At 70.9% G+C, this 57,671-nt stretch carries 41 protein-coding genes and 8 pseudogenes (2 of these 49 running past the window's edge); 26 read left to right on the top strand and 23 right to left on the bottom strand.

The genetic code is table 11. The features are described 5' to 3' along the window. Positions 1-551, top strand: the 3' portion of a protein-coding gene (locus tag OG500_RS37915; RefSeq protein ID WP_329574964.1) for an ImmA/IrrE family metallo-endopeptidase. Its footprint begins 208 nt before the window's first position; only the last 551 of its 759 coding nucleotides appear in the window; its start codon lies off the left edge, out of view; it ends in the stop codon at positions 549-551. Positions 552-589: 38 nt separating this feature from the next. Beyond that, complete coding sequence (locus OG500_RS37910; protein ID WP_329574965.1) at positions 590-1,378, top strand: thymidylate synthase; 789 nt, start codon at positions 590-592, stop codon at positions 1,376-1,378. A 26-nt stretch (positions 1,379-1,404) separates the two neighbouring features. Here the strand turns inward: OG500_RS37910 and OG500_RS37905 are convergent, their stop codons facing one another. Further along, the gene (locus OG500_RS37905) at positions 1,405-2,457 is read right to left on the bottom strand and encodes a nucleotide kinase domain-containing protein (protein ID WP_329574968.1); all 1,053 of its coding nucleotides are present in this window, start codon (positions 2,455-2,457) and stop codon (positions 1,405-1,407) included. A gap of 52 nt (positions 2,458-2,509) precedes the next feature. On the opposite strand from OG500_RS37905, the gene OG500_RS37900 reads away from it, so the two are divergent. After that, positions 2,510-2,797, top strand: a complete 288-nt coding sequence (locus OG500_RS37900) for a hypothetical protein (RefSeq protein WP_329574970.1) — start codon at positions 2,510-2,512, stop codon at positions 2,795-2,797. A gap of 491 nt (positions 2,798-3,288) precedes the next feature. Here the strand turns inward: OG500_RS37900 and OG500_RS37895 are convergent, their stop codons facing one another. Then, on the bottom strand, positions 3,289-5,625 hold the full coding sequence (locus tag OG500_RS37895; protein ID WP_329574972.1) for a DEAD/DEAH box helicase: 2,337 nt from the start codon (positions 5,623-5,625) through the stop codon (positions 3,289-3,291). Between the two features lie 558 nt (positions 5,626-6,183). Between OG500_RS37895 and OG500_RS37890 the strand changes: the two genes are divergently transcribed. From OG500_RS37890 to OG500_RS37855, 7 genes and pseudogenes are all read left to right on the top strand, one after another. Then, positions 6,184-7,188, top strand: coding sequence for a TniQ family protein (locus OG500_RS37890; RefSeq protein WP_329574974.1), 1,005 nt, complete (start codon positions 6,184-6,186; stop codon positions 7,186-7,188). Positions 7,189-7,323: 135 nt separating this feature from the next. Then, positions 7,324-8,025, top strand: a complete 702-nt coding sequence (locus OG500_RS37885; protein WP_329574980.1) for a TnsA-like heteromeric transposase endonuclease subunit — start codon at positions 7,324-7,326, stop codon at positions 8,023-8,025. Continuing rightward, positions 8,022-10,430 carry a Mu transposase C-terminal domain-containing protein gene (locus tag OG500_RS37880; protein ID WP_329574983.1) on the top strand — a complete coding sequence of 803 codons (2,409 nt, stop codon included), beginning with the start codon at positions 8,022-8,024 and terminating at the stop codon, positions 10,428-10,430. Before OG500_RS37885 ends, OG500_RS37880 begins: the two co-directional genes overlap by 4 nt. Next, entirely contained in the window at positions 10,427-11,518 is a 1,092-nt protein-coding gene (locus OG500_RS37875; RefSeq protein ID WP_329574987.1) for an AAA family ATPase, read from the top strand. Before OG500_RS37880 ends, OG500_RS37875 begins: the two co-directional genes overlap by 4 nt. 749 nt (positions 11,519-12,267) lie before the next feature. Further along, positions 12,268-13,091: pseudogene (locus OG500_RS38310) on the top strand (TniB family NTP-binding protein); the annotation flags it as partial. Positions 13,092-13,276: 185 nt separating this feature from the next. Further along, complete coding sequence (locus tag OG500_RS37860) at positions 13,277-14,203, top strand: hypothetical protein (RefSeq protein ID WP_329587317.1); 927 nt, start codon at positions 13,277-13,279, stop codon at positions 14,201-14,203. 89 nt (positions 14,204-14,292) lie between these two features. Next, entirely contained in the window at positions 14,293-15,681 is a 1,389-nt protein-coding gene (locus OG500_RS37855) for an AlbA family DNA-binding domain-containing protein (RefSeq protein WP_329587315.1), read from the top strand. Positions 15,682-15,799: 118 nt separating this feature from the next. On the opposite strand, the gene OG500_RS37850 is transcribed toward OG500_RS37855, so the two are convergent. Next, complete coding sequence (locus tag OG500_RS37850; RefSeq protein ID WP_329587312.1) at positions 15,800-18,688, bottom strand: PIN domain-containing protein; 2,889 nt, start codon at positions 18,686-18,688, stop codon at positions 15,800-15,802. Positions 18,689-19,280: 592 nt separating this feature from the next. Between OG500_RS37850 and OG500_RS37845 the strand changes: the two genes are divergently transcribed. Both OG500_RS37845 and OG500_RS37840 read left to right on the top strand, forming a co-directional pair. Further along, entirely contained in the window at positions 19,281-20,237 is a 957-nt protein-coding gene (locus OG500_RS37845) for a hypothetical protein (protein ID WP_329587306.1), read from the top strand. A gap of 488 nt (positions 20,238-20,725) precedes the next feature. Then, positions 20,726-20,975: pseudogene (locus tag OG500_RS37840) on the top strand (ATP-binding protein); the annotation flags it as partial. Between the two features lie 13 nt (positions 20,976-20,988). On the opposite strand, the gene OG500_RS37835 reads toward OG500_RS37840, so the two are convergent. Then, entirely contained in the window at positions 20,989-21,525 is a 537-nt protein-coding gene (locus OG500_RS37835) for a hypothetical protein (protein ID WP_329587943.1), read from the bottom strand. 186 nt (positions 21,526-21,711) lie between these two features. Beyond that, a complete protein-coding gene (locus tag OG500_RS37830; protein WP_329587303.1) occupies positions 21,712-22,332 on the bottom strand; it encodes a TetR family transcriptional regulator in 621 nt (206 codons plus the stop codon). Between the two features lie 168 nt (positions 22,333-22,500). Here OG500_RS37830 and OG500_RS37825 point away from each other — a divergent pair. The 3 genes and pseudogenes from OG500_RS37825 to OG500_RS37815 form a co-directional block, all read left to right on the top strand. Continuing rightward, positions 22,501-22,617 (top strand): annotated as a pseudogene (locus tag OG500_RS37825) (3-beta hydroxysteroid dehydrogenase); the annotation flags it as partial. 325 nt (positions 22,618-22,942) lie between these two features. Beyond that, positions 22,943-23,521, top strand: coding sequence for a hypothetical protein (locus tag OG500_RS37820; protein ID WP_329587300.1), 579 nt, complete (start codon positions 22,943-22,945; stop codon positions 23,519-23,521). 28 nt (positions 23,522-23,549) lie between these two features. Next, positions 23,550-24,668, top strand: coding sequence for an alpha/beta hydrolase (locus tag OG500_RS37815; RefSeq protein ID WP_329587297.1), 1,119 nt, complete (start codon positions 23,550-23,552; stop codon positions 24,666-24,668). Between the two features lie 33 nt (positions 24,669-24,701). Here OG500_RS37815 and OG500_RS37810 read toward each other — a convergent pair whose 3' ends face one another. After that, positions 24,702-25,619, bottom strand: coding sequence for a helix-turn-helix domain-containing protein (locus OG500_RS37810; RefSeq protein WP_329587294.1), 918 nt, complete (start codon positions 25,617-25,619; stop codon positions 24,702-24,704). 133 nt (positions 25,620-25,752) lie between these two features. Here OG500_RS37810 and OG500_RS37805 point away from each other — a divergent pair. Together OG500_RS37805 and OG500_RS37800 are read left to right on the top strand one after the other, a co-directional pair. Beyond that, positions 25,753-26,786 (top strand): annotated as a pseudogene (locus tag OG500_RS37805) (alcohol dehydrogenase catalytic domain-containing protein). 60 nt (positions 26,787-26,846) lie between these two features. Further along, positions 26,847-27,164 (top strand): annotated as a pseudogene (locus OG500_RS37800) (aldo/keto reductase); the annotation flags it as partial. Positions 27,165-27,532: 368 nt separating this feature from the next. On the opposite strand, the gene OG500_RS37795 reads toward OG500_RS37800, so the two are convergent. Together OG500_RS37795 and OG500_RS37790 are read right to left on the bottom strand one after the other, a co-directional pair. Next, entirely contained in the window at positions 27,533-28,717 is a 1,185-nt protein-coding gene (locus OG500_RS37795) for a zinc-dependent alcohol dehydrogenase (protein WP_329587292.1), read from the bottom strand. A 245-nt stretch (positions 28,718-28,962) separates the two neighbouring features. Next, a complete protein-coding gene (locus tag OG500_RS37790) occupies positions 28,963-29,553 on the bottom strand; it encodes a TetR/AcrR family transcriptional regulator (protein WP_329587941.1) in 591 nt (196 codons plus the stop codon). Between the two features lie 318 nt (positions 29,554-29,871). On the opposite strand from OG500_RS37790, the gene OG500_RS37785 reads away from it, so the two are divergent. Then, positions 29,872-30,804 carry an alpha/beta fold hydrolase gene (locus OG500_RS37785; protein ID WP_329587289.1) on the top strand — a complete coding sequence of 311 codons (933 nt, stop codon included), beginning with the start codon at positions 29,872-29,874 and terminating at the stop codon, positions 30,802-30,804. A gap of 239 nt (positions 30,805-31,043) precedes the next feature. Here the strand turns inward: OG500_RS37785 and OG500_RS38305 are convergent. Together OG500_RS38305 and OG500_RS37780 are read right to left on the bottom strand one after the other, a co-directional pair. After that, positions 31,044-31,229: pseudogene (locus tag OG500_RS38305) on the bottom strand (hypothetical protein); the annotation flags it as partial. A 22-nt stretch (positions 31,230-31,251) separates the two neighbouring features. Next, positions 31,252-31,668 carry a DDE-type integrase/transposase/recombinase gene (locus OG500_RS37780; protein WP_329587286.1) on the bottom strand — a complete coding sequence of 139 codons (417 nt, stop codon included), beginning with the start codon at positions 31,666-31,668 and terminating at the stop codon, positions 31,252-31,254. A 326-nt stretch (positions 31,669-31,994) separates the two neighbouring features. Between OG500_RS37780 and OG500_RS38300 the strand changes: the two are divergent. After that, positions 31,995-32,797 (top strand): annotated as a pseudogene (locus OG500_RS38300) (IS630 family transposase); the annotation flags it as partial. Positions 32,798-34,058: 1,261 nt separating this feature from the next. Here OG500_RS38300 and OG500_RS37765 read toward each other — a convergent pair. Then, the gene (locus OG500_RS37765) at positions 34,059-34,508 is read right to left on the bottom strand and encodes an Lrp/AsnC family transcriptional regulator (RefSeq protein ID WP_329587280.1); all 450 of its coding nucleotides are present in this window, start codon (positions 34,506-34,508) and stop codon (positions 34,059-34,061) included. A gap of 120 nt (positions 34,509-34,628) precedes the next feature. Between OG500_RS37765 and OG500_RS37760 the strand changes: the two genes are divergently transcribed. Next, positions 34,629-35,408 carry a hypothetical protein gene (locus OG500_RS37760; protein ID WP_329587277.1) on the top strand — a complete coding sequence of 260 codons (780 nt, stop codon included), beginning with the start codon at positions 34,629-34,631 and terminating at the stop codon, positions 35,406-35,408. Between the two features lie 135 nt (positions 35,409-35,543). Here OG500_RS37760 and car read toward each other — a convergent pair whose 3' ends face one another. Together car and OG500_RS37750 are read right to left on the bottom strand one after the other, a co-directional pair. Further along, entirely contained in the window at positions 35,544-39,128 is a 3,585-nt protein-coding gene (gene car, locus OG500_RS37755) for a carboxylic acid reductase (RefSeq protein WP_329587275.1), read from the bottom strand. Positions 39,129-39,912: 784 nt separating this feature from the next. Beyond that, on the bottom strand, positions 39,913-40,623 hold the full coding sequence (locus OG500_RS37750; RefSeq protein WP_329587272.1) for a FadR/GntR family transcriptional regulator: 711 nt from the start codon (positions 40,621-40,623) through the stop codon (positions 39,913-39,915). Between the two features lie 265 nt (positions 40,624-40,888). Between OG500_RS37750 and OG500_RS37745 the strand changes: the two are divergent. Continuing rightward, positions 40,889-41,239, top strand: a pseudogene (locus OG500_RS37745) (aldo/keto reductase); the annotation flags it as partial. 76 nt (positions 41,240-41,315) lie between these two features. Here the strand turns inward: OG500_RS37745 and OG500_RS37740 are convergent. From OG500_RS37740 to OG500_RS37730, 3 genes are read right to left on the bottom strand one after another with little or no spacing between them, the layout of a single operon-like run. Then, positions 41,316-41,798: a MarR family winged helix-turn-helix transcriptional regulator gene (locus tag OG500_RS37740; RefSeq protein WP_329587270.1), complete on the bottom strand. Its 483-nt coding sequence runs from the start codon at positions 41,796-41,798 to the stop codon at positions 41,316-41,318. A 14-nt stretch (positions 41,799-41,812) separates the two neighbouring features. Then, a complete protein-coding gene (locus OG500_RS37735) occupies positions 41,813-42,874 on the bottom strand; it encodes an alcohol dehydrogenase catalytic domain-containing protein (RefSeq protein ID WP_327064266.1) in 1,062 nt (353 codons plus the stop codon). After that, a complete protein-coding gene (locus OG500_RS37730; protein ID WP_329587267.1) occupies positions 42,871-43,779 on the bottom strand; it encodes a VOC family protein in 909 nt (302 codons plus the stop codon). Before OG500_RS37730 ends, OG500_RS37735 begins: the two co-directional genes overlap by 4 nt. Positions 43,780-43,878: 99 nt before the next feature. Between OG500_RS37730 and OG500_RS37725 the strand changes: the two genes are divergently transcribed. Together OG500_RS37725 and OG500_RS37720 are read left to right on the top strand one after the other, a co-directional pair. Then, entirely contained in the window at positions 43,879-45,492 is a 1,614-nt protein-coding gene (locus OG500_RS37725; RefSeq protein ID WP_329587263.1) for a CocE/NonD family hydrolase, read from the top strand. A gap of 132 nt (positions 45,493-45,624) precedes the next feature. Continuing rightward, a complete protein-coding gene (locus OG500_RS37720; protein WP_327064269.1) occupies positions 45,625-46,725 on the top strand; it encodes a quinone oxidoreductase family protein in 1,101 nt (366 codons plus the stop codon). Positions 46,726-46,808: 83 nt separating this feature from the next. Here OG500_RS37720 and OG500_RS37715 read toward each other — a convergent pair whose 3' ends face one another. After that, positions 46,809-47,717 (bottom strand): hypothetical protein, encoded by a 909-nt coding sequence (locus tag OG500_RS37715; RefSeq protein ID WP_329587260.1) that lies wholly within the window; start codon positions 47,715-47,717, stop codon positions 46,809-46,811. After that, on the bottom strand, positions 47,714-48,187 hold the full coding sequence (locus tag OG500_RS37710) for a hypothetical protein (RefSeq protein ID WP_327071398.1): 474 nt from the start codon (positions 48,185-48,187) through the stop codon (positions 47,714-47,716). Before OG500_RS37710 ends, OG500_RS37715 begins: the two co-directional genes overlap by 4 nt. Before the next feature lie 97 nt (positions 48,188-48,284). On the opposite strand from OG500_RS37710, the gene OG500_RS37705 reads away from it, so the two are divergent. After that, the gene (locus OG500_RS37705) at positions 48,285-51,740 is read left to right on the top strand and encodes a CHAT domain-containing protein (RefSeq protein ID WP_329587255.1); all 3,456 of its coding nucleotides are present in this window, start codon (positions 48,285-48,287) and stop codon (positions 51,738-51,740) included. 19 nt (positions 51,741-51,759) lie between these two features. Then, positions 51,760-53,016 carry a tetratricopeptide repeat protein gene (locus tag OG500_RS37700; RefSeq protein ID WP_329587253.1) on the top strand — a complete coding sequence of 419 codons (1,257 nt, stop codon included), beginning with the start codon at positions 51,760-51,762 and terminating at the stop codon, positions 53,014-53,016. A gap of 64 nt (positions 53,017-53,080) precedes the next feature. Here OG500_RS37700 and OG500_RS37695 read toward each other — a convergent pair whose 3' ends face one another. From OG500_RS37695 to OG500_RS37680, 4 genes are all read right to left on the bottom strand, one after another. Continuing rightward, positions 53,081-53,203 (bottom strand): hypothetical protein, encoded by a 123-nt coding sequence (locus tag OG500_RS37695; protein WP_329587250.1) that lies wholly within the window; start codon positions 53,201-53,203, stop codon positions 53,081-53,083. Between the two features lie 621 nt (positions 53,204-53,824). Continuing rightward, positions 53,825-54,319, bottom strand: a complete 495-nt coding sequence (locus OG500_RS37690) for a GNAT family N-acetyltransferase (protein WP_329587247.1) — start codon at positions 54,317-54,319, stop codon at positions 53,825-53,827. 139 nt (positions 54,320-54,458) lie between these two features. Next, complete coding sequence (locus tag OG500_RS37685) at positions 54,459-54,968, bottom strand: hypothetical protein (RefSeq protein WP_329587244.1); 510 nt, start codon at positions 54,966-54,968, stop codon at positions 54,459-54,461. A gap of 165 nt (positions 54,969-55,133) precedes the next feature. Further along, a complete protein-coding gene (locus OG500_RS37680) occupies positions 55,134-56,351 on the bottom strand; it encodes an alpha/beta hydrolase family protein (RefSeq protein WP_329587242.1) in 1,218 nt (405 codons plus the stop codon). 317 nt (positions 56,352-56,668) lie between these two features. Here OG500_RS37680 and OG500_RS37675 point away from each other — a divergent pair, with 317 nt between their 5' ends. Continuing rightward, entirely contained in the window at positions 56,669-57,475 is an 807-nt protein-coding gene (locus OG500_RS37675) for a carbonic anhydrase (RefSeq protein ID WP_329587239.1), read from the top strand. A 96-nt stretch (positions 57,476-57,571) separates the two neighbouring features. Here the strand turns inward: OG500_RS37675 and OG500_RS37670 are convergent, their stop codons facing one another. Continuing rightward, on the bottom strand, positions 57,572-57,671 hold the 3' end of the coding sequence (locus OG500_RS37670) for a polysaccharide deacetylase family protein (protein ID WP_329587236.1). It continues 848 nt past the right edge of the window; the window shows 100 of its 948 coding nt (coding positions 849-948); its start codon lies off the right edge, out of view; the stop codon is at positions 57,572-57,574.

Here is a 57,671-nt window from a genome sequence, read left to right as displayed (position 1 = left end):
TGATGCCTCGCCCGGCGGTGCTGCGGGCGGTGAAGCAGGTCGCGGGCGGTGCCGGCCCGAGCCGACCGGAGCATGTCTATCTGGTCGCCCGGGCGCTCGGGACGTCGTACGCGGGGACGGTGCGGCACCTGGCCCGGCTTCGCCTGCTCACACACGAACAGGCCGACCGCTGGCACGGGATAGCGCCCTCAGCTCTGAAGAGCTCGCTGTGCGGCGGGCGGAACGTGCCCTCTGGTTCCCACGTCCACGCCGTCGGCACCCCCTGCCACGGTCGCCGGGTCTACGCAGACACAGGCGACCTCCTGGTGCTGCTGATGCCCGGCGCCCACTTCGATCCGCCCCCGCCCGGGCTGGCCCTCTGGACCGGTGGTGCACCGGGAGACGGCCAGGGCAAAGGCCTCCCCCACAAGTGGCAGACCCTTCAGGTGACGGAGGACCTCGACGGTTCGGCAACGGTGACCGTCAACATCGCCGACAGTGACGACCCCTTCGGCCTGGCCGTCACCCGCCAGTCCCCGCGCACCGGGTCGGACGACATCTGGCCGACCTAACCTGCACCGCTCCCGGCACCAGACCCGTAAGGAGCACCATGCACACGTTCACCGTGGAAGAGCCCGATGTCACGAGCGCCTGGATCGCGGCGTGCAGGGCACTTGACCGCAAAGACAACACGGCACGCACCGGCTACCACACGGTGGTGAGGATCAGCGACGCCACCAAGGACGACCTGCGGTTCCGCGAAGACCTCGACCGCGTCCGCCTCGGCAAAGGCCATCACCCCACTGAGACGGTGGCGAGCACCATCTTCCCCGCCGCACTGGCCGACCGCTGCAAGAGCCACGACGAACTGGCCAGCCGCTACCGGAAGCTGTACGAAGCGGCCCGGCGGTTCCCAGGCAACAATCGCGGCACCTACTTCGGCCGCCTGGTCGACTACCCGGGCGCCAAGGGCAGCCGCATCGACCAGATCGGGAAAGTGATCGACCGGCTCACTCAGCAGAGCTCCAAGGCGGGTGCCATGACCGCAGCCTACGAGACCGACATCGCCCACCCCGACGACACCGTCACCACCGGCGCACTCGTGCACGCCCCCGACCACGACAACTCCCTACGCGGCTTCCCCTGCCTGAGCCACTGCTCGTTCCAGCTCGACCGGAACGGCGTCCTGCACTGCGCCGCCTTCTACCGCAGTCACTTCATGTTCGAACGCGCCTACGGCAACTACCTGGGTCTCGGCAGGCTCACCCAGTACGTCGCCCGGCAGGCGGGCCTGCGGCCCGGCGTCCTCACGGTCATCGCCGGCTACGCCCAGCTCGACGGTCCCATCACCCAGATCAGGCCTCTCCTGACGGGTGCGCAGCCGCTGATCACCGCATAGACGCCCCCAGGCCCCTGGAATGTCCCTCAGCGCGGCGCAAGCGGACCGGCCGGCGGCGGCACGGTCCCGTTCAGCCCCCACTTGGGCGGGAACCATGCCGTCATCGGTGCTGCGTCGCTGCGGTAGACCTGCTTGATCCGGCTGCGCCCGCTGATCCCCTGGACTTCCGGATGGGCCACCCGGGCGTACTTGTCCACCTCGCAGAAGAGGTTCTGGCAGTCGATCAGTTGCAACGGCCGGCCCTTCAAACCGCCGAACACCAGGCCCAGACGGGCGAAATGCTCGTCCTGGCTCCGGGCCATGTACCGGATGACCTCGGACTCGATGCCGTCCGCAGACCGTCCGAAGCACTTGCGGATCCCGTCCCGCGCCCCAGGCCCCGGCACCACGAAGTCCATCTCCGAGAACGGCATCTGCTCCGCGTAGTTCAGGTCGATCAAGTACTGGTACGCCAGGAAGGGGCCGATCGCGGGGAAGCCGAGCAGCACCTCGTATGCGTCACGCATCGTCGGCGCGGCCAGCACACGCTCCGGAGCCGACCTGCTCATCATCAACTCCAGCAACCGCAGATGGTTGCGGTGCTTGCGCCCCTCCCCCAGCTGAGGGGGCGGCACGATATACGCCGCCGAGTACAGCCGCTCGCCACGGTCGAAGCGCTCCGACAGCACCTTGTCGTAGAGGCCGTAGTCGTAGGCGTCCCACCGCACCTCCCCCAGCGACCGCGTCAGCAGCCTCCAGGTCGACACCTTATTGAAGATCTTGAACAGCAGGGTACGGAAGAACACCTCCTCCCACGCCTGGGATCCGCGGTAGGAAACCTCCGCAATCAACGCCTGGCTGACCCGGTCCGCCGCTCGGAAACAGTTGGTGAACCGGTGCTGCGCCAGGATCGGATCCTGCGTCCACGGCGCACCGCGCCCCTCGAGCCGCCCCAGGTACACCTCCTGCCGCGCCGCGGCAAAACGCCAGTAGGTGTCGAAAACCGCCGTCGGGCGCAGCACACGGCCCGCCACCCGCACCGTCCCAGGCCCCGGGTGCGCCCCGCGCACACCCTCAGGACCTTGCAGCATCATCACCATAGGGTGAATATATATTGACCGTAGGTAACCTGTCACAGGGAGTGGGGTACCCGTGGAACTGCTGTGGCAGCAGGCCCGCCGCAACACGCTGATCACCTGGCCCGAGGACGTCGACCGCAGACTCGACATCCTCGTCCGCTCTGCCACCGCCGCAGGCGAGAACACATCCCGCTCGCAGATCCTCGCCGCCCTCGTCACCGCAGCCGGCACCGACCCCCAGCACCTGGCCGCAATCCTGCGGGCATACCGTCTCTTGCGCACCGACGCGCTCACCGGTGACTCCCACCGTGACGACCTCCCCGCCGTCCGCACTCCCGGCCCTCCACGAACCCGGCGCTGACGGCAGCACGGGCCGGCCTCCGCACGACCACTGTCAGCGCACGGCACGGGCACGGGCCTCCAGGGTTCGCTTTGATGGCCGGCGGACTTCAGTCGCTGCACCCCGGGCGCCAGCGCTCTTTATGCCCTGGCGAGCATGGCGCCGCCGGAGCAGGCGAGCCGGTCGGTCAGCACCGTGTCAAATGTGTGCGGTGATCTGCGCGTAGGTGCGGAAGTTGCCCAAGGTTCCCAGGGCGTCGGCCCGCGCGCGATGAGGACGTTCCCGCCATCATCCTGGCGGTCCATGAACTGGTCGACGGCAGCACGAGTTGTCGGTGGACTGGAGCTACTGACTCTGGCATCCCTCGGTGGCACCGCCCGCCGGTACGAGCGGGACGTTGAGATTGCGGGATCCCAAGACTGCGCAGCTGCGAAGCTGGTGAGTTGCGAGGGCGGCCGCTGTCAGACGGTGAGCCAGACCCCGACCGATGGCGCACACGAACACCCACACCGTCAGGCGACTTCGGGGAGCTCCGGTTCCAGGAACCGAGGCGCAACTGGCAGGCCGAGCGCGTCGAGTGCTGCGGCCTGTTGTGGGGTGAGCTGGGCGGCGTCGTACCGGCGCTGGTCGATCCAGGTGTCCAGCCTGACGTGGTCGGTGTCGACGGCCTCGACATGTCCGTCGGGAACCTGGAGGTGGCCTTCACGTCGGAGGAACCTGCGCGCGGCGCGCAGTCCGCGCGCGAAGGTCATCGCCGGGCCGCTGGTCTGCCACAACAGCAGCAGGGCATGGGGGTGAAGGTCCGGGTACTGGCGTGCCAGGAGGGTGAGTTGGGCGAGCTGCCCCGGCTCCAGGACGGGCTTTTGATCGATCTGGTGGTCCAGCCACGCCTCCAGTGAGAGGTCCGTCTCGGCAGCGACCTGGTACGTGGGCCGCCAGTCGCCGGTGGCGAGGCAGCGCCGCAGCCGGGCGCAGTTGTACTGCCAGTCGACGCTCCAGGCCGGGTTCCAGCAAGGGTCGATGGAGTTCAGCGCCTCGAGGCGTTCGGGGGGCAGCTCGTCCTCGCGGGTCATGGCTCGCATCTGATCGAGCCACTGGGCCAGGCCGGCGTCCACGTCGGGGGTACCGGCGTGGACTGCGAGGGTGTGGTGGGCGGTCGCGAAGTCGCGGGCCACGGCGAGGTAGTGCTCAAAGCTGCCGGGTGGGTGAGGCCAGGAGATGCGCAGCGCGTACAGGGCGAAGGCCTGGTCGGGGTCGAGGGTGCCCTCGGCATAGCGGTTGCGCTGCTCGCCGATCCAGGAGCCGAGGTGGACGCCGGCGGAGTCCCGGTGGTCGGTGGGGACTTCGAGATGGCCGTGCTCCTCGTAGAAGCGCATGGCAGCCTCGTAGCCGCTGTTCCAGCCGTCGCCCTGGAATTGGTGGGCTCGTAGGGAGAGTACGCCGGCGATCTCGTCGGGGCGCTCGGGCTCGGTCAGGACCGGGTCCTCGGAGCGGCGGCCGGAGCCGCGGCGCAGGCGGGTGTAGAACTTGCTGTCGGCGGTGCGCAGCCCGTCCAGGATGGCCCACAGGTCGCGGAAGTCGGAGGACTCCATGGCCTCGCGGGTGGTTTGTCCCGGGCGGATGTACACGGGGATGATCAGTGTGGCGATCTTGCCGCTGCCTGGCGGCTGGCGCAGGGCGCGGCCGAGGGTCTGGATGATGTCGACGACGCTGCGTTTGGGGTCGGCGAACAGCACCGCGTCGGCTTCGGGCATGTCGACGCCTTCGCCCAGGCATCTGACGCTGCTGAGAATGTGCGTGTGGGTCTGTCCGGGCAGGAGGGCGGTGCGGCTCTGCCAGGAACTTCCCGCGAAGCGCCAGAGTTTGGTGTTGCGCTCGGAGCGGGGCTGGCGGCTGTCGACAGCGGCGGCCCACAGTTGCATCGGCTGGCCGCCCTGGGTGAAAGCCGTGGCGGTGCGTGGCAGGGTCCGGGCGAAGGTGCGAGCGGCCGCGATCAGGCGGTGGAACGTCAGGACGCGGCTGAGGCGGTAGTCCTGTATGGCGCGCAGCAGTCCCACTTGCATGGCTGCCAGGCGCAGTCCGTCCAGGTGAGGGGTTGCCTCGGCCGTGGTGAGGATGTCGTGCAGGTCCTCCGCGCTGATGACGGGGACGACGACGCGGTAGTCGGCGAGGATGCCCTGGGCGATGGCTTCGGCCAGTTCGAGGCGGAAGACGACGGGTCCGAACACTGCGGGGTTGTCCATCGATGCCAGTGGTTGCTTGTACGCGCCGGGTTTTCTGGACTTCGGGTGGCTCCAGCGGCGTGGCGTCGCCGTCATGTAGAGGCGGCGCTGCGCGGGGATCTGGGCATCGTCGTGGATGTCGCCCCAGCTCTTGTCGAGGCTGCCGGTGGTGTGGTGGGCCTCGTCGGCGACGGCGAGGGCCCACTCCGGCAGGCCGTGGCGGCGGTGGGCCTCGACGATCGCGGGCAGGGACTGGTAGGTGGAGAAGACGATGGTGGGGCCGCTGTGGTCGGCGACGTGGCGGGCGAGTTCGGCCGGGCTGGTGGTGAAGGGGATGCACAGGGCGCCTCGGCCGGACGGGGGCAGGGCGCAGACCGCGATGTGCTTCTCGTCCGGATGGCCGCGGTCCCACTCGCGTGCTGTCTGCGCCACCAGATCCTGGCTGGGGGCGAGCACGAGGATGTTGCCGTGGGAGGTGTAGGTGTCGGCGCTGACCCGGGCGATGATGGTCTTGCCGGTGCCGCAGGCCGCGACCACGGTCACTCGTGGGTGACGTTGGAGGCCTGCGGTGATGGCGCTGACGGCGCGTTGTTGGTGCGGGCGTAGTCGGATGGGCTGGTGGGGCACGTGGGCGTCCTCGGCGACCGGCAGCTGGATCGGCGGGGCGATCGCCGTGCCTGCATGGCTCGTGCCCCGCTCCGGACACCAATTCGATCGTCTTTCCGGTGTTCCTTGTCAAGCAGGCTTCGGAATTCTCGTCGATTTGACTGCCGGGGTGGCGCCTTCAGGACCGTAAATGTCATTCTGATTCGTTCGGTTCGCCTTGAGGCCGCTGTTCCGCGTGAATCGGCTGAGCCGCGGGCGCCGAGGAGCTGCCTCGTCGGCTCACCGAGCCAGTATCCTCAGCCGGGTTTCAGCAGGTAGGGCAGGAGTCGCCCCGCCAGGTGGCCGAAGGTGACGTGTCCCACGCCCCGCAGTGCGGTGGCCGACCGCTTCAGCCGCCCTCTGCGGCGGCGGCCCTTCGGACGCGAGGAAACGCTTCTCCCATTCGGCCACCAGGGCGACCATTCTCATATTCGGCAGATCGCTGTCAAGAATTGGCACGCTTTGCCGGATTCTTTTCCTTATTCCCGCTCCTCGTGCCGCTCGGTGTGGTAGCCATGGCCGCAGAGGCGAGGGAGGGTCATGGATTCGGTGGCGGGCTTGGATCGGGTACGGGTGCGCGAGCTGCCATTGCACGTCCGGTTCATGGCGGGCGAGTCGACCGGTTCCTATGTGACCCGCCTCGCCGGCCGAAACGGGCTTGAGGTCCAGCAGTTGCTGGACGAGGTCGGGCAGGGCAGCACGAGGGCTGTCGCGCCGCACCTGACCGAGCTCTACCTCAACCGTCCTGCCGCCGAGCGCTTGGCCGCCCTGGCCGGCCGTCCGCTGGAGGTGATGCGGCGGGCGCTCGCGAGCCTGGACGCGGCATACCTGCTCGACGAAGGTGACGGAACTCCCGCTTGGTCGTTCCCGTGGGCAGTGCGGGACGGCTATCTCGTGCGGGCCTGCGCATTGTGCGCGGCCCGCCGCGGCATCGGCGAGCCGACCTGGATGATGGTGGCGGACCCCTGGCACCTGTGCGCCCGGCACGCACGATGGTCGGACAACTCCCGTGATCCGCAGACCCCTTGGATCAATGTGGCTGACTGGCCGCAGATCCTGGCGGCGGAACGCCAGCGGGTGGCCATGGAGCGGCGCCTGGGCCGCACCGCACGCGCGCTGTTCGCCGACGCGCGCACGATGAGCAGAGCCGACCCGAGCGCGCCGGACAGGCTCCGGGTGATGGCCGACCGTCTCGGGGAGGCCCGTGCTGCCTCCTTGTTGTTCTACCCGCACACCGTGCGCATCGCCCGCCTCTTGGCTCGGGTCGAGCGTCGCCGGCTCGGCCGGGAGCTGACGGCGGACTCCTACGAGGGCTGGTTCGCGCGCAGTTCGCAGGAGTTGGGCCCCAGGTACCGGGGAGTGCTGAGGCGGTGGATGGAGTGCCACAAGCCGGTGCCGGGCCCGGAGCCGAGGCGCAGAGGTGAGTTGGGGCGGGCCGTGCTGGTCTCACCGCACACACGGATCGCACCGCTGGATTCGGCGCAGCAGCTCAGCTGCCTGCCCTCCGGCCCGGCGGCCAGCCCATTCGACCGGCCCTTCCTGTGAAGGGAGCCGCAGTGCACAGAAAGCGGGCCAGCAGCCCGATGCGGTCGTCGGCCATGGGTACCAGCAGCCGGAGTCGGCAGTACTCAAGGCTGATGCGCCGGGCTCCGGCGCAGAGCCGGCGGAGAGGAGTGCAGGGTGGATGTCTGGGCCTCGGTGAGCTCCGGCGAGGACGGGGCGTCGTGGGTTGATCCGCGAGTCCTGCGCGGGGAGGTGCTGGAGGAGGCGCCGTCGTCGATCCCTGCGACCTATCCGGGGCGGCAGGGCATCGCGACGGGGTGGTGGGCATCCACCACCGGCGCTCTCGTGGAGTGCGGTACGGAGGTGGAGCGCCGCGGCGCCGTGTTCCTCGACTTCGATCCGTCGGTTGCGGGTTTCGCCGCGTCCCGGGTGCGGCTGCGATGGCAGCATGAGGACCAACGGGGCACGGTGGCACCGGTGTTCTTCGCCCGCACCTGCGCCGGGCAGCGCCTGGCGGTCGTCCACCCGCCACGGCCCGGGACCCGGGGCCGACACGAACGCGAGGCGCTACACGTGGCTGCCGAAGCCGCGGGGTGGGCCCTGCGCGAGCTCGGGCCGCCTGACGGGATCCGGATCGCCAGCCTGGAACGCGCCGCAGCGTTCAGGTTCCCCGAGTTCGACGACCCCCAGGTACGGACTGCACTACGGAAGACCTTCAGCGTGCCGCGCCCACTCCAGGACGGCGTGGCAGCCGCAGGCCTACTGCCGGGCAGCAACTCCCGTGCCTACCACCTGCTCTGGACCGGTGACCTGATGACCGACTGGAGCCGGCCGCTACTGCCGACATCGACCGTGTGGACCAGTACGGAGGACACGTGACCGTCACCCAGGACAGCACACCGCCACTTGCCGAGAGCTCGGCGGCCGTGTGCGCTCTCGAGCCCGGCCAGCGGGTCCGGTTCGACGGCGAGGAGTACGTGGTCGCCGGTGTCCGGGGCCCCAGCGTGCAGTTGCTGTGCAAACAGGAGCCCTGCAGGTCGGCCGCCGTGCTCCTCCAGGTGCTGACCGGTGCTGCGGACTTCGCGGTCCTCGACGCGGTCAGCGCGCCCAGGCCGCTGCAGCAGGTCCCGGACGTGGACATCCTCGACGTGCTTGATCAGGGCAGGCGCGAGCGGATCCGCGCGTGGGAGTGGCATCTGGTCGAGCTGCGCGACGGAGTCCCGCCCGACTCAGCAGCAGGCACGAAGCCGCGCTCCGCCTACGAGACGACGAGGTCGCAGCGGGAGCGGTTCGCCGCCAAAGCGGCGGAGCTGACGGCACTGGGCTGGCGCGGCGTGTCGAACAGCACCATCCGGCGCAAGTTCCTGGCCTACCAGGACCAAGGCGTGGCCGGGCTCGCGCGGCTCGCCATCGGGCAGGTCCGCACCGACGAGCGGGTGATCCAGCTGCTGCTGCGCGAAGTCAAGCTCGCGGTCGGCGAGTCCTCGGGATGGGCGAACCGGGTCTACGAGCGGCTGCTGACCGCTCTCCACGCAGAACACCCTTCCGAGTACAAGAAGTTGGCAATCTCACCGGCGACGTTCTACCGGCTGATCAAGCGTCTGGGGATCTCCGCCGCCTATCTGCAGGCCCCGGTACAGAACCGACTCGACCAGGAGAACTCCCCCGCGTCGCCGTTCACACCGACCACGGCGACGATGCTGGGCGAGCAGGTGCAGATCGACTCCACCGGCCTGGACATCCTGGCGGTCGGCGACGACGGATTCACCGTGAGCGCGGAGCTGACCTGCGCCATCGACGTAGCCACCCGCAGCATCATCGGCGCGATGATCGTGCCCAAGAGCCCGGGCCGGGGGCCGCGCGGCCGCAGGCTCGGCGGGCGCGCCACCCGGACGTTCGACGCGACGCTCCTGCTCGCGCAGGCCCTTGCCCCGATGCCAGGCCGGGCCGGCTGGTCGCCCCTGGCCCTGGCCGAGCGGTCCGACCTGCCCTACGCGGACCTGGTGGCCTGCGATCCGCGGATGACCGGCGCGGCCGCTCGCCCGGTGATCCGCCCCAAGATGGTCGTCGTCGACCACGGGTCGATCTACCGCAGCGAGCACTTCGTGGACGTGTGCACCTCTCTGCAGATCTCGGTCAGGCCCGCGCGGGAGCGCACCCCCACCGACAAGGCGGTCATCGAGTCGACGTTCTCGGCGATCAAGAAGATGTTCTGCCAGTACGTGTCCGGCTACACCGGCTCCAGCCTGGCCAAGCGCGGCAAGCTGGTCGCGCAGCAGCCACTGTGGAGCATCAACGAGTTGCAGGACCTGCTGGACGAGTGGATCGCCCTGCGCTGGCAGCAGACCCCGCACGACGGGCTCCGCAGCCCCCTGCTGCCGGGCATGAAGCTGACCCCGAACCAGATGTATTCGGTGCTGGTGGCCTGCGAGGGACAGGTGCCGCTGCCGCTGAGCGCAGAGCAGAACCGCAAGCTGCTGCTGTGCGAGCGCCGGGTGATCACCGAGAAGGGCGTCACCATCAACAACCGCACCTACAACAGCGATGCCCTGCAGGCCTACGCACGGCTGCACACCGGCATCGCCGGGCAGGGACACCGCTGGGAGATCCGCCATCACCCCTACGTGCCGCGGTACGTGTGGCTGTACGACCACCGGGACGGGCAGTGGGCCGAGGCCGAGTTCATCCACCAGAAGCAGATCGGCGACGAGTGGACCCAGTATGAGTGGGAGGTCGCAACCGCCCACCACCTGGCCCGGGGCAGCACCAAGGAGCAGCAGCAGGCCATCGCCCAGGCGGTGCGGGAACTGCGCGAGCGCGCCCGCCGCGGCCCCAAGGACCAGCCCGCCCTGGACAGGACAGGGCGACGCCCACGGCCCGCTGCCCCGTTCACCGGTCCCGACCTGCCGGTGCGAGTGCCTGAGGTCGACCCCTACGAGGGCATCACACTCCCCACTCCGGAGACCGTGGCAGCCGCACGCGTGCTGGACGCGTCGGTGAAGAACCTGTTCCCCGGCCAGTGGTCGCCCGCGACGCCGCCGACGGTCTCCACGGCCGCCGCACCCGCCTCCGGGCAAACGCCCGCACCCGCCGCAGCCGCGGACACCCCGGACGACGAAACCCCTGGACTCGGCTCCCCCGACAAACGGGCCAGAGTTTCCCGGCCTCGACTGGCCGCCAGCGCCGCGGACCTGTTCCGAAACCTCACCGCTCTGCCCCGGGCCGAGAGCCGGCCGGCCACTGGCAATCCTCTCCCTGATGACCCGTCGAAGGAGCCCGCATGAACCGCCTGGACCTGATCCGGTCCACTCCGCTCCCCCACGGCATCGCGGTCACCGGCGCCTACCGGCCCGCCCGGCTCACCACCAAGGAAGGCTGGAACGAGTTCGCCCACCACATCCTGGCCGCGCCCGACCTGCAGGACTGCGCTCCGCTCGGCACACCCGTCCGCGACAACGACCCGCGGATGCTCCACCACGGCGAGATGCTGCCCGTGGACACCGACGACCTGTGGCGGGGCCTGGTCGACGCCCGGCGGATCCTGCGGGCCAACCGCTCACGCAGAGGCCGCCGGGTGAACATCGCCATCGACGGGGACCGCGGCACCGGCAAGACCACGCTGCTGCGCCTCATCGGCCGGGCCCACCAAGGGCAAGTCGAGGAAGCCCACGGCGTCGACCCCGAGCGCATCCCGGTCGTCTACATCGACGTCCCCCTCGAACGCGACAGCAACCTGCACTGGTCACTGCCGTTCGCCGACTTCCTCGGTCTCAACCACCTGGTCCAGCCCGCCCGCACCAGTGCTCAGGGCGGTGCTCGCGAGGACCGCAGCTTCGACATGACGGGGCCGATCACCCGCGTCATGGAAGCGGCCCAGACCGAGCTGATCCTCATCGACAGCATCCACCGGCTCACCGAAGCCGAGCGCCACATCGCTTTCCAGTACTTCTTCACCCTGCAAGAACACGTTCCGGCCACCTTCGTCTTCTGCGGTGTCAGCGCCCAGGAGACCGTCCGCTCGGCCTACCAGAAGTACCGCAGCCGGATGCCGCACCAACGTGCCTCCTTCGACAGCGACATCCCCGTGCTCTGGGTGGGCCCGGTCTCCCTCGGCAAGAGCGAGGGAAGCGACTGGATCAACGTCCTGCAGCGCATCGAGGGGGACCTGCGCCTGTACCGGCACAAGCCGGGCACGCTCACCACCAAGGAGATGGCTCTCTACCTCCACAAGCGCACCGGCGGCTACATGGAAACCCTCACCTTCCTCATCTGCCAGGCAGCCCAAGCCGCCATGGACGACCCAACCTGCGAGGCCATCACCAAGGAACTCCTCGACACGATCCGCGCCGGCCGCAACGACCCGGCCGGGTAGCTCCCCCGCCTGGCCCCACCCACCCGACCGCTGTCCGGTCGCCGAAGCGCCGTCGGACAGCGGACCGTGTCCGCAGCGCACAGTCCACTCACCCCCAGAGCTTCAACGGAAGGAAGCAGCGGCAGCATTCACTGCGGGTCGTAGAAGCGGACATCGCAGCCCGCTCGCATGCTGGCCGCCCACACGCCGGCCCGGAGGGTCTGTCCTGCCCGTGAACATGGGCAGGCCGCCGGAGGCGGAAACAGTCATCCCCGGGGCCTTCTCCATACGTTCCGCATGAGCACCCGGGAGTGTCTTTCCTCCCTTCGCTGTCGCCAGCGCGGCCCCGAAGCCGCGCCCCACCCGACAGAGCGCGGTGGCACTGGTTGAGCAAGCCCTGGGCACATGCAACCACCAGGGCCACGCCCCCTGTGGTCCCGAATCCTTGGCAGCACCAGCGCCAACAGAAACCCGGACAGGACCGCCGGGCCGGTACCGCTCTGACACCCGCCCCCTCGCCGGTAGGCTGACTGGCAGCCCCAAGAGCCAGAGCCCCTTACGGCGTTCTCATAGGCCTTGGAACGTAGTTGCATCTCCTGAAACACTCCAGCTCAGATGCCCTACACGGAGCACTCTCTGACGCACCGTACATCAAAGAGCCAGGTCAACACCCTGTTGCAGTACGCCTACCTGGTCTCTCAGTTTGTGAAACAGAGCAGGTCAGAGACCATCAGATGCCCCACTGCGTTTCAGGTCCACTGAGGCCACATACCTGTCACCTGGCCGAGCAGGCCCGGGCCGGCCGAGGCGCCAGCGAGGTCCCCGTCGCCTACCTACTGGTGCCGCCCGGTGCCAGCGCCAAAGCCCTCGCGCTCGAGTTCGCCCGCTACCTCGGCATCCCCGTCTCCGCCCGCATGACCCAGGCCCAGATCGCCGCATCCGTGTGCCACACCTACAACACCGCCGGGGTGCGGCTGGTGATGATCGACGAGATCCACCGCCTCAACCCGCGCACCAGCACCGGTGCCGAGGCAGCCGACTTCCTCAAAGACCTCACGGAGCGAATCTCGGCGACGTTCGTGTACGCGGGCATCGACGTCACCGCCACCGCGCTGTTCACCGGCACCGCCGGCGCCCAACTCGCCGGCCGTGCCGGTCTGATCGACTGCGACCCCCTGCCGGTGGTGGCCCGCACAAGCGCCGCCGCGGCAGGCACCAGCATGACGGGGCCCGGCGCCGGCGCCACGACACGGGGCCGGAGCGGCGGCGGAAGCCCCGGTGACGGCCGCGATGGCGACAGTGAGGGACCGGAGGGCGGTGCGACCAGGACCGGGCGGGGGCGAGGAGGGAGGAGCGCGGGCGGTGCCGACAGCGGGCACAGCGCCGACGGGGGCGGACCGCCGGGCGCATCGGCAGCCTCTCCCGCCTGCTGCGGCGAGCCGCGATCACCGCCATCCTCGACCAGAGCGAGAAGATCACCCGCACCGGCTTGGACGCCATCGCCCTGGACCACCTCGCCGAAGAGCACTACCGGCCCCGCACCTCTATCCGCCGGAACCCACGGGCCACAACGCCCGCCCGGCGAGCCCGATGACGCCTCGTCGGATGGGCCGCCCCGTCAGGCCGCCCGGGCCCGGCGCCCTGTTCCTGGAAGCTCTCGCAGCATCCGAGGCGCGCTCCAGCGGCACCGCGACCACCGGCCCCTTGCCGGCCCCGGCAGAGCCCCGTGCACCGCGGCCGCTCGGCCCCATCCACCCACCGACGGCCGGAGCCGTGCGGGTGCGGCCTATCCCCCACGAGAGCACCGCCTCATACCTGCACCGCCTCGCCCACGCCTACCGGACCACCACCGTCCACCTGCTCGACGCCCTCGGCATCGCCCTCCCCCACCCCAGCAGCAGCCGCGCCGGTGCCGGCACCGCCGAACTCCGCCTCGACACCGCGGCCCAGCACCAACTGGCCGTCTTCACCCGCACACCGCTCAGGGACCTCAGCCGGGCCTTGCCCCACCTGGCCGCCGACCGTACCCAGCTCCACTCCCCCAACACCGGTACTCGCCGAGCCGCGACACCCGGTGGGCTAACGTCGCCCGCCGGCGTCTGGCAACCGCTCGAGCCCGGCGAACAGCCCGTCCTGGCATGTCCCGCCTGCACCCTGCGCCACACCCAAGGAGCGACCAGCCGCGCCAGCATCCACCCGCCCGCGCACCAGGCCCTGTGCCCGCTCCACCGACACTGGAGCCTGGATCCGGACAACCACCTGACCACCGCCGCCCTGCCCGAACTGCGCCAGGCCCAACGCGACCACCAGCGCCTGCTCCGCCGCCCGGACGCCGCCAACGCCACCCTCTGGGCCACAGCCATCACCACCCGCTGGTACGACCAGCAGAGCGTCCTCGCCACACGATGGCAGCACCGGCTCCAGCGCCTGGCCGACACCAACCCCCACGTCACACCCGTCGGAAGGTCCTGGGCCCTGCACGCGCGCGGCCTCGTCACCTACCCCGAAACGATCGTCCTCGCCCGCACCCTGGCCACCACCCGCCTGCCCGGACAGCCACGGCAAGGACCCGCACCCACCCCGCATCCCGCCATCACCGCCTTCTGCCGCCACACCGCCCACCGCCTCGGCATCGCCCGCCTCACACCCCCACCCAGCGACCTCCTATGGACCTGGATCCACCGGACGCCGGCACGCAGCGGCTGACCAGTCCGCTCCCCGCCCCGCACCAGGCCGAAGCGAACGGACCCCCCAGACGCTCCCCTCCGACACGACACGATCGTTAGGGTCAGCCCATGGCAGCACGCTTCCACCGCATCGAGGCCATCTTCGGCGGCCGACTCGACCAGATCACCTTCGCCCAACTCGCCGCTCTGGTCGGCAACACCGACGCTTTCGAGGATGAAGACCTCGACTACAAGTCAATCCACTACGCCCAAGACAAGAAAACCGAACTGGCTAAGGACGTGGCCGCGATGGCGAACACCATCGGCGGCGTCCTGGTCCTCGGGCTCGCCGAAGACCGAAAATCCCGCTGCCCAAGCGCGGTCGTCCCGGTAGAACTCACCGACGGCCGCCTACGCCAGATCCGGGCCACTGTCGCCTCCAACCTACGGCCCGCCCCACGAATCGAACTGATCGCCAAGGAAGACACACCCGGATCCAACCAGGGCATCCTCCTGATCGCCGTCCCCCGCAGCCCCGACGCACCCCACGCCGTCATCGAACACAACCAGGACCACCGGCTCGCGTACCCCTACCGCGACGGCGACACCACCCGCTGGCTGACCGAAGCCCAGGTCGCCACCTCCTACCGACGCCGCTTCCAGGAACTCACCGAACGCGGCGACCGCCTCACCCGCGTCGAGACCGATGTCGAGGACACCACCGACGACCTCGCACACTCCTTCCACCGGACCGGCGGAAACGCACTGCTGACCGTATCCCTGGTCCCCGACGTCCCCGGCGACATGGTCATCAACAACCGCACCATCCGGGGCATCACCGAACAGGAACTACGAGCCGCTCCCCTGATCGGACGCACCAGCGCACCCTTCACCCAGACCCGAGTCGGCCACCGCCGCATCATCCTGCTGGACCACGGGCAGCCCCCGGACTTCGTCGCCGAACTCCACAGCGATGGCTCCGGCGCCTGGGCCGTATCCGTGCCCACATGGCAACTGGCGACAAGCGAGGCCAATCCCTGGGGCCACGGCGCCGACACCGACGCCATCGTCACCCTCGTGCTGTCCGCCCTGCGCCACCTCGCCCGCCACGCCGTGACCCGCACCGGAGCCGGCGGCACCACCGCCCTGCGCACCCGAATCATCAGCCGTACACCCACCGACTCGCCCGTCCTGCTCTCTGGTACGACTCCCCGCTGGCAGGCCCTCCACCTCGCCCACCAACGCCTCTCCGGACACGAAAGCGGAATACAGGTAGGAACCACAGCCAACCGCACCGCCACCGGACAAGCCCGCACCCTCCTCGACGACCTCGCCGACGGAGCCACCCCACTCCTCCAGGCCGCCTCCCTGCTCATCGGCGACCTCTTCCAGCACTACGGCCTCGCCGAAGCCCCTCAGCTCACCCGCGACGGAACCCTCAACGCCATGGCCTGGGCCGAACCCGAACGCACTCTCATCACTGCTTGGGCCAAGCAGGCAGGCATCGCCACCGCCTGACCGCGCCGCTCGACCGCGCGATGCCGTCGCAGTCAGCGGCATCGGACGTCACCTGTAATTGCAGCGAGGCCAATACAAGGTCCAACGACCGGGCTGTCACTCCGGCCTACGAGAACGTTCAGCTTCCCTGGTGTGTCAGCACGACACGGGCGGCAATGGTCTTCTCAGTATCGGGAGCGAGGTCGAACAGCCTCATGAGCCAACTGGCCGCCAGCTTGTGGCCCAGCTCGGCGACCAGCGCGGCGTAGAACTGGGCGAGGGCGTCTTCCAGCGGCGTTCCCGCGTCATCGCGAACGGCGATACCGCAACGGAGCCCAGCGAGAACGAACGGGAGCGAAGAAGCGGTAACCCATGACTGCGTCAGGGCGTGCCAAGCCAGCGTCTTGAGGTTCTGGCTGACGGCGCCAGACGCCGATGCCTTCGCCAGGCCGGTGGACGCCATGGCCAGCCATTGGGCGATGTCCTGCGGGTATCGCTCACTGACGTGGGTGATGCAGCCGAGAACGAACGAGGCCACCGGTTGCGGCTCGGTCCATGCCTGTGGGCGGGACAGCGCTTCCGCGACGGCCTTCGCGCGCCAGCCGTCCGCAAGGGCGGCCGCGGTGTAGAGGTCGTGGGAGAAGTCGATGTCGGCGTAGTAGTGGCGCAGGAGTTCTGCCTTGGCGAGCAGGACTTCGTCTGTGCTGAGCCGACCCGCTGTGCCCACCGCGTCGAGGAGGTCGAGGGTTCCGAACGCAGGGACGTCGCTGGAGTGTGCAAGGGAGCGCAGCACTCGGTCGTCGGTCCACAGGACCAGCCCGTGTTCCTTCGCGTGGTCGAGTGCGGTGAGCCACTGCCCTCCGCGGTGTGCGGGGAGCGGGAAGCTTCGCAGTTCCGGATGCGGAACCCTGGCAGTTGACCTGAGGATCTCAACGACGCGGCCCGCCGTGGAGCGGTACCGCTCGAGCTCGCCCGCTTCTTCGGGACGAACGTCCGGCTGCTGCCCTTCGGGATCCCAGACGATCGTGAGGTCTGACTGCAGGGCCAGCGAATCCTTTGCCTGCAGCGCGTCCTGGAACAGCTGGTCGGTGGTGACAACTCCGTCAGGGAATCCGATCAGGATCTCGGCCAGCCGAGGATCCAGCAGCGCCAGGGTGTGCGCGACGGTCGGATCGATGACAGCGCGGACGCTCTGAGCAGCGGTGACTGCTTCAGCACCTGCGGCATCGGCCATGGCATCGCGGGCATACACGAAGCCGGCGGCGCGGCACAGGCTGGCCTCGGTGTAGGTGCGGCCCACCACCCGCGTCAGGATGCCCAGGGGGAGGTCGCCGCTGGCGACCTTGTCCCGGACCTCTCGGGTGCTCTCATATGCCTGCCTCAGATCGTCGGCAAGGTTGGCCAAGGGGTCGTTGTTGGGGCCCAGTTGCACGGCCCGGAACTGGGAGCTGCCGGGGAAGCGTTCCAGGTAGCGCTCGGTAGCTTGCCTCAGTTGCTCACCGTCCGCCTCGCTCCAGCGCTCCTGCGTTGCAGCAGCGCCCGCGTGCAGTGTCGTGATGAAGCCGCCGAGAAGCTCCTCGTCATCGGGCCAACGCCGCATCAACGTCAGAGCCTGGCCTACGAAGGTCGCGTCGTCGGAATACCTCACCCCCAGGGCGACCCACAGCAGGGCCTCGTGTCGGGTGCGGGGCTCAACGGGGGTTCCTTGATCGACCAGTACGTTCCAGGCGTCCTCAGTCATACCGCGGACCACGTGGCAGCGGGCCAGTGCCCACAGGGCGTCGTGGTCGTGCGGGTTGAGCGTGAGCATGCTGCGCGCAGCAGCGGCGGCTCGATCGGGATTGCCTTCCGCGAACTCCGCGTCGACCAGGAGCGCGTACATCTCGCTCCTGCTCTGGGCAGGCCAGCCGGGGCCTCCCAGCTCCAGCGCGTCCCGCGCGCAGTCCCTTGTCGTCCCCGGCATATCGGCCTGCCGGTATGCCTTGGCCGCCATCGCCATCATGGAGGCGTCCCGCCAGTACTCGGCGCCCGAGCGCAGGGTCCGTGCCCGCTGTTCCCGGTCGCCGGTGACCTGGTAGTGCTGCGCCAGCAGAATCACGATCATGGGGCTCTTGGTGACGTTGGCGCGAAGAACGCTGAGGTCACCGGTGGCACTGGACCTCGACGCCCGGGCGATGAGCCGGATGTCGGCGACCAGATCGGGGTGGGCGGCTTCAAGGTTGTTCAGGCCGGCAGGCTCCACCCCCCACTCAGCCAAGCCCATCGCGGCGTGAAGCTGCTCATGCTCGGTGGCGGCCGCGTCCCAAACCGCCTGCCAGGCAGCCTGGAGCTGCGAGATCTGCGCCTGATCGCCGTTCTCCCGCTCCAGGGTGAGGGCTGTGATCTGCGCTTTGATGTAGACGCTGTCGATCTGGCCCTGGAGGCGCCTGGCTTCGTCCATCCGTCCGGTGAGCGCGGCCAGCAGGGCCCGGTGCTCAAGCAGGCGGACATCACGCGCCTCACGAGTAGTGGCCTGCCCCTCTGGCTGTTCCTGCATCAGCTCCCAAGCGGTGGCGATGTCACCGCACGCCTGCGCTGCCTGAACGGCGGCCACGATGGGAGCCACGCTGTCGCCGAACCACGAACGCCGGCTGTCGCGCGCCTTGATCGCGAGCGAAAAAGCCTCCTGAACCTCCGTCAACCACTGGTCGCCGCGTCTGCGGTCTGCGCGCCCCAGAAGGATCTGGGCGATCGCCAGCTGGACCCCGGACAAGGTGCCGTCCGGATCCGCAGCACGCAGGCAAGCCAGAGCAGCATCGTCCTGCCCCGTGTTTGTGAGGGCGGTCGCTTCCACCGCGGCTTTCAATACGCGGGTGCTCTCGGTACCGGATTGCCATGACGCGGCATGGCTCAAGGCCGCGTCCCAGTCAGAGTCGCAGAGCGCCGTCGTGGCAAGGAGCAGCGGGGATCCAGGGTCGGCGTTGGCGGCCAGGAACTCGCGAGCCTCCTGGTCTTCTCCGGCCGCCATGTACTGCTGCGCAACCAGCACGACCCACTGGTCCCGGGGGAAAGATCTCTCGAACCCGAGACAGCACCAGCTGCAATGAGGTACTACCCCACGACAGCACGCCCGACCACGGGCCTCTCACCCCATGACAGTCATTCTGCCAACCGGCCACCCACACCAAATACCAGCCTGACCAGCACAAACCCGGACCACAGACCTCGAAACGCTACCGACTCTCACCACCACTGACACCAAACCGAGAAGTCGCAGCCGGGCCCACGCCGCGCCGACTGGTGCTGACCCCTGACATGAGATCTTGACCGCGTGCCAGATGATCTTGACGGACAGCGGGTTTCTGCCACTTGATCTTGATCAGTGGTGGGGGTCCCGGTGGCAGTTGCCGCACTCGTGCACGACGACCCGGCGCTGTCGGCGTTCGAGCTGGACTTCGTGGAGGCCGGCGGCCGGTGTCGACTGCCGCTGGGCCGGGGCCCCTGCTTGATCCTGCCGGGTCGCGAGCCCGAGGCGGTCGGGAATGCCTCGCAGCCGCTCCGGCCGAACATTTGCGCCCGCCATGCTGGCAGGGAAGGAGGACAGATGGTGTCGGCCGTTGGCGGTGGCCTAGCATTCCCGAATGATCAAGGAGCTTGGCCAGATCGTCACATGTCGCCCGGATTGCACGTATGGGCGCCCTGAGCTGCGTGCGGTACGGGCGGCGGTACGCCGCAAGGATCTGTCGCGGGTCACCCGTGCCCTGGCGGGGCAGCCGGACCACGATGTCCGGGCCGATCTGGTATATGTCGCGGCCGAGGAACTGGTGCGGCGGCACGGGCGGGCGGTGCCCGACTGGGTCCGAGGATGGTTCGACTCCGCAGCCGACGACCCGCACGCTTGGGCACTACGAGGGGCGCACGCGGTGCTGCGGGCCTGGAAGATCCGGGGCTACCGGCGCGCCGCCAGTACAAGCCCGGACTTGTTTCATCAGTTCCACCGCGTGCTGTCCGGAGCCGAGGAAGTGTGCCGGGAAGCGGCCGCCCTGGCACCCGGGGACCCCACGCCGTGGGTCCTGCTCGTACACATGGCGCGCGGCCAGGAGATCGGCCCGGACGCCACGCTGCGCAGGTTCGGCGCCCTGACCGCTCGCTGTGACACTCATCTGCGGGGAAACGAGCAGGTCGTCCTGTCGTTGTCACCGAAATGGGGAACACCGGTGGAGACGCTGCAGGGCCTTGTGGACGAGCAGTACCGGGCTGCGGCCCCCGGCTCGCCGGTACGTATGAACCTGGTGCAGGCGTACATCGAACGGTGGTACAACTTGGCCCCTGCGGAGAGGCAGGCGTTCCTCGCGCGAGCTTCGGTGCGAAGCCGGGCCGAAATCGCCATCAGTGGGTGGCTGGAGTACGGCGACACCGAGGGGCAGCATGCCCTGCACAACTCTGCGGCGTTCTGGTACACCATCACCGGCCAGCACGCCCTGGCTAGGCCACACTTCATTGCAACTCGGGGACATGCCAAGACGTTCCCCTGGTCGTACTTGCCGCATCCGGCGTGGGAGTTCCGAAAAGGCTGGCTGTCGGCCCTCCGTGGGTAATTGAGCACGGCGGAGCTTCGACCCACCTGGCCGAGCCCCGGAGTACAAGCTTCGGACCGCGGCCGAGTACGACGCCGCGCCCAAGGGTGAGAAGGGCGCGGTCCTGTGCCGCGAGCGCCTGTACCACTCCCACGTCACCGAGTGGCGGGCCGCGCGCGATGCCGGGGCCCTGGAGAACCTGGTCGACCGCCGCACCAGCCCGGCCCGCCCGAAGAAGTCCGCCGCCGAGGTCGAGAACGAGAAGCTGCGTCGGCAGGTGGAACGGCTGGAGAGGGAGCCCACCCGGAACAAGGCCGCGTTGGAGGCCCTGGGAAAAGCGTCGGCGCTCTTGGAAATGACCTCCGAGAGCGCGGACTGATGAGGACCCGCGAAAACGGCCAGCCCCGCTCTCCGTTCCCCAGTTGGTTGGGCCGTTCAACGACCTGAGGAGGGCGGGGACGGGAAGACCGACACCCGAGAGGGTGCACGGCGCCCCGTCCCCGACCCAACACATGGAACTCGACCGCCGCGGCGCCGAACTGCTGTTCCAGGTTTTGACCGAGCGGGAGGAGAAGAACAGCGTGGCCATCGCCTCGAACGAGTCGTTCGCTGGCTGGACCAAGACCTTCACCGACCTGCCTCTGCGCGGCCATCGTCGACCGCCTCACCTTCAACGGCACCATCATCGAGACCGGCATCGACTCCTACCGCCTGGCCAGCACCCGCGCCCGAGCCGAACAGCAGGCCGCCGCCCGCTGACTGAGCCAGCCGGTCACAGGACGACCGGACGATACTTGAGAGCCTCGTTGACGATCTGTTCGGCCGAGGCGTCCCGCAGTCCGGCCGGGGGATGGAAGATGAGGTCGCTGACCCGGGGATGCGTCACGTTAGCTCCGAGGAGCCGCAGGTAGTAGTTGCTCTCCGGGCCGCCGGCCAGGATCCTGCAGACGACCTCGACGAGTTCGTCCGTGGTGACGTCCGCGATCCGGGGCCGGGCCGGCCGGGCGGCCTCCAACGCAAACTCGACCAAGTCCCGGCCCCCGTCGTACTCGGCGAAGTCGAGAACCGCGTAGTCGTGACCCGTCCTCGCGTTGAACGCCACGATCTCTTCGCCCGCGTTCTCAGCTCTGCGGAGCACCAGGTCAGAGATCCGCACAATCTCACCGCAGAGCTCCTCCAACTGCTGCCGGCTCACCGACGGGGGCACCAGTTCCACTCGCAGATCCACGGCATGGATTATGCCGCCGATCTCCGACACGCCGGCACGGCCATCGAGGTGCTCTCGGTTCTGGCTGACATCGCCCAGCATCTCGATCAAGAACCGATGCCAGAACTCACCGACATCCGCTCTCCGCTTTCACCTACACAGCCAGACCGCCGACGAGGTCGTCGTCCACCGTAGCCTGAATGCGCTGAACCACCGATAATGATGAGCCGCACAAGGAAGGGCTATACGTAACCAGGGGATTGACATGACAGAGGGCGCCCACCGCATTCATGCCACTCCCTCCTGGCCTGTGAAGCTCACGTCGTCGGTGGCGGCGACGTGCTCGGCAAGTGCGATGAGGTGCCTGGTGGTGTCCAGGGATTCCTGAATGTGCTGGGCGAGTGAGTGTCGGTCGGGGTTGTTGACCCACCGTTCGAAGGCGACCGTGAACGCGGCGATCCCGATCTCCGCGGCGAGTGCCGCGGTGGTGGTCTCCATTTTACGTTCGCGCAGCGCGTGGGCGAGCGTGCAGGTGAGTGAGGCGAGTTTGGCCAGTTCACGTTCCTGGAGTTCGGGGTTGGCGGCGATGACGGCCTGACGCTGCCGTACCAGATCTGCGCGTTCTGCGAAGACGGGAGCGGCTTCGGTCAGGGCGTGGGTGGTCACCCCGAGCGGCGGGAGCAGAGCGGGGGCGGTGGCCGAGGCGTTCGCAAGTATGTCGGTGAGGGGGTTGTCGCCCGGGAAGAGGGCTTCCCGGTTGTCGGCGAAGTGCCGATAGAAGGTCCGTTCGGTGACCCCGGCGCGGGTGGCGATCTCCGCGACGGTGGTGGCGTCGAAGCCCTGGAGGTTGTAGAGCTCCAGCGCCGCTTTCTCCAGTCGGCCTCGTGCGGCGGGCTTCCATCGGCTCATGTTCCGATCCTACCCAGCGATGACAGGATCTGACATCAAAGTGACGACAGAGACTGACGTCGATGCTACGGTGATGTCACGAACTGACATCAGGGCCCTCGTCCCGGGAGGAGCCCGCAGCAGGAAGGTACGCACCATGCGCGTTTCGCCACCGGAGCCTCCGGACCCGTGGGCTGCGCCGTCGTTCTCCAACTTCTCGAAGCGGGACACCAAGTCATTGGCCTGGCCCGCTCGGACACGTCCGCCTCCGCGCTGACGGCAGCCGGAGCCGAGGTACACCGAGGCGACCTCGACGGCCGCGACGGCCTCGCCGTAGCCGCCGCGGCCGACGGCCTCCTCCACCTGGTCTTCAAGAACGACGCACGTTCGCCGGCGACTTCGAGAGCGCGGTCGCAGCGGATCTGCGCGCCATCAAGACGCTCGCAAACCCGCTCGCCGGCACCCGGCAAGCCTCTGGTGACCACGTCGCGAACCATGCTGCTCACCTTCGCGGCGCTGGAAGACGCCGCCACCGAAGCCGACGTGATCGACGCGGGGCCGCGGATCGACGCCGAGAACGCGGTGGTCGCACTCCGGCATCCGGTCGTCCGACCTCCGGCTGGCACCGATCGTGCACAGCACGCAGGACCACAATGGCTTCATCCCGGCCCTGATCTCCCTCACCCGGTCCAAGGGCGTCGCCGCCTACGTCGGCGACGGGGCGAACCGCTGGCCCGCAGTGCACACCCTCGACGCGGCGCACCTGTACCGGCTGGCGCTGGAATCCGCGCCAGCCGGGTCGCGGCTGCACGGCGTCGACGACCAGGGCATCCCCTTCCGGGAGATCGCCGAGGCCATCGGCCGCAGGCTGTACCTGCCGGTGGTCAGCACCCCCTCGACGCAGGCCGACGCCCACTTCGGCTTCCTCAGCGCCCACGCCACGGCCGACAACCCATCCTCGAACGCGCTGACCCGGAACCTCCTCGGCTGGAAGCCCGTCCAGCCCGGCCTCATCGACGACCTCGGCCAGGGCCACTACTTCGACGTCCCGGCGACCCGCACAAGCCGGGCTCGCCCCCAACTCCATCCCGCCCGGTCCCCGCGCCACATCCCGGCCCTGCTCAGCTGGTCACCGAGCCACCTGGGCCTGCTCGAAGACCTGCGAGCGACTACCTCGCCGCATCGACGGTCAGCCCCTCCCGTGTCTTGACGCAGGCCCCACCCAGGAAGGAAGAACCATGCCCCGCTCCCGTCCCGCGATCGACAGTGAACTCGCCGCAGCACTCCAGGCCATGCCGATCGGCCCTAATGGTGTCTTCGACCTGACCGACATCCCCGCCACACGCGAGGCCGTCCGCGCGCTCGCAGAAGTCATCGCCGGTAGCATCCCCGACGAGCCCACCGTCACCACCCACGAGATCCAGGTGCCGCGCGCAGAAGCCCCCGACGTCCCGGTCCTCCTGCTGCGTCCGCAGAACGCGCCCGGGCCGCTGCCAGTCATCGTCTGGTTCCACGGCGGTGGGCAAGTGCTCGGCTTCGCCGCCCAGGACGCACCCTGGCTCAAACAGCTGTCCGCGGCACTCGGCTGCGCCGTCGTTGCCGTCGACTACCGTCTGGCCCCAGAAACCCCCGCGCCCGGTGCCGCTGAGGACGGATATACCGCCTACCGGTGGATCAGTGACAACGCCACCGCTCTCGGCCTCGACCCCACCCGGGTCGGCCTGGCCGGCCAGAGCGGAGGCGGAGGCATCGCTGCCGCCACCGCCTTTCTGATCCGCGACCGCGGCGCAGCGACACCCCTGTTCCAACTGCTGCAGTATCCGATGCTCGACGACCGCAACACGACTGGCTCGAGTCGGGAGATCACCGACATCGGCATCTGGGACCGCTCGACCAACCTCCTTGCCTGGCAAGCGGTCCTCGGCGACCGCGTCGGCACCGAGGACGTCACTCCCTACGCCGCCGCCGCCCGGGGGACCGACCTCGCCGGCCTGCCCCCGACCTTCATCGGCGTCGGTGAACTCGACGTCTTCCGGGACGAGAGCCTCGACTACGCCGCGCGCCTGCACGCCCACGGCGTCCCCGTCGAACTGCACCTCTACCCCGGCGCCTACCACGCCTTCGACCTGTTCGCCCCGCAGTCCCACCTCGCAACCAGCTTCCACCACACCTGGAACAGCTACCTCGCCCGGCACCTCACGAAGACCGCGGCAACGCCGACCGAGGTGACCCCAGGGGACTTGACTGGCGCGTTCCATCACCGAGATGGTTTTGTTCGCGAGAAGCGACAGCACTTGTTCACGAGTTTGGGAGTCACCGGTGTGGCTCGGTGTTCGATTCTCGCGGAAGCCCGGTAGTCGGGCGGCAGAGGCGAGCGTTTACTCGGGGGCTCAGCTGCTCCTGGTCGCGGGTGTTGCGGTGGTGGTGTTCCAGCTGGCGAGGAGGTTGAGGGCGTCGGCGTCGCGGCTGCCGGCGGCGACGCCGCAGATGATGAGGTACAGGCCCTCGTCGGCGGTGAGCTGCATGGTCTCGTAGTTGAAGGTCATGTCGCCGACCAGGGGGTGGGTGATGCGTTTGGCTCCGGCGCGGTGGCGGCGTACTTCGTGGCGGCCCCAGCGGCGGTCGAAGGTGTCGCCGCGGGTGGACAGTTCCCCGATGAGGTCGGACAGGGCCTTGTCGTGCGGGTTGCGGCCCACTTCGGCGCGCAGGGTGGCCACGTTCTGGTCCGCGACGGCGTCCCAGTCGGGGTAGAACTCGGCGGCGGCGGGGTCCAGGAAGGTGAAACGGGCGGAGTTGACCGGGCGGGCGGGGCTGTCGAAGACGGGGGCGAACAGGGCGCAGCCCAGGGCGTTGGCGGCCAGCAGGTCCAGGCGGCCGTTGCGGATGTAGGCGGGGACGCCGCTCATGGCTTCGAGCACGTTCCACAGTTCCGGGCGCAGGGTGCGCCGGGCGGGGTGGCGCGGGGTGCGGGCAGCGGTGGTGGCATTGGCGGTGCGGACCAGGTCGAACAGGTGGGCGCGTTCGGCGTCGTCCAGTTGCAGGGCGCCGGCGATGGCGTCCAGGACGGCGTCGGTGGCGCCGCGGGCGTCGCCGCGCTCCAGCCGGGTGTAGTAGGGGACGCTGACGCCGGCGAGCTGGGCGACTTCCTCGCGGCGAAGGCCCGGGACGCGGCGGGCTCCGGCGAGCGGGGAGGGGGTGAGACCGGCCTGCTCGGGGGGTGATCCGGGCGCGGCGGGTGGTGAGGAAGTCGCGGATCTCGCTGCGTCGGTCCATGCCCCGACCCTACGGCCGGCCACCGCCTGGGACACGGCTGTGGGGGACCTTGTCAGGGTCCCTCTGATGGTCCCGGTGAGGCGGTGGGCGGTGTTGTCTGGGGAGCAGGCAGCCTGGGGCTGCCTGGCCCGGGTGCCGGGTCCGAGAGCGTCAGGGAGAGTGGAATCCATGCGTGCAACCCTGCTCCACCAGGCCGGTGACGTGCGGGTCGCCGACGTGGCCGACCCGCAGGTCCAGCAGCCCGCCGACGCGGTGGTGCGGATCGTGCTCGGCTGCATCTGCGGCAGCGATCTGTGGCCCTACAAGTCGCAGCCGCCGGCCGAGCACCCGCGGCAGATGGGCCACGAGTTCCTGGGCGTGGTCGAGGAGATCGGCCCGCAGGTGTCCACCGTCAAGGTCGGGGACCTGGTCGTGGCACCGTTCACCTACTCGGACGGCACCTGCGAGTACTGCCGCGCCGGGCTGCACACCTCGTGCGAGCGCGGCGGCCCGTGGGGCGTGAACGGCGTCGACGGCGGCCAGGGCCAGGCCGCCCGCGTCCCCTACGCCGACGGCACCCTGGTCCGCCTGCCCGTCGGCGAGAACTCCGAGCTGCTGCCGGACCTGCTCACCCTTTCGGACGTGCTGTGCACCGGCTACCACGCCGCCCGCACCGCCGACGTCCAACAGGGGGAGAGCGTGACGGTGGTCGGCGACGGCGCGGTGGGCCTGTCCGCGGTCATCGCCGCCAAGCTGCTGGGTGCGGAGCGGATCATCCTGATGGGCCGCCACGCGGCGCGCACCGATCTGGGCCGCGCGTTCGGCGCCACCGACGTGGTCGCCGCCCCCGGCCAGGAGGGCGTCGCCGCGGTGCGCGAGCTGACCGGCGGGCGCGGGACACCGCGGGTGCTGGAGTGCGTGGGCCTCAAGGACGCCCTCGTGCAGGCCGCCGGGGTCGTCCGCGACGGCGGCACGATCAGCCGAGTCGGGGCCCCGCAGTACCCGGAGGTCCCGCTCGGGTTCCCGAGTTCCTGCGCAACATCACCCTGACCGGCGGCGTCGCCCCCGCCCGCGCCTACATCACCGAGCTGATGCCGCACATCCTGGAGGGCAGCATCCGACCCGGCCGGATGTTCGACCGCACCGTAGCCCTGGACGACGTCGCCGAGGGCTACCGGCTGATGAACGACCGCGAAGCCCTCAAGGTCATCGTCCGCCCGTGACCCGAGCCCGCCCAACAGCACCCCCGTGACGTGCGAACCGAACGAAGGACGGCAATTCCCGTGAAGCACATCCGCCTGCGTGACCTGGACGTCTCCCGCATCGGCCTGGGAGCCATGGGCATGTCCCACGGCTACACCGGCGCCGGCACCGACGACGAGCAGTCCGAGCGCACCATCCACCGCGCCCTGGAGCTGGGCGTCACCCTGATCGACACCGCCGAGGTCTACGGCCCCTACACCAACGAGGAACTGGTGGGCCGCGCGCTCAAGGGCCGCCGGGACCAGGTGGTGCTGGCCACCAAGTTCGGCCTGATCTCCCACACCGGCCGCGACGGCGGCACCGACAGCAGCCCGGCCAGCATCCGCACCGCAGTCGAGGCCGACGGCACCTGGCCCCGCCCGCAGGGTCGGGTGCCCCGCGCCGTGTAGACACGGCATGTTCGATTCTCAGGAGCAGTCAACTGCTGCTGAAACTCGTGAACAAGTGCTGTTAGTTCTCGTGAACAAAGCCACCGAGAACACCACCCACAGCACCAGGCTCGGATACGGGCTGGCAGCCACGATCGCATCCCATGTCTCCGGCAGGCCCCCGTGTCCTCGATGTAGTTCGCCCCCCGCAGCAGCTCGATCACGCACCAGGGGCCCGTGATCAGGCCGAGGTCGCCGTGGCCGCGGCAACGCCGACCGCCGGGCACTCGTGGCCAGGCGGTTCAGGGCAGCGCGACAGGCAGGCTCGGCACGGCGGTTCAGGGCTTGAAGAGCACCTTCACCGCGCCGTCCTGCTTCTTCTGGAACATCTCGTACGCCGCCGGGGCGTCGTCGAGCGGAACGTGGTGCGTGGCGAAGGTGTCGACGCCGAGCGGGTCGTCATCGGTGAGCAGGGGGAGGATGTCGCCGGCCCAGCGGTGCACGTTGGCCTGGCCCATGCGCAGTTGGATCTGCTTGTCGAACATGGTGAGCAGGGGCAGCGGGTCGCTCTGGCCGCCATAGACGCCGGACAGGGAGATGGTGCCGCCGCGCCGCACGATGTCGATGGCGAGGTACAGGGCGTGGAGGCGGTCGACGCCGATGTGTTCCATCATCTTCGCGGCCAAGGCGCTCGGCAGCAGGTCGGTGGCCTGGGCGACGAGCTGCGCTACGGGCGAGCCGTGGGCCTCCATCCCGACCGCGTCGACGACCGCGTCCGGGCCGCGCCCTCCGGTCAACTCACGAATCGTGTCGGCGAGGTCCTTGCCGTGCTCGTTGAGATCCAGGACCTGGACTCCCCGGCGCCGGGCGCGCTCCAAGCGTTCGGGGACAAGGTCGACGCCGATGACCTGCGATGCGCCGCGGTGCAGGGCGACTCGGCAGCTCATGTCGCCGATCGGCCCCAGCCCCAGGACGACGAGGCTGCCACCGTCGGGGACGGCGGCGTACTCCACAGCCTGCCAGGCAGTGGGCAGTACGTCGGAGAGGAAGACGAAGCGGTCGTCCACGGGGCCGTGCGGCACCTTGATCGGCAGGTTGTTCCCGAACGGAACCCGCAGCAACTCGGCCTGCCCGCCCGGGACCTGCCCGTAGAGCTTGGTGTAGCCGAACAGCGAGGCGCCGCTGCCGTACTCCCGCACCTGGGTGGTCTCGCACTGCGAGTGCAGGCCTTGCCCGCAGGTGTGGCAGGTCCCGCAGGAGACGTTGAACGGGATCACCACCCGGTCGCCCGCGCTCACGGCGGTGACCTCGGGTCCGACCTCCTCGACGATGCCCATGGGCTCGTGACCGAGGATGTCGCCGACGTCGAGGAAGGGGCCCAGAACCTCGTAGAGATGGAGATCGGATCCGCACAGTCCGCTGGCGGTCACCTTGATGATCACATCGGTGGGATCCTTGATGGCCGGATCGGGAACGCTGTCGACACGGACATCTCGCCTGCCGTGCCAGGTCAAGGCCTTCATCATCACTCCTCGCCGGGGTCGTATCGACGCTCTATCGAGCGTGTGTCCACGTCCTGGTGCACGAAACGGGCATAAGGAGCCGCACGTTTCTTCACCGCGGCGGCAGCTCGCGCAGCCGTCACCCCGGGGCCGCCGGAAGACTTTGTGCGAGAACGCGAATAGGCGCCCCGATCGTCCTTGCACCTGAGCATGAGCCCGAGCCGGGCAGACACCGGGGCCCCGACGCGCACCCCGACGCACAAATCTCAGTCGCTCGCGCCAAGAGTCCGTGCAAGTGCATCGAGGGTCACGTCGACGATGGCGCGCAGCTGCTCCGTGCTCGTTCCGGCTCTGCTCATGACGGCGAGGGACTGGTTCACGGCCGCGAGGTGGGTCGCGAAGGACTCGGCCGCCTCGTCGTGCAGCCGGGCGGCCTTCAGCGCGGCGCGTAGCCGGGTGTGCTGGAGGCCGATCGCCTCCCGTGCACGCGCCGCGATGTTCGCGCTCAGCACGGGGGTCGCCATGACGGTTTGGGCCACCAGGCATCCGTCGGGCAGGCCGGGGTCCGCGATGCGTTCCAGGGTGATGTCGAAGAACGCCCGCGCGGCTGCCAGGGGCCGGTCGGCGGCGCAGGACAACGCGGCGTCGTACTTGTCTCCATAGCGCGTGGTGTAGCGCTCCAGGCAGCGCGTGAAGAGCGCGTCCTTGTCCCCGAGGGAGGAGTAGATGGAGCTGCGGTTGAGCCCGGTCGCCCGGCACAGGTCGTCCACCGACGTGTCCGCGTAGCCGGCCCGCCAGAACTGGATCATCGCGGCGTCGAGCGCCGTGGCGATGTCGAACTGCTTCTTGCCTGCCACGCCGGCACCGCCCTCCTGCTCCACCTTCCGAGTGGAGACCATCCTCCCATCTTGAACTAATCAGTTCAAGATGAGTTAGGGTGAAGACGTGATCACGGCCGGATACCCCGCAAACCTCACAGCGGAGCGACGCGCCCGCGTGCTCGCGGTCGGCGCCCTCGCGTTCGTCGGAGTCGGCCACGCTGAGCACCGCGGCCGACATCGGCAGCCTGAGTCCCGACGTCGCGGGCCCGGCCCTCGGCCGACGCGCCGAACCAACCAGCACACCTGACACCTTCAGCGGACCGTCACCACACCTCACACCGGTGGAGGAGAGCCATGAATGACCCCGCAAGCGCCCCCCACGACTCCGTCAACCCGGTCCGCGGCCTGCCGCTGGCCGACCTGGCCGGTTTCACCCACCGTTGGGTCGACGCAGGCGGCGTCCGGCTTCACACGGTCGAGGGCGGTCAGCCGGACGGCCCGGCCATCGTGCTGCTCGCCGGGTTCCCTCAGACCTGGTGGGCATGGCGCAAGGTGATGCCGAACCTGGCCGACCGATTCCAAGTCATCGCGATCGACCTGCCGGGCCAGGGCCACTCCGAACGCCCGGACATCAGCTACGACACGCACACGGCCGCTGCGCACGTCCATGCCGCGGTCAAGGCGCTCGGAGTCGCGACATACTGGCTGGCCGCCCACGACATCGGCGCGTGGGTCGCCTTTTCCCTCGCCTTGAAGTACCAGAGTCGCCTGCGTGGCCTGGCACTGCTCGACGCCGGCATCCCGGGCATCACACTCCCCGACGCCATCCCGACCGATCCCGAACAGGCTTGGAAGACCTGGCACTTCGCCTTCCACCTCGTGCCCGACCTGCCCGAGACACTGCTCGCCGGCCGCGAACGGGAGTACGTCGGCTGGTTCCTGAAGGCCAAGTCCCTCTCCTCCGACACCTTCGACGACGCCGAAATCGAGCAGTACGCCGCGTCCGTGGCCGCCACCGGCGGTCTCCGTGCATCTCTGGCCTACTACCGGAACGCCGCCGAGTCGGCGCAGAAGAACCACGAAGCGCTGCAACAACACCGCCTGACGGTCCCGGTTCTCGGGATCTCCAGCAGCCACGGCTCCATCCCCGACATGGCAGATTCCCTCAGGCCGTGGGCCGGCCACGCCACCGGGATCGTCGTGCCCGACGCAGGACACTTCATCCCCGATGAACAGCCCGATGCCGTCGCTGCCGCGCTGACCGACTTCATCACCGAAGACGATTGAGACCGGACGGAAGCAAGTGTCAGGACCGGCACCCGCCCCCTGACCGACGCAGCTGTCCAGCATCGCAGTACTGCGACTTCCCCTGGTCGGCTCTGCGGTTCACCGGGTCGACCGCGCACCTCGACCAGCCCACCTCGCCCGCGCACCGATGAACCGCCGGTGCGCGGGCGACCCGGACGACCCGAAGCAGGAGGGAGTCGGGTCCATGAAGTTCCACCCTGCGGCTGGACACTCTCCGTCTACGCCGCGAGGGTGTGACCTTGCTGGTGCCGCTGGCGGATCTCGAGTGGCGTGAGGTAGCCCCACTCAGGATGCCTGCGCAGGCGCCTGCGGTTGCAGAAGGTCTCGATGAACGCGAAGACCTCCGCGCGGGCGCTGGCCCGGTCCGGCCAGACTCGAATGCCGATCTCCTCCTTCAGTACGGCGAAGAAGCTCTCGGCGGCGGCGTTATTCGTAACAGGAGCCGACTCTTCCCATCGACTGCCTCATGTCCAACTTGCTTATCTCGCTACGGAATTCACTCGACGTGTATTCGCTGCCGTGATCCGACTGGAATATGCAGCCGCGCTCCAGGGCGCCTCGGCCGGCAGCCATCCGCAGCGCGGCCACCGGTAGTTCGGCGCGGTGGTGGTCGGCCATCGCGTAGCCGACCACCTCGCGGGCGGCCAGGTCGATCGTGGTGGCCCGGTAGAGCCAGCCCTCCTCGGTCGGCAGGAAGGTCATGTCACCAACCAGTCGAACCCCGGGACGGGGTGCGGTGAAGTCGCGTCCGATCAGGTCGGGGGCGAAGACCGGCTTGCGGGCCTGGCGGGTCAGGCCGCGGCGCCGGCGCCGGGTGACACCCGCGATGCCGCGCTCGCGCATGATCCGCTCCACCTTCTTCCGGTCCGCGCGGTCGGCGGACGCGGACGCGCGGGGCGACCGGCAGCGTCCCCGGCGGCCTCCCGGCCGGCGGCGACGCCCGGCGGAGCGGCGGGCCGCTCGCGGACCCGGTCGTGGGCGCGGGCATGGGCCCACTCGTGACGGCCCCTCGGGCGGTGTTCTCGCATGGCGAGCGGACACTACCCCTGAGTAACTCCATGCAATCACCGCACTTTCTGCGCAGCATGGAGATGGCGTGATGCCTCTGGGCGCCGCCGCAGACCAGCCGGTTCGGCGGCCGGTCGCCGAGGAGCGGCGACCTTGCCGTGCACGGCTGGGACCAGGACCAGGTGTGGACAGGCGCGCGGGTGGCAACGCTGATCGGCCGCAAGTTCCACGTCCCCTAAAGTGTTTCAGGTGCCACCCGTCTGATGCGCCGCCTCGGATTCACTCCGCAGGTTCCCGTGCGGCGGGCCGCGGAACGCGACGAGCACGTCGTGGCCGCGTGGAAGGAGGTGACCTGGGCGGAGGTAAAAGCGCCCGGGCGGCCTGCGACGGATGGCTCTGCTTCGAGGACGAAGCCGGGTTCACCCGCAGACCGCCCACAGGACGCACCTGGGGATGACGCGGCCGCACCCCGGTCGTGAAGGTCTGCGGCCGGGGCTCGGGGCAGATCTCGGTCGCCGGGCTGATCGGGATGCGACCGGGCTCGCGGACCCGGCTGTGCCACCGCATCCTGCGACACAGCGGCCGCAAGGGCGAACATCGCAGCCTCTCCGAGCACGACTGCATCGGTCTGATCGACGGGATGCACCACCTGGTCAGGGCGCCGATCGTGCTGGTGCGGGACCGGCTGAACACCCACGTCTCCCATGCCATGCGCGACCTGATCGGCGCACGGGACTGGCTGACGGTGTTCGTGCTGCCCGCATACGCACCCGACCTGAACGCTGTCGAGTACCTGTGGGCCCACGTCAAACGAAGCCTGGCGAACCTCACAAGCGTCGCCCTCGACCGACTCGAAGCCCTTGTCCGAAACCGCCTCAAGCGACTGCAGTACCGCTCCGAGATCCTTGACGGCTTCCTCGCCGGGACCGGACTCTCGCTCGACCTCCCGCCCCCATCACCCTGAAGCGCCGAAGTCAGTAGCGCTCAAGCAGGAGGGCGATCCCCATGGCCGTCGGGGCCCGTCAGTTACGGGCCCACCCCGCGCGCGCACGGACGTGCTGTGAACCGCCCGTCGCCCCGCTTGTACAGCCAGCCCCGTGCGGCGATCTTGGTCATCTTCACCGCCGAGGTTCCAGCTTGCCGTGTACGGATCGCAGGCGGGGGCCGGTCGTGGGCCAGCCGAACCCGGCATCCCGCCAGAACCGGACCTGCCCGATGCTCTACACCATGGTCATCGGCCGCCGACCGCCACGAGTACCCGACTCGCCATTCCCACCAGACCCGTGACCTGCGACTTCACGATGCACGTCGCTCATTCGGTGCGGCGGGATTTGTAGAATCAACACAGTTCACGCCGCATTACCGGGAAGGCCCGGTGCCTGACGACCAGCCGAGCGTTCAGATCGTGATTTTGAGGCTGCACCCCGGGGTGAGCCGTGAGGGGTTCCTCGACGTCACCCGCCGGATGGCGAGTTGGCTCCGCCTGCGACCCGGCTCCATGGGCTACGAGCTCTACGAGGGGTCGCTTGCGGGGATGACACTGGATTCCTCCTGGTGCGGGATGTCTGCGGAGACGAGAACGAAAGACGAGAACGAAGATGGCCAAGATCATCTTTTTGCCGAACGGCACCGCCGCCCGCACTTCATGCGACGAGCATCCTGCCCGTTGCCGCGGCACCCGCCGGTCGGCCCCACGCTCCCGCCCGTACGCTGCCGAACTGGTCACCCTCGCCACGAGCTGCCGCTGTCGGGTTCCCGCGTTCACTGCCTCGACCAACCGAGTAACGCAGCAGGGAGCCACGGTGTCGGCTTGGTCGGCCGGTCCCCTGCCGACGACTGGTGGCCGGACCAGGTCGGGCTCGGGTGCTGCAACAACCCGAACGAGGGAAGCGCAACCAGATGACCGCATTGACGGGGCGACGCCTGCCGGCGATCTTGCGGCCCCGCTGCACCCGCCGCAGCCGGCTGAGCACCCGGCGGCCACAGTCCATGCCCGCGTCCCGACGTCCCGCCCAACTGCTGCCCGTTTCTGACCCAGGTCGCTGTGCGCCCTGCGGGTAGACCATGTCCACCGCATCTCACCAGCCCGCCGCCGGGTCAGCCGCACACGGCCGCCCCGCGGAGGGGGAACAGACAAAGGCGGCCGCCGACACGCTGAGGCTCGCGTACGGACTGCTCCCGGCAGATGTCATGCGATTCCCGGAGCGTGACACTCTTCGCTGAGGTCAGGGCTCAAGAATGCGGTCGAGGCCGAGCGAGACCTCGTGCAGGACGAGTCGGCTGCGCACCTCCCGGACGCCCAGTTCGGCCTTGAGTCGGTCGATGACGGTCTCGAACTCGCGCGCGTCGGTGCAGGCCAGCCGGAGCTGGAAGTCGTAGTCGCCGGTGAGGCGCATCGCGCTGACCACCTGGGGCACGTCGGCGAGTTGCCGCTCGAAGGCGCGGCGGTCCGTGTCGTCGCGCAGTCGGATGTCGCTGATCATCTGCATGCCGCGGCCGAACGCCGCCAGGTCCAGCTCGGCCCGGTAGCCCTGGATGACCCCGCTCGCCTGGAGCCGGCGGACCCGGTCGGCCACCGTGTTCGCGGACAGCCGGACCTGGCGGCCCAGCTCCTGGTAGGTGGCCCGGCCGTCCTGCAGAAGGAGGGTCAGGAGGTGTCGATCGATGCGGTCCACGACACCATGGTACGAATACTCGGCCGATCACCGATATCAGCGACGATCCAGCGGTGAATCAGTGCCAGCAGCCGGTAGGTCCGAGCCAAAATCGGCCGGATCGACGTGAGAGTCGCAGGCATGGAACTGCTGCTGCTCCGCGTTGCCCTCGCCCCCTCCCTCGTCCTGCTGGCCTCCGTCGTCGCGCGCCGCTTGGGGCCACGCCGGGGCGGCCAACTGCTGGGCGCGCCGACGACCACCGGCCCGTTCCTGGCACTGACCTGGCTGGCCTCCGGACCGGAGCGGGCGGCGTCGGCCGCGCACGGCACGGTCACCGGGACACTGGTCGTCGCGTGCTTCTGCCTGGCCCACGCGCGACTCGCCCCGACCCGCCCGCCGGGGCGCACGCTCGCCCTCGCCCTGCTCTGCGCGGCCGGGGCAGGGCTGGTCGGGGCCGGGCTCGACGAGGTCCGGCTGTCCGCCGCGCTGACCTCGGCCGTGATCGTGGCCGGCCTGCTGACCTGGCCGGCCACCGGGGCCGACCACCGGCAGCCGACTGCCGCCCGGGGCTGGGAGATACCGGTGCGGATGGCCCTGTCCGGTGTGACCGTGGCGGGCGCGCTGGCCGCCGCCGCTGCCCTGGGGCCCTTCGTCGGCGGCGTCCTGTCGGCGCTCCCGGTGCTGCTCTCGATCATGGGCACCTCGGTGCACCGAACAGCCGGCGCCCCGGCCGCCGCCGAGCTGATGCGCGGTGCGCTGACCTCCGCCGCCGGCACGCTCGGCTTCCAACTGGTGCTCTGCTTCGCCCCGGTCCCGCTCGGCCCGGCCGCCGCCTTCGCACTCGCCCTGACCGCCCTGCTGACCGGCGACCGACTGCTGCGCCTGGGCCTCCCGCGGTCGGCGGCCGCCCGGCCCGCGTGACGCACGATCCGCCTGACGCCCGGCGCTGTGTGGCCGGGCAGCAACGGCGGTACGGCAGAGCTCCTTGTTCCTCTGCCGTACCGGAGCGCCGGGACTGGCCGTGCGGCGCGTCAGGGCACGGGCCGCCGTGGCCCGTTACAGCAGGTGCTGTGCCCGGAGGTCTGCCACGTACTTGGTGATCAGGTCCGGCGACAGGTGCGGGATGTCGTTCTCCTCGTCGAGGGCGGCGGCCCGCACGGCCGCGCGGAACCGGTCGGCCGGGAGGGCGGAGCCGGGCAGGGGCTGCTGCGGCTTCGCGAAGGCGTGCAGCAGGGGAAGCAGCGAGTGCTGCCGCTGGCGGTCGGGCAGCGCTCGCAGGGCGGTCTCGAAGCGGTCGAACCACTCCTCGTGGTCGTCGATGCGCGTCAGGGGGTGTCCGGCGGCCGCCAGCCAGTCGACGAAGGTGTCGAGCGAGATGCCGTCCTCGTGCGGGTTCACCACATTGAAGGTCCGGTACCCCTCCCGGGCGTCCTCGCCCAGCGAAGCGATGGCCCGCGCCGTGAAGTCCACGGGGAGCGCGTCGAAGTGGCCGGTGCCGTCACCGGTGCCCCGGGCGTAGAAGCTGCCGGGGGCGATGCCCGTCGCCAGCAGGCTCAGCAGGAGACGGGTGACCACGTCCGGGATGTTCAGCTGACCCCGGTAGCGCGGGTGGGCGAGGATCAGGTTCGAGCGGAACACGGCGACCGGCAGGCCGAAGGTGTCGTGCGCCTCGCGCAGCAGCACTTCGCCGGCCCACTTGCTGGCCGCGTAGCCGTCCGCGTAGTCGCCGGTGAGGTCGCGCGCGGCGCAGGCCGTGCGGATGTCGGCTGCCTCGTCGGCCGCGGCGCCGGAGACTGCGGTGATCGTCGACAGGTAGGTGAACTGCTTGGTCCGGGAGGTGACCGCGAGCCTGATCAGTTCGGCCGTGCCGAGCACGTTGGGGCCGAACAGCTGGTCGTACGGCAGGACGTGGTTGACGAGTGCCGCCGGGTGGACGATCAGGTCCACGGTGTCGGCCAGCCGCTGCCAGGTCTTCGGGTCGAGCCCGAGGTCGGCCTCCCCGATGTCGCCGGCGACCACCTCCAGGTGCTCGGCGGCCAGGGCGCGGTAGTGCTTCAGGAGCTCCGGGTCGCCGGTGTCGAAGGCCGCGTCGAGCCGGGCCCGGGCCAGCTCGTCGGTGCTGCCGCGGACCACGCACACCACGGTGCCGCCGCGTTGCGCGACGCGCTCCAGCCAGGCGAGGCACAGGAAGCGGCCCAGGAAGCCGTTGGCGCCGGTCAGCAGGACGGTCCGCGCCTCGGGCAGCCGGCCGGCGGGCCCACCACCGACGAGGTTGCCGCCACTCGCCGTGGCCTGCGGATCGAGGAACGCCCGCAGCGTCAGGTGATCCGCGAGCAGGTGCGTGGCGCCCGGTCCGTGGACGGTGTCGGCACTGGGGCGCCGGTGGCCCGAGGTCAGGGACCGCTCGATGTGATCGGCCACCTGCTGCAGCGTGTTGACCGGGTTGAGGACGACGTCCACGGGGACGTCGACGTGGAAGACCTCCTTCAGCAGCTGGGAGAAGGTCAGCGCGGAGAGGCTGTCACCGCCGAGATCGAGGAAGCGCGTGGCGGGGTTCACCTCGTCCTGTCGGAGTCCGAGCACCGCTCGGGCGGACCGGAGCACGGTCTCCCGTACCGGCCGGTCCGTCCCGGTCCGGCGCAGGGCCTGGAGTTCGTCGTTCTCGCGCTCGGTCAGTTCGGTGTACAGCGCTTCGAGTCGCTCCCCGTAGCGCTGGGTCAACGCGGGGCGCAGCAGCTTGCGCACGCCGGAGAGCAGCCCGTTCTGCTGGCTGAACGGCTCGGGCTCGATGAGGAACGCCCGTGGGAGCTCGTACGCATTGAGGCTCGCCTCGGTGGCGAGCTGGTGCAGGGACTCGCGCAGCATAGACCTGAGGCGGCCGGTGTCCTCGCCGGTGCGGTCGAGCGCCTCCTGGGTGGGGACGATGACCGCGAGCAGGTAGCCGCGAGCGCTGTTGCCGTAGACGAAGACCTGCCGGACGAGCGGACTGCCGGTGAAGAGGGCTTCCAGCGGGGAGGTCGCCACGAACTCGCCCTGGGACAGCTTGATGACGTTGGAGCGGCGGTCGACGTACACCAGCGTGTCAGGACCGGTGCGGGCCACGATGTCGCCCGTGCGGTAGTAACCGTCCTCGTCGAAGACCTGGGCGGTGGCGTCCGGACGCTGGAAGTAGCCGGGGACGAGCCGGTCGGACTTGACCAGCAGTTCGCCCCTGGGGTGCGGTGAGTCGGTGCGGAAGTAGCCGAGTTCGGGCACGTCCACCAGCTTGTGATCGGTGACCGGCGGGCGCAGCACCCGGCCGTCGAGCCAGACGATGCCCGCCTCCGTCGACCCGTAGCCGTCGGGCACCCTGACCTGCAGGCAGCTCTCGACGAACGCCCTCATCTCCGCGCTCAGCGGGGCGGAGGCGCTGACGGCCCACAGGATGCGGCCGCCCAGCACCCGCTCCCGCAACTCCTGCTTCACGCGGTCCTCCTGGCCCGCCTGGTCCACCTGGTCCACCTGGTCTGCCTGCTCTGCCTGGTCCGCCGGATCCCCTCCCGTCTCGTCCGGACGGATCGACTCGCTCCGGTAGCGCTGGAAGAGCATCTCGCAGATGCGCGGCACCATCAGGAACTCGGTGGGGCGGACCAGGGCGAGGTCCTCGAAGAGGGTGGACAGGTCGCTCGACGCCACGAAGTAGGCGGTGCCGCCCTTGGCGAGCGTGCCGAACAGCAGGCCCCGTCCGATCATGTGGCTCAGGGGCATGTAGTTGAGCACGATGGACGGCCGGGTCTCCTGGCCGGGCACGACGTCGACCCAGAATTGCGTTGCGAGGCGCTGGGTGTACATGGCGCCCTTGGGGGTCCCCGTGCTTCCCGAGGTGTAGATCAGCGCGCTCAGCGCGTCGGCTGTCGCCCCCTCAGGGATCCGGGGTGCGGGTGGCAGCGTGCGGCCGTGCTCGATGACCGCGGCCAGCGTGTCGAGGGTGACGCCGCGGCCCTGCGCCGCGAGTCGGCCGCGCGCGGAGTCCAACTGCTCCTGGTGGGCGGTGTTCTCGCGACGGTGGCCGAGCAGGATGATCCTGCCGAGCGACGGGGCATCCGCCGCGACCCGGAGCGCCACCTCCAGGTGTGTGATGTCCACCGCGAGCAGGCGCGGCTCGGTCTGCGCGACGATGGGGGCCAACTGCCCCGCCGAGGCGCCGGCCTGGAGCGGAACGCTCACCGCACCGGAGCGCACGCACGCCAGGTCGGTCATGGTGTACTCGGCGCTGGTGGGACCGAGGATCGCGACGAAGTCGCCCGGGCCAACGGCGTGCTCGGGGTGGTGACGCCACTCGGCGGCCACCGCGCCGACACGGTCCCACAGTTCGCGGTAGGTGATGGTGTCGAACCGCTCCCGGAGGCGCAGCGTGGTGCCGCCCGTGGCGGGGTCGGTGACCGGTTCGGTGGCACGTTCGCCCAGGGCCGGCCGGTCGGCGTAGGCCTCCATGACCGTGGCCACGATGTCGGCCAGCGCCAGGCCGGGCCGCTGGATCGCCTCGGTGACGGCGTCCAGCGGCGCGGCGGCCCGGAACTGCGGATCCGTCGCGTGCAGGTGGGCGCCGCGTTGGGCGGTGTGTGTGCTGAAGTCTGCGGCGGGAAGCTGCGAGCCGGACATGAGTGCTCTTCTCTTCGGGCGCGAAGGCCCTTTCAGGTAGGGGATGTTCACTTTTCGGGCAGGGGCATGCAGGGGAAGAGGTGTGGGGGCGCAGGCCGCCGGGCCCGAGGCAGCGCAGGCGCGAGGGCGGACGATGCGGGGCGTGACCAGCACGCGGGACAGCGGTGCGGAGGTCTTCGAGAGATCGCGGCCGTGCCGCCGCTGACCGCGACGCGGGGAGCGCTGACGGCCGGCAGGCGGTGCGCGGGCAGATCGTGCGTGAGAGCGCGTGAGAGTACGTCAGAGGAGCGGGCACCAGCACGGTACCGAACACCGCGGGGCGGAAGGGATCACGATCCTGGGAAGCAGGCAGATCACAGCGGAGGGGCCGGCCGGACCACGGGTCCGGCAGCGGGCGCGCCGATTCCTGCTACTGGCAGGCGTGGGGTACCGGACCGTTGAGAGGCCCGGTCGGCCGCAGGCGACATCGCTGCGGACGTCAGCAGTGGAGGGGGGCTTTCAGAGCGCCCCGGCTCGATGCCAGGCCGCTGCGGTGCTCGGGTGCTGCGGTGTGCTCGGGTGCGGCGGTGCTCGGCCGCTACCGTACCCGGTCTCCGCCCTGCTCGGCCGTGGCCGTGCTCGGCGGCCGGTAGGCTGGGAAGCGGCGCCGGCCGGACTGGCCTGCGGATGCGCCGCGACGAGGGTGCTCGCGCAGGCGCGTCCGATCGGCGCGGGAGGCCGGGCGTTCGGCGGTGGTCAGGACCCGGAGGTGGACGCTGACGGGGCGTCGGCCCCAACCGCGGGCTCACTCCCCCTCCGCCGCTCCTGGCGCCTGGGCGCCGTGGTCGTGGGTGAGCCGGACGATGGCAGCCGCCGCGGCTCGGGCGCCGCTCTCGTCCTGGTCCTCGATCGCGTCGACGAGCCGCCGGTGCAGGTCCGCGTGCTGCTCGGCGTCGGCGGCATCCCAGGGCAGGCCGCCCGGGGCGGCGGCGAGCGCCGTGCCGAGGTAGTCGTACACCTCGATCAGGAGGTCGTTCCCGCTGGCCCGGACGACGGCCCGGTGGAACAGCGCGTCGACACTCATCGCCGCCGACACGTCCTCGCCGGAGCAGGCCGCGTCGGCGTCGGCCAACAGCTCTCTCAGGTGGTGCAGTTGGTCCTCGCTGCGCCGCAGTGCGGCGGCCCCCGAGGCGTACTCCTCCAGGACGGTGCGCAGTTCGAGAACGTTGTCCCGCTGCGCGGCACTCGCCCGCCGCACCATGACCGACTGGAGTTCGCTCGACGCGCGGACGTAGGTGCCGTCCCCCATCCGGGCTTCCAACAGCCCCAGGTGCGCGAGCGCTCCGAGTGCCTCGCGCAGCGTGCTGCGTCCGACCCCGAGCTCCTCCATGAGGGCCTGCTCCGAGGGGATGCGCGTTCCCACCGGCCATCCCCCGGCCTCGATGTGCGTGCGGAGGCTGTCCACGAGCTGCGAGGCCAGGCTTGCCGTCCTGCGCGGTGTACCGATGCTCCTCATGGAGATCAGCATATACAAACATCAGACGTTTGAACATCCGTCAGATGAGCGGGTTCAAGAGGCACCGGCTGCGGCGATGCAGCGGGGCTTGTTCCTCACACCGATGAGAGGACCTACGGTCATCGCGTCGGACACCAATCGAGTTGGAGGAGATTCCCATGCCAGGACTGGTCATCGTGGGCGCCGGAGCGGGCCTGGGCGCCGCGGTCGCCGCGCGGTTCGCTCACAGCCGAGCCGTCCACGAGGTCGCCGCCGAGCTACGCACGCCGAGGCGCAGGCGATCGCGCCGATCGTGTGCGTGCAGAACCTGTACACCCTCGCCCACCGCCACGACGACGAGCTGATCGACGAGCTCGCCGAGCAGGGCATCGCGTACGTGCCGTTCTTCCCCCTCGGTGGCTTCAGCCCGCTGCAGTCCTCGGCGCTCACGGCCATGGCCGACCGGCTCGACGCGACGCCGATGTCGGTCGCCCTGGCCTGGCTGTTGCAGCGGTCGCCGAACATCCTGCTGATCCCCGGCACCTCGTCGGTGGCGCACCTGCGCGAGAACATCGCGGGCGCGGGAGTCCCGCTCTCCGACGAGGATCTCGCCGCGTTGGACAGGATCGGCCGCTGACCCCAGGGCGCTTCCCGGCGACTGGTCGGACAGCGGATGGCCGGACAGCGCCCGGCCGGACTCCGGCCCGCTGAGCTCACCCGCCCGGCGGCTCCTCCGCCGTGAGCGCGCACCCGGCGCCGGTCATGACACGCAGCAGCAGGCCGCGGAACTGGTCGCGCTCGGATTCGGTGAGCAGGGCCAGCGCGCGGGCGTCGACGGGCTCGGTCAGCTGCTGTGCCCGGTCGAGCAGTTGCGCTCCGTCCTCCGTGATGTGGACCCGCTGGATGCGCCCCTGGGTGGGATGCGGGCTGCGGCGCACCAGGCCGCGCCGCTCCAGCTCGGTGACCGCGCCGGACATGGCCTGCGCCGTGACCCCGGCCCGGCGGCCCAGCTCGGCGCCCGACAGCCATCCCTCGTCGGCGAAGGTGAGCTGGGCCAGAGCCGCGAGCTGGGCCTGGGTCAGCGACAGCGGTTTCAGGGCGCGCTCTACCTGCTGGCTGAGCGTGTTGGACAGCAGCCGGACCAGAAAGGCGATGCGGGACTGGGGTGCGACGGGGTGCGCTTCTTGGCGGGACACGGTGCCTCTCTGGGTCATCGGCGCGGCCTTTCGGTGACCCCCGGGAACTCGAGCACGATCTGGCCGCCGGCTCGCCCGGCCTCGATTCGGGCGTGGGCGTCGACGACCTGGTCCCAGGGAGTCGGTCGGATGAAGTTCTCCGGCGGCCGGAAGCCGGCGGACACCTCGGCCCAGAGGTTATCGCGATGCTTGCGGTTGCCGGTGCGCACGCCGACGATCGAGTGGCTGTGCAGGTACAGCTGCCGGAACCGCAGCGGCACCGGGTCATCGGTGATCGCGCCGGAGACGACGACCACCGTGGCCCGCGCCAGCGCGGGCAGATAGGCGTCCCACAGCGCCGGGACTCCGAGGTTGTCGATGACACAGTCGATTCCGTCGTCCCCGGCGGCGGATCGCAGCCGCCCGGCCAGGTCGTCCGTGCCGGAGTCGATCGCCGCGGTCAGCGGCAGACCGGCCAGCCGGCCCGGGTCCCGTACGACCGCGATCACCCGACTGCCGCGGAAGGCGGCCAGCGCCGCGACGGTCGACCCGAGCGCGCCGCCGGCCCCGAGCACCAGCACCGTCGTGTCCGGCCCGGCGCCGCCCGCGGCCAGCTGCGCCGCGGCGACGCCGCCGTTGACGGCCAGCGAGGCCGCCTGGGCCAGGGTGATCCCCTCCGGGATCACCTGGACGTTCACCGCCGGTACGACGGTGAACTCGGCGTAGCTCCCGGGGCGGTGGATGCCGAGCAGGCGGATCTCGGGGCACGCCTCCTCGCGGCCCTGCGCGCAGTACCGGCATTGCCCGCAGGTCAGCGCCGACGTGACCGCGACCCGGGCGCCGAGCAGGGCGGTGTCCACCCCCTCGCCGACCGCGTCGACGAGGCCGGCGTGCTCGGTGCCGAACACGTGCGGGAAGGTGCGGATCTGCTCGGCGAAGGGCGGCCGGCCGGCCCGCGCGGCGACGTCCTTCGTGCGGGAGACCGTCGCCGCGCCGACCCGCACGCGCACCTCGCCGGGGCCGGGCTCGGGGTCGGGCAGTTGCGTGGTGCGCAGCACCTCGGGCGCGCCGAACCGGTCGATCACGATCGCCTTCATCGCTGCTCTCCCATCGGGGGGTTGGCCATCGGGGGGTTGGCCATCGCGCGGGCGACGCCGGGGGTGATGCCGCCGCTGGTGCCCCACACGTCCGCGTTCTCCTGGGTGCGCGGCCAGGCCTGTGCCTGCCAGTCGGGGCCGACCTCGATCAGGTCCGAGGTGTACTCGATGACGTTGCCGACCGGATCCTGGAAGTAGCAGAAGACGTTTCCGCCCGGGCCGTGGCGGCCAGGGCCCCAGATGGTGTCGACCCCTGCCTTGCGCATCCGGCCCAGCGAGCGCATCACCTCGTCCGTGTCGCGGACCTCGAAGGCGACGTGGTTCAGCGTGGCCCACTCCCCCGGCGCCAGGACCACGCAGTGGTGCTGGGAGTTGCAGCGCAGGAAGACCATCAGGTCGTTCTCGTAGGTGTCGGAGACCGCGAAGCCCAGCACGTCGACGTAGAAGGCCTTGGCGGCGGCCAGGTCCGGCGAGTTCAGCACGACGTGGCTGAGCCGGTCCGGGCCGAAGTCCCGGCTCGCGGGCTCGCGGTGCTCCGGCAGGCCCGCGCCGACCTCCAGCACCCGGCCCTCCGGATCGGTGAATTCGACCGTGTAGCCGCCGTCGGCCCGCACCCCGGGCTCGGTGAGCACGAACGCGCCGGCCGCGCGGACCTTCGCCGCGATCGCGTCGACGTCGGCGGGGCTCGCCGCGCCGAGCGCGATCCGCTCCAGCGCGCGCCCGGCGCCCGGAACCAGCCGCAGCACGTGGTGTTCGGCGCCGCGGGCCCGCAGCGCGATCCCTCCGGCCGGGGCGGTCGGGTCGGGGACCTGTTCGAGGCCCCAGGTCCGCTCGTAGAAGGGCAACAACGCGGCGGGGTCCGTGGCCGCGATGTCGAGGCTGCGCAGATGGGTGATGCCTGTCACGACGGTTCTCCTCGTTGCGTTCCCGGTCGTTGCGCTCCCATTGGATGTAAAGTACTTTATAAAGCAGTTGATATTCTGGCAAGAACCGAGGAGGCCCCGATGTCCGCTGCAGCCCAGATGACGATCGAGAAGGACGTGCCGGTCCCCACCCGCGACGGCACCGTGCTGCGCGCCGACGTGTTCCGTCCGGCGCAGCCGGGCCCGCATCCGGTCCTGATGGTGCACGGCCCGTACGGCAAGGACATCCACTTCGCCGACTTCAACGCGCACGCCTACGACCTGATCGACGAGCACGGACCCCAGATGACCTGGGAGACGCCGAACCCCGAGTGGTGGGTGCCCCGCGGCTACGCCGTGGTCCGGGTCGACCAGCGCGGCACCGGGCACTCCGAGGGGAGGATGGCGCTGTTCTCGCCCACCGAATGGGAGGACTACTACGACGCGATCGAATGGGCCGGGGTGCAGGAGTGGAGCACCGGCAAGGTGGGGCTGCTGGGCATCTCCTACTACGCCATCGGGCAGTGGCACGTCGCGGCGCTGCAGCCGCCGCACCTGGCCGCGATCGTGCCGTGGGAGGGCGCGATCGACATCTACCGCGACTGGTCGCACCACGGCGGCATCCTGAGCAACCAGTTCACCGACGAGTGGTGGACCCGTCAGATCACCGGCAACCAGAGCGCCCTGCCCGCCGGTGCGCCCAACCCACAGCGTGCCGTGGAGGGCAACGCCGAGCTGCCGACCGAACTCCGCGAGCACGCGTTACGGAAGACGTACTACCTGGCCCGCGAGGTCGACCTCTCGAAGATCACCGTGCCGGTGCTGTCGTCGGGCAACTGGACCAGCTACCAACTGCACCTGCGGGGCAACGTCGAGGGCTACCTCGGCGCGGGCTCCGAGCACAAGTGGCTGGAGATCCACGAGGGCAACCACTTCACGCCCTTCTACACCGAGGAGAGCCGGCTCTACCAGAAGCGCTTCCTGGACCGTTTCGTCGCCGGCGACGAAACGGCCTGGCAGGACGAGCCGCCGGTGCGCCTGACCATCCGTGACCCGCGCGGCTCCTTCGTGCGCGCCGAATCCGAGTGGCCGATCGCGCGCACCGCCTGGACCCGCCTGTACCTGGACGCGGAGCGCGGCGCGCTGGGCGCCGAGGCACCCGGCACCGAGGCACGCGTGGACTATCCGGCGCCCGCAGGCGGTGTCACGCTGTTCACCGCCCCGTTCATCGAGGACGTCGAACTCACCGGCCCCTCCGCACTGCACGTGTGGGTCAGCGCGGACACCGAGGACATGGACCTGTTCGTGACGCTGATCGACATCGACTCCGAGGGCAAGGAGGTGACCTTCGAGGACGCGTCGGGCGTCGGGAACCGCGGCCCGGTGGTGAAGGGCTGGCTGCGGGTCTCGCACCGCGAGCTCGACGAGGCCCGGTCCAAGCCCTACCGTCCGGTGCACCCCCACGACACCCGCAGCCCACTGACGGCCGGGGTCCCGGTCGAGGCGGCGGTCGAAATCCTGCCCACCAGCAGGGTCTTCGCGGCGGGCCACCGACTGGGGCTGGTGATCCAGGCCGCCGACCGCACCGATCCCACCCGGTTCCGGCACAACAACCCCGTCGACCGCGCTCCCTTCACGGGAACCAACACGGTGCACACCGGCGGCCGGTACCCCTCGTACCTGCTGGTGCCGGTGATCCCGCCGAAGGAATCCTGAGCCTGCGGAACGACCCCTGAACCTGCCGAGGCGCTCGACCGCACGGTCGGCGCGGCCGAGCGCCTCGCGCAGAGCAACCTCCAGGCCGAGTACCGGCCGGTCCCTCCATCGGAACATCGGAAAGGCCCGCTCATGACCACCGACAGCCAGTTGCCCACCACCACGAAGGCGGTTCGGGTCTTCGAACACGGCGGACCCGAGCAGTTGGTCCATGCCGACTACCCGCTCCCGCCACTGGGCCCCCGCGATGTCATGGTCGCCGTCGACACCGCCTCGGTCTCGGGCTGGGACCTGAAGTACCGCTCGGGGCAGCTGTCCGGGGAGCGGCTGCCCGGCCGGCGCGCGCTGCCGATGCCCCAGCAACTCGGCCGCGAGGCCGCGGGCACCGTCGTGGCGGTGGGAGACGAGGTGGCCGGGTTCCGGCCGGGGGATCCCGTCGTCGGTGTGGTGCACCCGGAGAATCCGTACGCGTCGCAGACCTACCGGGGCCTGGGCAACCTGTCGACCGGAGTCGACGTGCCCGGCCACGCCGGTCTCGGCTCGTACGCACAGTACCTGGTGCGTGATCAGCGGCTCTGGCTGCCGCTGCCGGCACACGTCGACCTGGAGCAGGCGGCGGTGCTGCTCTGGCCGTACGCGACCTCGCACCGCCTCGTTCTGGACCGGCTGCGCGTGCGGCTCGGTGAGACCGTGCTGGTGTGCGGCGCCTCCGGAGGGATGGGGGAAGCCACCGTCCGCCTGGCCCGGATGGCCGGCGCCCGGGTCGCCGTGACGACCCGGCATGCCGACAAGGCCGGTCTCTTGAAGGAGATGGGCGCGGACCACGTGGTGGTCACCGCCGATCGGGCGGCGGCTGCGGCCGAGCTGCGGGACTGGACCGCCGGGACCGGGTTCGACCACGCCGTCGACTTCACCGGTGACGCGGACCTCTTCCGACTGGCGGTCGACGCCTTGCGGTTGGGCGGCACGGTCTGTCCGGCGGCCGGCAACCAGCGCACGGGCGGGTACCTGCCGCTCACGATGAGCGATCTCACCCGCCTGGAGATGACGGTCGTCGGTGTGCGCGGTGCCCGCCATCGCGATGCCCTCGAAGTCCTGGATCTGCTGGCCCGGGGGCTGATCGGCATCCGGATCGCCGCACGCTTTCCCCTGTCCCAGGCCAACCGGGCACACGCGCTGCTGGAGAACAGCACCGACCTCGTGGGCCGGGTCGTCCTCAAGCCGGGGTCGTGACGCTCTGCGGGAAGTGCAGGAGCCCGGGCTGCGCCGGCCACCGCGGCGGCGCCGTCCTGACGTCCTGACGTCCTGGCACGGGCTCAGCCGGGCTTGCTCAGGGCTCGGGTGACGGCCTCGCCGACGGTACGGGTCAGGGCGCCCTCGCACTCCAGGCCGAGGGCCAGGGCCAGCTCCTTGCCGTGCAGGTCGACGAGCGCCTCGGCCAGGTCCGCGAACGAGGCCGCCGCCGCCCGCCCGCGGCCCACGCCGGTCGCCACTGCCAGGGCGCCGATCGGCGCCGCCGGCCACCACCACAGCGACAGCACCGCGTACCCCGCGCCCCAGGCGATCAACCGGGTGGCCGAGGCCAACCCGGTTCGTGCGGTGTCCAGTTCGGCCCGCGTGCCGTCGGGGGCGAGCAGCCACAGGTGGGGCCAGGCCACCGTCAGGTCCAGCCGGTAGGAGCGCCAGACGCGCTGGTCGGGGGCGGCGATCCGGTCACCCGTCCAGAAGGCGTGGCGCGGTGCGGCGGAGCCGATCCGGTTGCGGGCCGCGTAGCGCCGCTCCGCGTCGTGCGCGAGCGCGCCGGCATCGGCCCCCTCCGCGATCCTGGCCCGCCCGGCCGCCACCAGCGCCGTCCGGTAGTCGGCGTCGGCCGCCTGCCAACGGCGCAGGCGCCGCGCCGCGAGCCGACCGGTCAGCGGGCCCCGGACCTCGACCAGCCAGGCCTTCTCGACCCAGCCGCCGAGCTGCTGGGCGGCCGTGCCCACCGCCGCAGCGCCGGCCAGCACCCCGAGCGCGGCCACCGCGACCGTGCCGGGGCTGTGGGCAGCAGGCGCGGCGGCCAGGGCGTCCAGCCTCGCGCGCAGCCGGCCGACGTCGTGCCAGTGGCGCTGACCCAGGGTCACGGCGGCGCCGAGTGCCATCAGGTAGAGGACTCCGGGCACGGCCAGCAGCGTCAGCCACCGCTCGGCCAGCTTGTCACCGAGGGCGGAGAGGAAGGCGGTCATGACCGCAGCGCGATCTCGCTCAGCGGCTGGTCGAAGATCCGGCAGCGCGCGGGCTCCTCGCCGTCCGCCGTGGGCGCCTCGACCCGCGGGCAGCGACCACGCGGGCAGGTGAGCACGGAGAGCAGCGGGTGCCCGCTGCCCGTGCCGGGCAGCGGCTGGTAGCCGGGGGACGGGGCCGCCCGGTACGAGCCGAGGCCGGCGCTGTGCCCGGCGAGGAGCAGCAGCTCCTCCAGTTCGTCGAAGGCCTCCTCCAACTCCTCCGGAGGCCGTCCGCCGCGCAACTCGGCGAGCAGGAATCCGGCCAGCCGCTCGGCCGGTTCGCCGGCCCCCAGCCCGTCCCGGCCGTCCCGGCCCTGCGTCAGCCGACGACAGAGTCCACCCAACCGCGCGTGGCGCTCCGCGTACCCCCCACCGTGCCCGACCTGGTTCAACCCTGCCCCCGTAGCGACGTCGACTGTGCGGGTCAGCATAACGACCTCCCGGGGCAGCCTCGTTGGTTATGGTGAGATGTCATCTCACCGGCCGTTCCCGCCTGTTGGGAACCATCGTGTGACGCGGGGGCGGGCCATGGCTTACCCGGAAGGGGCACCGGACCTGGCGGCCGCGGCCTTCGCCGCAGCCCAGCACTTCAACCGGACCCGCGAGCGGCCCGCGCTGGACCGGACGGTCGAGCTGTGCCGGGCCGCCCTGGCAGGCGCACCGGCGTCCGACGAGGTCCGCGTGAGGAGGATCGCCGCGAACCTCCGAGCAGCCCTGTACACCCGATGGACCGGCTTCGGCCGACGTCCCGACCGCGACGAACTGATCCGACTGGACGACGACTTCCCGGCGGCCAGGGAACAGTGCCGGCTCATCCTCGCCGAGGCGCTGGCCGATCGCTACCGGCACGAGCACCGGCAAGCCGACTTCGCCGCGGCGCTGGCCGCGCTCGGCGGGCCGCAGCAGGATCCCCTGGCGCAGGACAACCGCGCCGTCGCCCTCAACCTCCTCGGCACCCTGATGCTGTCGCGCTGCGAGCAGAGCGGTGATCCGCGGGAGATCGCGGCCGTCGAACGCGCCCTTCGCCACTGGCTCGGCCGGCTGCCGCCCGCGGACCCGACCCGACCGCTGATCGTGATGCCGTTGGCGATGGTCCGCCGCCGAGCGTTCGAGGTCGGCGGTGACGCCGAAGCCCTGCGGGAGGCCGTCGGCCTGCTGCGCAGCATCGTGGCGCAGCTCCCGACCGGCTCGCCGTGGCGCGCCGTGCTCCTGCGGAACCTCGCCGCCGTGCTCAGGGACCGCGTCGAGCTGCGGCCCGACGAGGCCGCGGTCCAGGAGCTGCTCCGGATCAGCAGGACGGCCCTGGCCGAGGCCGCGGCCGACCGGCCGGAGGGACCCGACCACGTCGCCGCGCTGACCGGGCTGGGCGTGGCGCTGCGGATCGCCGCCGAGCACACCGACGGCACCGAGCTGCTGCGGGAGTCCGTCGAGCTGCTGCGCGAGGCTCTCCGGCGCAGCGCACCCACCAGCCGCTTCCACCGCACCACGCTGAACAGCCTGGGCAACGCGCTGCACCGGCTGGGCCAACGCACCGGCGACGCGGCGCTGCTCGACGAGGCCGTCGAGGCCCTGCGGCAGGCCGTGGCGCAGACGCCACCGAACGATCCGGACGCCCCCGGGCCGGCCAATCTCGCCGTCGCCCTGCGCGAGCGCTACCAGCAGACCGGCGACGCGGCCGCGCTGCGCGAGGCCGTCCGGCTGGCCTGGCAGGCCCTGGACTCCCCGGCCCTCGTTCGGACCCCGGTGAGCGACCTGGACAACCTCGGCGTCATCCTGCAGAGCTGGTACGACCGGACCGGGGACCGTGCGGCGGCTCGGGAGGCCGCCGACGTGGCGCGCGAGGTCCTCGCCCGGACGCCCGCCGACGGAACCGGTCTCGGCGAGCGGTTGAACCACCTCGGCAACGCGCTGCACGCCCGGTTCGAGGCGGACGGTGACCCGGCCGACCTCGACGAGGCCACCGACGTCGCGGCGCGGGCCCTCAGGCACACCGTGTACGGCGACGCCCGGCACACCCGCTTCCTGCACGGCCTCGGCACGAAACTGCTCGCCAAGGCCGAGACCACCGGGGACCGGGCGCTCGCGGAGGAGGCCGTCGCCACGCTCGGCCGCGCGGTGCTGGCGCCCTCCCAGTCGCCCGAGGTCCTCGCCGACCAACTGCGCTCCCAGGGACACGCCCTGCGCGTACTGCACCGCATCGGCGACGACCCCGGGGTACTGCGGGCCGCCGCGGACGCCTTCTGGCAGAGCGCCTCGATCACCGCCCAGCCGGCCTCGCGACGGATCGCGGCGGCCATCGGCTGCGGGTCGGCCGCGGCCGACGGCGGCCATTGGGAGGCTGCCCTGTGCGGATACCGCCTGGCCATCGAGCTGCTGCCCTTCAGCGTCACCCGGCGCCTGGTCCGCGACGACCAGGAACACCGGCTCGCGGCCGTGCACGGGCTGGCCGCGGACGCGGCCGCCTGCGCGGTCAACGCCGGTCGCCCGCAGGAGGCGGTGCTGCTGCTGGAGCAGGGCCGGGGCGTGCTGCTCGGCCAGGCCCTGGCCGCGCGCGGCGACCGGGAGCGGCTGCGCGCGGCGCACCCGGAACTCGCCGAGCGGTTCGCCGAGCTGCGTGACCGCATCGACGCGCTGGACGCGGAGGGGACGCGGCAGGCGGGCGCGGGCGACGGCACGGACGGCGTGAACGGCACGGACGGCACGGACGGTGCAGCCGGCGCGGACGGTGCCGAGGACACGGACGGTGCCGAGGACACGGACGCCCGGGCGGTGGCCACCGCGGACGAACGGCACGCCCTGGCCGTCACTTGGGAGCGGCTGCTGACCCGGACCCGCGAGCTGCCGGGCTTCACCGGCTTCCTCGCCGTCCCGCCCCTGGCCGACCTGCTCGCCTGCGCCGACCGCGGACCCGTCGTGCTGGCCTACTGCAGCCGGTATCGCAGCGACGCACTCGTCCTCGGGCCACAAGGGGTGCGCACGGTGCCGCTGCCTCGTGCGACACCGGCGGCGGTGGAGCAGCAGGTGGCCCGGCTCGACGACGCGCTCGTGTCCGCCGTCGACCCGGCGACCGAGCAACGGGCCCAGCAGACCATCCGGGAGGTACTGGCGTGGACCTGGGACTGCGTCACCGCGCCGGTCCTCGACGCGCCGGGCCTGCTCGACGCGCCGCCCGACGGCCCGTTGCCCCGGCTGTGGTGGTCGGCGGGCGGCGCACTCGCGGCGCTGCCACTGCACGCGGCGGGCCGCCACGGCGAGGTGAGCGAGGCGGCGAACGGCCGGCGGCCGACCGTCCTCGACCGGGTGATCTCCTCCTACACCCCGACCGTGCGCGCGCTGGCCTACGCGCGCGCCCGCGCGGCACGCCCGCACCCCACCGACCGGTTGCTCGCGGTGGCCCTGCCCGACACCCCCGGTGCGGCCGCACTGGGAGGGGTGCGCCGCGAAGTGCGGGAGCTGCGGGAGCTGGTGCCGACCGACGTGCTCACCGGCCCCGAGGCCACCCTGGCCGGCCTGCTGCGGGCGCTGCCCGGCTACTCCTGCGTGCACTTCGCCTGCCACGGCGTGGGCGATCCGGACGATCCCTCCAACGCCCGCCTGCTCGTCCACGACCATCGGGAGAACCCGCTGACGGTGCGCCGGCTCTCCCGACTCGACCTGCCCCGGGCGCGGCTCGCGGTGCTCTCGGCCTGCGAGAGCGCGCGGGGCTCCGAGCGGCTGGCCGACGAGTCCATCCACATCACCTCGGCCTTCCAGATCGCCGGTTACCCGCACGCGATCGGCACCCTGTGGCGGGTGCACGACCTCGTGGCACTGCGGATCACCAGGGACATCTACCGGTTCCTTCGGGCCGACCGGCCCGAAGGATCACCGGGCCTGGATGCCGACCGGTCCGCCGCCGCCCTGCACCACGCCGTCCTGCGGTGCCGCGACGCCTTCATCCGCAGCCCCAGCCTGTGGGCCGCCCACGTGCACTCCGGTGCCTGACAAGACAGGAAGGACCGCGATGAGCCGATGGTGGCACCCGCGTTCCCGAGCGCGGGCCGCGGCCCAGCAGCCGCCCGCGCCGGAACCCTCCCCGGCAGTACCCGAGCCACCTCCCGAGGCCCCGGACCGGCCCGGGGCGGGGCCGGACCCCGCTCCCCCGCCACCGCCACCGCCACCGCCACCGCCACCGCGGGCGCAGCCGACGGCGGGCCACCTCGTCGTCACGCTCCAGCACGAGGACGGCCCCGAGCGGGAACTGGCCCGGCAACCGCTCTCGCCCCTTGAGCTGGCCGTCCTCAAGGCCGACGGCCTCCGAGCGCGCCTGGGCCCGGAGCACCCTGACACCATGGCCGCCCTGCGCGACCAGGCGCGGGCGCTGGCCGAGCTGCCGGATCGTCACGAGGAGGCGCGCGAGCGCTTCACCGGGCTCATCCGCCGCCAGGCCGCCGTCCTGGGGTACCTCCACGAGGAGACCCTGACAACCGCCGCCGACCTCGCCCAGCTGCTGCACGCGATGGGCGAGCTGGACCGCGCCGAGGAAGCCTCCCGCAGCGTCTGGACCAGCCGCACCGACCTGCTGGGCCGCGACCACCCGGCCACCCTCGACAGCGCCGCACAACTGGCCGCCGTCCTGGAGGACCTCCGCCGGGCGCCCGAGGCGCTCGCGCTGCGCCGCGACGTGCTGGAGCGCAGGCGCCGGCTGCACGGTCCGGACCACCCCGACGTGCACACCGACGCGAACGCCCATGCCGCGGCCCTGATCAAGGCCGACCGCTGGGAGGAGGCCGAGCAGGAACTACGGGAGCTGGTGGGGCGGATGGAGCGCGCCGTCCGGCCCGACGCCGAACTCCTCGCACCCCGATCCAACCTCGGCGCCGCGCTCTGCCGCCTCGGCCGCTTCGAGGAGGCCGAGCACGTGCTGCGCACCGTCATCGCCACCCAGGACCAGGCGGGGAGCGACGTCGGGGACCACGCGCTCCCGACCCGCAACAACCTCGCCGCCGTCCTGCACGCCCTGGGACGCTTCGCCGAGGCCGCACAGCTCCTGCGCGAGGTCCTCGCCGTCAGGACCCGGACCCACGGGGAGCACCACCCGCACACCGTCCACGCCCGGGACAACCTGGCCAACGTCCTGATCGACGCGGGCGAACGCCAGCAGGCCGTGGACCTTCTCCAGCGCTGTCGCGACGACTACCGCCGCCTCCTCGGGCCCGACCACCCCAAGGTGCGCAGCACCGGTGAACTCCTCACCCGGCTGCGCGCGCAGTCGGGGTGACACGGCCGTGCGGCCACGGTCGGGCCAGTCGGGTCGGTCGGGCCGGTCAGCCCGGTCGGGTCGGTCAGAAGGGCGGGATCTGCTCGGGGATGAGCCCGGCCTGACGCAGGAGCCCGTACAGGTCGGTCTCGCCCCAGAACTCCACGATCCGTCCGTCGTGGAGACGGTAGGACTTGACGGCCGTCATGGTGAGGTCCCGGCCGCTGCGGTCGTGAGCGTAGGTGAGCGTAGGTGAGCGTGAAGGCCACAGTGACCCGGTCGCCGGCCGCGAAGAGGCCGTCCACCTGGAGGCGGCAGTTGGACAGCCCGGAGTCAGCACCGACCCCTCGGGATACCTCCGCCCCTGGATGTGCTGCCCCCCACCGTGGATCAGCACGTCCTCGGCGACGAGCTCCTCGAACTCGCGGACCTCCCGCGTCTCGAAGACCCGCAGGTACCGGCGGACGACCTCGGCTTGCTCCGGCTGATGGCTTCGGCTGCGTCAGACATGGCGGGACCCTAGCCGCGAGCTGCCCGCCCACACCAGTGACTTGGCACGGCAGTGGCGGAAGCTTCACCGTCTTCGAACGAGCTGGTCAGCGACGTCAGCCTGACCGTTGCCCGGGTGTCCCCACCAGAGGCACCGTCCTCGACCAGCCGGCCGCCATCGTCGACGGCAGCGGCGTCCTGCACGTGTTCGCCATCGGCACCGACGGCCGCGTCTCCTACCGGGCGGGCACGGCACCCACCGCACTCGGCGGCTGGCAGGGCCTGCCGCTCTGACCCGCCCCCGGGCCGTAGGAGGGATGCCAGTCGGCGGGCATCCCTCCTACGGCCGGAGGTCGCGCTGGTACCAGGTGCCCGACTTGCCGCCGAGATCGGCCGGGGCGGCCGGGCCGACCGGGACGAACCCCGCCTTGGTCAGCACCTTGCGGGAGGCGGCGTTCTCGTGGGAGGTGGCCGCCCGCAGGGTGTGCAGGCCGTGCCGCGCCGTCGCGATCCCGCACAGCGCCCGCACGGTCGCGGTCGCCACGCCGCGGCCGGCGGCCTGCTCCGCGACGCGGTACCCGAGGGTGGCCGTGCCGTCCGCCAGGTCGTACAGGTTGAACCTGCCGAGCACCGAGCCGTCCTCGTCGACGAGCAGGTAGAAGGCGCAGCCGCCGGACTCCTGCTCGGCCAGCGAGGCGCCGTACCGGTCGGTGAACCGGTCGAAGAAGTCGTCGCCGCGGTCGGAGACCGAGGCAGCGAAGTAGCCGCGGTTCGCCAGCTCGAAGGCCAGGACCGCCGCGGCCTGGTCGGCATGAAGCCGCATCAGCTCGGGCATTGCCCGACTCTACCGAGATCGAGCGCCGAGGCCACCTGGGTTTCCGCCGCCGGGCGCGTGGGCCGGGCGGCCTGCCCGAGCGAAAGCCGGAGCGGCCTCCCGGCCGACGCCGCCGCGGTACCCGGTTGCGGATGCCTTGTCAGCGCAGAACCTCGACGAGGAGCACCCAGGCGTTGACGGCGGCGACCGTGACCGCGAGGACGAAGGCGGCGGGCAGCCAGTGGAGACCGCCGCCGTGACCGGCGGCGAGGGAGGTTCCGGCGGTGAGCAGGGTGAGGGTCAGGGCGGCGGCGAGGGAGCGCCTGAGGATCACTTCGGTGGCCCGCGGGCTCCGGCCGCGGCCGGCGTACGCGGCTCTGCAGGGCGAGACCGCGCTCGCCACGGCGTTGACCAGGACGAAGGCGGCCAGCACGCCGGGGTTGATGGCCGGGGTCAGCCCGACGAGGCTGATGAGCAGGACGACGAGCAGCGCGACGAGGGCTTCGAGAGCACGGCCTGTCATGAAGCTGTGGCCCTCGCGCTTCTCGATCGCCAGGACGGTGCGGATGTTGACGCTGAGGCCGACGAAGATGAGGCCGCAGAGCGCCGCTGCTGCGCCGCCCGCACACAGGAACATGTCGGTCCAGCCCTCAGTGGCGTAGCCGTTCATCGGTGGGGTCCTTCGCTGGTCTCGTTCCGGCGGCGCTGCACCGGTGTCGTGGTCATCGGGCGCCCAGGCGGTGGGGCCGGCGCGCATCGTCGCTCCGGCCCCGGCGTACAGGCGTACAGGCGTACAGGCGTACAGGCGTACAGGCGTACAACAGGCTCTGTGCGTTCAGCTGTTGAGGTGAGCCTTCGAGGCGAGGGTGGTGTCGAGCCAGTCGAAGGTGAGTTGCTGGAAGCGGGCCATGGCTCCCATGTGGCAGTGCTCGCCGGCGCCCTCGGCCTCGGGGAGGGTGATGAGGGTGTGCGGGCAGGTGAGGGCGGCCTGGACCTCCTGCGGCTGGCCGTGGAAGAACTGGTCGTTCTCGGCGTCGAGGACGAGGGTGGGGCAGTCGATGAGGTGGGCGACGCCGTCGAGGGTGTAGTCGGTGGTGCGGCGGACGTAGTCGGCGGGGGAGGTGGCGCCGAAGGTCCAGACGCCGTTGCGCAGGGCCCAGCGGAGCTGGGTGCTGGTCCGCATGAGCAGGTTCAGGACGGGGTTGGCGAGGTCGTCGCGGCCGCTCTGGACCCAGTCCCACAGGAACGGCGGCATGAAGCGGGTGTGGGCCTGGCCGAAGCTGTAGAGGCCGTCGTCCAGGACCAGGGCGGCCAGGCGGTGGTCGTGGGCGGCGGCGCGGGCGACCAGGTAGCCGCCGAGGCTGTAGCCCAGCAGGACCAGGCGGTCGGGGGCGATCTCGGGGCGGGTCAGCGCGTAGTCGACCACCGGGGTGACCACGGCCTCCCAGTCCGGGCGGAAGACCATGCCCTGCTCGCGCAGCGCCGCCCCCTGGCCCGGGCCGTCGTAGGCCAGCACGTTGTAGCCGCGGCGCAGCGCGGCGGCGCCGATGACGAAGTAGGCCTCCTCCAGGGTCGAGTCGAAGCCGCTGGTGAAGACGACGGTGGGGCGGGGGGTGCCGGAGTCGTCGACGAGGAAGAGGTAGCCGGGCAGGCTGGTGTCCTCGTAGGGGATGCGCACGGCCTCGACGGGGGTGTCCATCAGGGAGGCGGCGGTCGCGAAGGTCTCGCGGGAGAGGCCGGAGAGGAGCTTGACCTCGGGGTCGTCGGCGGGGTCATCGCGGCGGTAGAACTCGGCGGTGCGGTAGTAGTTCGAGGCGCGCAGCAGGGCCTCGCGGGCGCTGACCCGGTGGCCGGTCGCCAGGGCGCGGTTGCCGATGGCGTGGACGCGCTCGGCGGTGCTGCGCCACTCGCGCAGCCAGGCCTCCTCGTCGCCCTCGGGGATGTTCCGGGCGGCGGCGATGACCTCGCCGAGATCGGCGCCGCCGTCGTTGGCGAAGCCGGCGGCGCGCAGGGCCTCGAAGGAGAACGACTCGTCCTCGAACAGGAAACGCATGGTCTTGCTCCTGACAGTCGATTGGTCAAGACGGAACGGTGTCGTCTCGGCTACGAGAGGAACTGTAGCCACTGACCCACACGAGACGCAACCGTTCCGTCTCGGGTAGGTCTCCGACATGCCCTGCTCCCGCACCGAACCCCGGGAGGACCTCCCCCTGGGGACGGGCGGTCTCGTCGCGGCTACGGCCGCACGGGTGGATCCACAACCGCCGGGCACAGGCGGGTGCGGTGTGGCAGAGCGGGTCCGGCCGCTGGGCGTCCAGACTCGTGGTCGGGGCGGCCATGCAGAACACCACCAGGAAGCCGAGACCACCGATGCACGACGCACCAACCGAGACCCGCCGCGCGGCAGCCGCCGGCCACCGCGAGGAGAGCACCGCCGGCTCACCCGCCCGCCGATGCTTCCTCGTTGGCGGTGCCGGCGCGTTGGCCGCCCTCCCCCTGCTCGCCACCGGCCGGGCCGCCGCACAGCCCTGCGGCCTCGCCGACCCGGCCGAGCCGCCGACGCCGACGCCGACGCCGGGCCAGGGCATGCCCACGCCGGAGGAGGTGCTGCGGTGCCTGGCAGAGGGCAACGAGCGCTGGGTGGCCGGCGAGCTCCTGCATCCGAACCAGAGCGTGGCTCGCCGCCTGGCGGTGGCCGCCGGTCAGGACCCGCTGGCGACCGTCTTCTCGTGCATCGACTCCCGGGTGCCGCCCGAGATCGTCTTCGACCGTGGTGTCGGGGACCTGTTCGTGGTCCGGACCGCGGCCCAGACCAACGACGACCTGATCCAGGGCGCGGTCGAGTACGGCGCCCAGGAATCCGTGACCCCACTGGTCGTGGTGATGGGCCACCAGCGCTGCGGTGCCGTCGTCTTCGCGGTGGACGCCCTGAACAACGGCACCGAGGTACCGGCCCACCTGGTCGCAGTCGTCGAGGCCCTCAAGCCCGCCTACCTGGCGGCCGAACCCCTGCCCGGCGACCAGGTCGACAACACCGTCCGCGCCCAGATCCGCCTCACCGTCGACCAGCTCCGCGAGGACCCCCTGCTCCTCCCCCTCATCGGCGATCACCTGGTCGAGGTGGTGGGCGCCTACTACTCCCTGGACAGCGGCTGCGTGGAGTTCATGCGCCCCTGACAGGTGAGGGAGGTTTCACGACGTGGTCGGCGCGCCGGGCGGCGAGGGGCCATCGGGCCCACCTCGCGGAGCCCCGTCCGGCGCCTGCCCGTGCGGTCACCGGAAGGCGTCCGACAGGCGGGTGAAGCCGTGTCCGGCGGCCAGCAGCCCGGGGAGGGCGGCGGCGAACCCGACCGCCGTGTCGCCTTCGGGATGG

The organism is Kitasatospora sp. NBC_01250 (assembly GCF_036226465.1).
Lineage (GTDB): Bacteria > Actinomycetota > Actinomycetes > Streptomycetales > Streptomycetaceae > Kitasatospora.
The sequence above is the reverse complement of the archived record's forward strand: the minus strand, read 5'-3'. Positions and strand labels throughout refer to the sequence as shown.

Coding starts and splice junctions, on each gene's coding strand:
- OG500_RS37725 (WP_329587263.1), top strand. CDS start 43,879: ATGTCCGCTGCAGCCCAGATGACGATCGAGAAGGACGTGCCGGTCCCC.
- OG500_RS37795 (WP_329587292.1), bottom strand. CDS start 28,717: ATGAAGGCCTTGACCTGGCACGGCAGGCGAGATGTCCGTGTCGACAGC.
- OG500_RS37680 (WP_329587242.1), bottom strand. CDS start 56,351: ATGCGTTTCCTGTTCGAGGACGAGTCGTTCTCCTTCGAGGCCCTGCGC.
- OG500_RS37785 (WP_329587289.1), top strand. CDS start 29,872: ATGAATGACCCCGCAAGCGCCCCCCACGACTCCGTCAACCCGGTCCGC.
- OG500_RS37830 (WP_329587303.1), bottom strand. CDS start 22,332: ATGAGCCGATGGAAGCCCGCCGCACGAGGCCGACTGGAGAAAGCGGCG.
- OG500_RS37845 (WP_329587306.1), top strand. CDS start 19,281: ATGATCAAGGAGCTTGGCCAGATCGTCACATGTCGCCCGGATTGCACG.
- OG500_RS37750 (WP_329587272.1), bottom strand. CDS start 40,623: ATGAGGAGCATCGGTACACCGCGCAGGACGGCAAGCCTGGCCTCGCAG.
- OG500_RS37905 (WP_329574968.1), bottom strand. CDS start 2,457: ATGGTGATGATGCTGCAAGGTCCTGAGGGTGTGCGCGGGGCGCACCCG.
- OG500_RS37690 (WP_329587247.1), bottom strand. CDS start 54,319: ATGCCCGAGCTGATGCGGCTTCATGCCGACCAGGCCGCGGCGGTCCTG.
- OG500_RS37695 (WP_329587250.1), bottom strand. CDS start 53,203: ATGACGGCCGTCAAGTCCTACCGTCTCCACGACGGACGGATCGTGGAG.
- OG500_RS37685 (WP_329587244.1), bottom strand. CDS start 54,968: ATGAACGGCTACGCCACTGAGGGCTGGACCGACATGTTCCTGTGTGCG.
- OG500_RS37720 (WP_327064269.1), top strand. CDS start 45,625: ATGACCACCGACAGCCAGTTGCCCACCACCACGAAGGCGGTTCGGGTC.
- OG500_RS37715 (WP_329587260.1), bottom strand. CDS start 47,717: ATGACCGCCTTCCTCTCCGCCCTCGGTGACAAGCTGGCCGAGCGGTGG.
- OG500_RS37700 (WP_329587253.1), top strand. CDS start 51,760: ATGAGCCGATGGTGGCACCCGCGTTCCCGAGCGCGGGCCGCGGCCCAG.
- OG500_RS37890 (WP_329574974.1), top strand. CDS start 6,184: ATGGATTCGGTGGCGGGCTTGGATCGGGTACGGGTGCGCGAGCTGCCA.
- OG500_RS37675 (WP_329587239.1), top strand. CDS start 56,669: ATGCACGACGCACCAACCGAGACCCGCCGCGCGGCAGCCGCCGGCCAC.
- OG500_RS37835 (WP_329587943.1), bottom strand. CDS start 21,525: ATGCTGGGCGATGTCAGCCAGAACCGAGAGCACCTCGATGGCCGTGCC.
- OG500_RS37780 (WP_329587286.1), bottom strand. CDS start 31,668: ATGCGCGAGCGCGGCATCGCGGGTGTCACCCGGCGCCGGCGCCGCGGC.
- OG500_RS37710 (WP_327071398.1), bottom strand. CDS start 48,187: ATGCTGACCCGCACAGTCGACGTCGCTACGGGGGCAGGGTTGAACCAG.
- OG500_RS37735 (WP_327064266.1), bottom strand. CDS start 42,874: ATGAAGGCGATCGTGATCGACCGGTTCGGCGCGCCCGAGGTGCTGCGC.
- OG500_RS37875 (WP_329574987.1), top strand. CDS start 10,427: ATGAACCGCCTGGACCTGATCCGGTCCACTCCGCTCCCCCACGGCATC.
- OG500_RS37855 (WP_329587315.1), top strand. CDS start 14,293: ATGGCAGCACGCTTCCACCGCATCGAGGCCATCTTCGGCGGCCGACTC.
- OG500_RS37705 (WP_329587255.1), top strand. CDS start 48,285: ATGGCTTACCCGGAAGGGGCACCGGACCTGGCGGCCGCGGCCTTCGCC.
- car (WP_329587275.1), bottom strand. CDS start 39,128: ATGTCCGGCTCGCAGCTTCCCGCCGCAGACTTCAGCACACACACCGCC.
- OG500_RS37760 (WP_329587277.1), top strand. CDS start 34,629: ATGGAACTGCTGCTGCTCCGCGTTGCCCTCGCCCCCTCCCTCGTCCTG.
- OG500_RS37815 (WP_329587297.1), top strand. CDS start 23,550: ATGCCCCGCTCCCGTCCCGCGATCGACAGTGAACTCGCCGCAGCACTC.
- OG500_RS37910 (WP_329574965.1), top strand. CDS start 590: ATGCACACGTTCACCGTGGAAGAGCCCGATGTCACGAGCGCCTGGATC.